The following is a 56685-nucleotide window of genomic DNA, read 5'->3' on the forward strand; positions in this document are numbered from 1 at the left end:
GCGGTGAAAGGCCGTGTCGAAACAGGCGACCTGCGCGGCCATCGGGAACGCCTCGCGCGCGGCTTCGATCCCGGCGAGATTGTACGGCTGGTGCAGCGGCGCCAGCGGCTCGAACGATTTCAGCCGGGCGAAGGTCGCGTCATCCATCAGCACGGGCTCGGCGTAGATCGGGCCGCCATGCACCACGCGATGGCCGACGCCGACGACATTGGCGCCGTTTTCCTCCTTCTCCAGCCAGTCGAGCACGGCTGTCAGGCCCATGCGCTGGTCCACGGCCTGATGGCTGTGGTCGAGTTCGAACGTGGTCTTCTCGCCGGTGTGCTTGCGGGCGGTGAAGGTCGCGCGGCCGCCGATGCCTTCGATCAGGCCAAGCGCAAGCTGCTTCAGCTCGCCGTTCGCGATGTCATAGGCGGAAAACTTGATTGATGAGGAGCCGGCGTTGATGGTCAGAATGATGTCGGCGATGGGTCTCTCTCCTTGTTGGGCCGGGGCGCCGCAGCGCGACCCGCCTTTTCACTCGGCGGCGAGCTTGGCCGCGCCTTTCACGCCGACGAAGGCCTTGCCGTTGTCGCGCCAGTATTTGTAGAGCTGCGCCAGGGCGCAGGACACCAGCCGCGCCTTGTCGTTGTCGGCGCGGCTGGTCAGCATGACCGGGGCCGACGCGCCCACCACCAGCCCGGCCGCCTCGGCATGGGCGACGAAGGTGAGTTCCTTGGCGAGCATGTTGCCGGATTCCAGATTGGGCGCGATCAGCACATTGGCGTGGCCGGCGACCAGCGAGGCGATGCCCTTGGTGCGCGCCGCGTCGATGTCGATGGCGTTGTCCATGGCCAGCGGGCCATCGACCACGCCGCCCCGGATCTGACCGCGTTCGGCCATTTTCGACAGGATGGCGGCGTCGAGCGTCGAAACGATGGCGGGATTGATGACCTCGACCGCCGAGAGCACGCCCACCCGGGGCTCCGTGCCGCAGGCGAGCGCAAGATCGATCGCGTTCTGGACGATGTCCACCTTGGTCATCAGGTCGGGCGTGATATTGATCGCCGCGTCGGAAACGAACAGCAGGTCGTCCAGCGTCGGCGTGTCGATGACGAAGACATGGCTGATGCGGCGGCCGGCGCGCAGGCCGCCGTCCTTCTTGACCACGGCGGCGAGCAGGTCGTCGGAATGCAGATCGCCCTTCATCACCGCGCCGGCCTCGCCCGCGCGCACCAGCGCCACCGCCTTGTCGGCGGCGGCGCGATGGTTGCGCTCCTCGACGATGCGGAAGGCGGAGAGGTCGGCGCCCAGCTCCCGGGCGGCGGCGGCGATGCGATCGGGATCGCCGATGAAGATCGGCTCGATCAGCCCTTTGGCGAAAGCCAGCAGCGGCCCGTTGAGCGAGGCGCGGTTCTCCGGGCAGACCACCGCGGTCTTCAACCGGGGCAACTGGGCGGCGAGCGCGACCAAATGCGGGAATTGCTCTTTTTCTTCAAGGATCAGGGTCGGCAGGTGGCGCGCCTCGACCTCGACCGGGATCAGCGGGGCCTCGACGAGGGCCTGGCCCTTGCAGATCGTTGCGCCCTTGTCGTCGACCACCACGGTCTCGAACAGCGCCACCGGCTCCTCCCGCTTTTCGCGGCAGGTCACGGTCACGCGCAGCCGGTCGCCGACATGGACGCGCTTGACGAATTCGAAGTTTTGCGAGCGATAGAGCGTGCCCGGCCCTGGCAGGATATTGCCCAGAACCGCCGAGATCAGCGATCCGATCCACATCGAAGGCGCGACGGGTTCGCTGCTGGAGGGATTCTCCTCTTCGCTGGGCAGCACCAGCGGGTTCAGATTGCCGGACATATGGGCGAACAGCAGCAGGTCGCGCTGGGCGCAGGTGCGCTCGATCGAGGCGGAAGCGCCGACCTTGAGCTGCGCCCAGATGGTGTTGGCGGTCTTCGTGTCCCGGGTCTTGCGGTCGTGATCGCTCATAACGAAAACCTATCCTGGAAAGCTCTGGCGGACGTTAACACCGGTGAAGTGACAGCGGCGTGACCGCAGTCGAATCCAGCCAGACGCAAGCTGCGACGCCTAACTCTTATGCATGTGTTATCGGGTCGTATCATGAAGACTGCCATCTTACCGACAAATCATGAAGTCTTTTTTGAACGTGACCATTTCATTGTGTCCAAAACCGATCTGAAGGGCCGGATCACCTATGTGAATCGCGCCTTTTGCAGAATCGCCGGCTATGACGAAAAAGACCTGATCGGCGCCCCCCATTCCATCGTCCGCCACCCGGACATGCCGAGATCGGTGTTCAAGTTCATGTGGGACCGCATCCTGGAGGGCCACGAGGTCTTCGCCTACGTCAAGAATATGACCAGGACTGGCGACCATTACTGGGTTTTCGCGCATGTCACCCCTTCGTTCGACACGGCCGGGAATTTTCTCGCCTTCCATTCCAACCGCCGGGCGCCGGATCGCCGCGTGTTGAGCGAAACCATTTTCCCGCTCTACGCCGCCCTGTTGAAGACCGAAAAGGCGGCCGCCAACGCCAAGGATGGCCTGGCGGCCTCGTACCGGCAGTTCATCGAGATCGTTCAGAGCAGGGCGCGCAGTTATGACGAATTGGTCTTCTCTCTTTAAGACTCAGGCGGCGGTCGGCCTGAGCGGAGCGACCTGTCTCTGCGGCGCGGCGGCGAGCCTCGCCGGGCGCCCGGTCATGGGCGCCGTCCTGTGTGCGTTTGGCGTTGGCGCCGCATTGGCGGGCTGGCTCGCGCTGACGCGGCTGTCGCGCGCGCTGGCCGACGCGCGCCGGCTGTGCGCCGCGCTTGCGGACGGCGATTTCGAAAGCCGGCTGCTCCACATAGCGGAGCGGGGAGAAATCGGAGAATTTCTCTATGAAATAAACGATATGGCCGACAGGATCGACGCCTATGTGCGCGAAGCGACCGCCTCGCTCGAAGCCATGAGCAAGAATCATTATTTCCGCCGCATCCTGCCGGACGGCCTCAAGGGCGCCCTGCTGCATTCGGCCACCACCATCAACGAAGCCGCCGACGCCATCGAATCCCGCGTCTCCGCCTTCGACATGTCCACGGAGGAGTTTTCGACGCAGATCGGGCGGATCGTCGAGCAGCTCGCCGCCTCCGCCGGCGGCATCGGCGGCCTCGCCCAATCTTTGGCCCAGGGCAGCGACGCCACCGGCGCGCGCGCCAGCGGCCTCGGCGCCGCCGCCGAAACCGCCTCGGGCAGCGTCGAGGCGGTCAAAGACTCCGCCGACCGGCTGGCCGTTTCGGCCCAGGATGTCGGCGCCTCGATGCGCCGCACCGCCGACATCGCCCGCGACGCCGTCGCCGCCGCCGACAAGACCGGCCAGGCGGTGGAGAGCCTGAGCGGCGCGGTGGCGCGCATCGGCGCCATTGTCGGGATCATCAACAAGATCGCGGTGCAGACCAATCTGCTGGCGCTCAACGCCACCATCGAGGCTTCACGCGCCGGCGAAGCCGGCCGCGGCTTCGCCGTGGTGGCCGGCGAGGTCAAGTCGCTGGCGGAGCAGACCACGCGGGCCACCGAGGAGATCGGCTCGCTGATCGCCGAGGTCGAGCAAGCGACCCACGCCGCCGTGGCCTCCACCTGCGAGATCGGGGCGCGCATCGCCGACATCGACGAGGTGACCGGCGCGGCCCTGCCGCAGATCGAAAGCCAGGTGGTCGGCGCCGGCGAGATCGCCCAGCATCTGCAAACCACGCTGCAGCTCACCCGGCAGGTTTTGGACGCCCTGAGCGGCATCCAGGCCACGGCGAGGCAGAGCCTGGGCATGGCGCGCGACGTCACCGGCGCGGCCGGCGCCATCGGCGAGGAAAGCGGCCGCCTCAACGCGACCGTCGGCGATTTCCTCGTCAGCCTGCGCAAGGGCCCGCTCGACCGCCGCGACACCGACCGGCAGGAACTGGGCGCGCCGGCGGAACTGGCGACCGAATCCGGCGTCTATCCGACCCTTCTGTTCGACGTCAGCCGGTCCGGCGCCAAAGTGTCGCCTGTCGACGGCCTCAAGACCGGCGGCGCCGCCGCCTTGCGCCTGGCCGACGGCCACGAGATCCCCGCCGTGGTGAAATGGATCAAGAACAACCAGGCCGGCCTCGCCCTGCCGCCGGGCTCGATCAACGCCGCTGTGCTGGACAAGTTGCGGAAAATGCGCGCGGCCTGAGCGCGACTGTTGCCCGGATGCAACGCGGCCTTAAAATTCCGTTACGTCGCCTGCTTGTCGCAAAGGGTGTATAACCGGCCCATAAGAGTCAGCCCCGGTCCAAATCCATCGAACTGGGGCGCTCCATGCTTCGCGCAAATCAGGTTTCTTCGCTTGCTCTCATCGTCGCCGCCGGCCTCGCGTCGTCGCCGGCCCTCGCGGCCTCCACGACGGTCACCGCCGCCGACGCCAATGTCCTCAATCTGCTCTCGCCGTTCCTGAGCCTGAACGCGACAGCGATCGGCCAGGCGACGCTGACCGCGAACCTGAACGGCGTGATCACGACCAACAAGGCCGCCGCCGCGTCGCCCGCCATCGAGGCCGAAGCGATCAGCGAGAAGAATCTGTTCGGCGGCGCGACCAGCTCGATCACGCTGCTGGGCAACACGACCTCCTATTACGGCCCCGCCGGCAACCTGGCCGGCGGACTGCCCGCGCAGGCGATCCAGAACGGGGTCGCCTTCAGCGGCAGCGGCAATCTCACGCAGACCGCCGTCAACGGAACCATTTCCGGCGCCCAGAGCTACGGCGGCCTCGGAAATCTGGGGGGCGCCTTCCAGGCGGCCGTGAGCCCCTACGCCGTCACCACGAGCACCGCGTCCTACGTCACGTCCACGAGCGCGGCCACAGCCAATCCGCTGCTGACCGGCCAATACGCGACGCAGAACGTCGTCAGCCTGCTGGTCAACGCCTACAGCTTCAACTCCACGGACCTCGGTGTCGCCAAGAACTATTTCGCCAATGGCGCGGCCAGCAATCCTTCCACCTATCCCGCCGGCTATGTGGCGAGCCTCGCGGTCGCGCCTTCCGGCTACACGCTCCCCACCAGCGCCAACGGAACCTTTCCCAACCTCCTGAGCAGCGTCTATGACGTCGCCTATGGCGTGAGCAACACCCAGGCCAACCAGAACGTCTACGGCAGCTCGCGCCCCGTGCAGGTCGCGCCCAACCAGCTGACCCAGTTCGACCCTAACGCCATCACCGGCCTGACGACGAACGCCGCCTTCCCCAGCGGGCACACGACCTACGCCTTCACCGACTCGATCCTGGTCGGCATGATGACGCCTCAGTTCTTCCAGTCGATGCTGCTGAGCGCCTCCGAATACGGCAACAGCCGCATCGCGCTGGGCGTGCATTATCCGCTCGACATTGTCGGGAGCCGCGCCTTCGTTCAGTACAACCTGATGCAACTCCTGAGCGCGACCGCCGCGACGGGCGCCACGCAGGCGACCAACCCCTATTACTACACCAACGCCAACGGCAGCACGACCGTGCTGAACCTCAACGGCCAGTTCGTCAGCGCCGCGCAATCGCTCAACGCCTATCTCAACACACAGACCTCGGGCTGCGGCGGTTCGCTCGCCGCCTGCGCCGCGAGCAACCCGTACAACGCCTATTCCGCCGCCACCTATGCGGCGCAGGGCGCGACCAATGCGGCGGTGTACCAGTATCGCATGACCTATGGCATGCCGACCTATTCCTACGCTCAGGCGCCACGCGAACTCGCCGACACCAAGGGCTATACGGCGGCGATCCTGCTCTCCACGCTCTACGGCGGCCAGGGCAATGCCCAGGCGCAGGCGCTCGCCAACGCCGTCACCGGCGGAACGTCCGGCGCCGGCCTCTACGCCGACCTGACCACCGGCACGATCAACCAGATCATCGCCAACACCGAAGGGCAGGCGCTGCAGGCGTTTTACGGCTCGCAGCTCAGCTACTGGGGCCGCATCAACCTCTATGACGCCGCCGGCTATTTCTCCGGCGTGACCGGCGCGCTGACGCTGGCCGCGACGGACAAGGTCAACACCAATGTCACCGTGGCGAATGGCGGTGCGTTCGGCGGCGCGGGCGCGGTGACCGGCGCCCTCACCTATCAGAGCGGCGCTTCGCTGATCGCCAATCCCGGTTCGACGCTGACGGTCAAGAGCGGCGCGGTCACCCTGCAGAACGGCGCCTCCGTCGCGCTCGGCGCCTATACGCCGGGAACGTACAAAGTGGTTCAGGCCGATTCCGGCCAGACGGTTTCGGTGGCGGACTCGGTCGCGGCGACCGGCTCGGTGCTCGCCTATGAAAAGGCCAGCCTCTCCGTCGCCAATTCGGCGCTCAGCGTGACGCTGACCTCCAACACGGCGGCCGCCGCCCAGACGTCGAACCAGCGCGCGGTCGGCGCGGCGATCGACGCCGGCGCCAACGCCAGCGGTTTCGCCGGCAACGCGCTGGGACAATCGTTCTACGCCGGCCTGACGACCGGCGCCGACGCCGCCGCCACGCTCGACCGCGTCGGCGGCGCCGAGCGCGCCGGCGCCAATTTCGCCGCGCTGCAAACCGGCGCGACAATCGCCGACGCCATTTCCAACCAGGCGGCGTTCGGCCTTCAGGGCTCCGGCCCGGACACCAGCGGAATCTCGCACGTCCTGTCCTACGCCGGCGCGCCGAAGAAAGGCCCGATCGTCGTGAAGGGTCCGGCGCCGGCGCCGGCTCGCGACTGGCGCGTCTGGGGCGAGTTCCTCGGCGGCGGCGTCAATGTCGGCGGCGACGGCGGCCGTCCCGGCTTCAACGGCGCGACCTACGGCGGCCTCGCCGGCCTCGACTACCTCGTCCAGCCGAACTGGCTGTTCGGCGTGGCGCTCGGCGGCTCCACCACGCATTACAAGACGTCCCTCGGCGGCAGCGGCGACGTCGACGCCTTCCACGGCGGCCTCTACACCGCCTATGCCTTCGGCCCCGGCTATTATTTCGAGGGGTCCGAGACGTTCTCGGCCAATGACAACAAGGGACAGCGCTGGTCCGGCGGCGCGGCTCTGCAGCAACTCAAGTCGTCCTACGGCTCCTGGGAAGCCCGCACCCGTCTGGAGTTGGGCCGCACCTTCGCCTGGGACGCCGCCACCCAGGTCACGCCCTTCATCGCGGGCGAGATCGCGGCGCTGCAGAGCGAAGCCTATGCCGAAACGCTGGCCGGCGGCGGCGTCAGCCCGTTCGCGCTTGCGACCGACGCCAAGACGACCATGTCCACCCCGCTGTTCCTCGGCGCGAAACTGTCCGGCGTCTGGACGGACTGGTTCGGCGTGACGGCGCACCCGTTCCTGAGCCTCGCCTGGGTGCATGAGTTCTCGCCGGACCGCAACGTCACCGGACAATTGGTCGCCCTGCCGGGCGCCGGCTTCACCGTCTCCGGCCCGCGCGCGGCCTCCGATCTCGCCCAGGTCAAGGCGGGCCTCGAACTGACCAACGGCACGCCGCTGTCGGTGTTCGCCAAATTCGGCGGCGAGTTCGCGCCCTCCGTCACCTATTACGGCGGCCAGGTCGGCGTGAAATACGCGTTCTGAGCGCCGCGCACACGTTATACAACCGTCGCAAAGCCGGGCTATGCTTTGCGGCGGTTGGTGAGCAGGCGTTTCAGGAAAGAATATTTCGAACAGCGAACCGCCGGCCCCAGGCCGGCGGTTTTTTGCGTCAGATCACCACCGTCAGGCTTTTCGCCGCGCGGGTGACGCCGGTGTAAAGCCAACGCTCGCGGTTTTCGCGGAAGGCGTAGCTCTCGTCGAACAGCACGACATCATCCCATTGCGAGCCCTGCGCCTTGTGCACCGTCAGGGCGTAGCCATAGTCGAATTCGTCGGACTCGCGGCGCTGGGCATAGGACAGAGTTTCCTCCGTTCCCTCGAAAAAAGCCGGGAGAACGCCGACCCTGATCGGCTTTTCGCCTGGCGTCTCCTCGGGAATGAGCATCATGCGAAGCCGCGCCCGCCGCAGGCCGCTGGATTTTTGCACGCGGAACACCGCGCCGTTGAGCAGGCCCTTGGTCTTGTCGTTGCGCAGGCAGACCAGTTTTTCCCCGACCTCGGGCGCGGCGCCCTTGTAGCCCAACACTTCGCGCAACCGCTTGTTGTAGGCCCGCCGCGTCTTGTTGAGGCCCACCAGAACCTGATCGGCCTTTTTCACCAGTTCGGCGTCGATATTTTTCCGCGACACCACTTTGAGCAGGCCATAATCGCCAAAATCCAGCCGTTCGCCGGCGCGCACCTGCATGGACGCCCTGACGATGGGGTTGTCCTCGGCCTGCCGGTGCACCTCTGTCAGCATCATGTCAGGGGTCTGTTCCGTGAAGAAACCGCCCCCCTTGACCGGCGGCAACTGGGCGGGATCGCCGAGCACCAGCACTTTCTTGCCAAAGGACAGGAGATCGCGGCCCAACTCCTCATCCACCATCGAGCATTCGTCGATCACGATCAGGCTGGCGCGCGAGGCCGGGGATTCCTCGTTGAGAACGAAGCTCGGCTCCTCCGTTTCCATATCCTTGGGCCGGTAGATCATGGAATGGATGGTGCGGGCGTCGTCGCAGCCCTTCGAGCGCAGCACCAGCGCCGCCTTGCCGGTGAAGGCGCCGAACTGCACCTCGCCATCGACCTGTCCGGCGAGATGACGGGCGAGCGTGGTCTTGCCGGTTCCGGCATAGCCGAACAGGCGGAAAACCTGCGGCGATTTCGGGTCTTCCACCCAATCCGCCACCGCTTTGAGCGCTTTTTCCTGTTGCGCCGACCAGGCCATTTCACCCTCGAAAAATGGAACCTTTATAGAACATCGATACGAAAGGAAAGACTGCGGCGTGACATTGACGAAACAAGCAGCGTGTTACAGCGTTGTCCGCGCAGTTTGCGCCGGAGGACCGTCCATGACCGTTTCCAACATCAAAACGCTTGAATCCGCCACCGCCGTCTCGACCGGAGGCCGCAACGGCCATTCCGAAACCGACGATGGCTCGGTGACCGTCGATCTCAGCGTGCGAAAAGGCATGGGCGGGCCGGGCAAGGAAGGCACGACCACGCCGGAGCACCTGTTCGCCGCCGGCTACGCCGCCTGTTTCGGCGGCGCCGTGGATTTCGCGGCCTCGCAGCACAAAGTGAAGATTGCGGACGCCAAGGTCACCTGCAAGGTGGACGTCGGCCCCCGCGACGCCGGCGGATTCGGCATTGCGGTGAAGATGAAGGTGGAGTCGCAGAGCGTGCCGACCGAGCAGTTGCGCGAGATCGTCAACGAAGCGCATGAAAAGATCTGCCCCTACAGCCATGCGACGCGGGACAATATTCCGTTCGAGCTGGAAGTCGTCGGCGCCTAATCCAGCTCCGCCGCCAGCCTCGCGCGCGCCCGCAGTTTTTCGGTCTCGCTTTTCAACTGCCCGCAGGCGGCCAAAATGTCGCGGCCCCGAGGGGTGCGCACGGGGCTGGCGTAACCGGCGTTGAACACGATGTCGGAAAATTTCTCGATCGTCTCCCAGTCCGAACACTCGTAAGGCGCGCCGGGCCAGGGATTGAACGGGATCAGGTTGATCTTGGCCGGAATGCCCTTAAGCAGGCGCACCAGCTCGCGCGCCTCGGCCGGCGAATCGTTGACGCCCTTGAGCATCACGTACTCGAACGTGATGCGCCGGGCGTTCGAGGCGCCGGGATAATCGCGGCAGGCCTGCAACAATTCCTTGATCGGATATTTCTTGTTGAGCGGCACCAGTTTGTCGCGCAGATCGTCGCGCACCGCATGGAGCGAGATCGCCAGCGCCGCGCCGGACTCCTCGCCCAGCCGCGAAATTTCCGGCACGACGCCGGAGGTCGAAACGGTGATGCGGCGCTTCGACAGCGACAGGCCGTCTCCGTCCGACAAAATATCCACGGCGTCGCGGACATTATCGAAATTGTACAGCGGCTCGCCCATCCCCATGAACACGATGTTGGAGACGGCGCGCACGCCCTCGCCGGAGGGGATCAGGCCGCCATCGTCGGGCCGCGACAGCCCCGGAAAATCGCCCAAACGCTCGCGCGCGACAATCAACTGGGACACAATCTCCGCCGTGGTGAGATTGCGCACCAGCCTTTGCGTGCCGGTATGGCAAAATGTGCAGTTCAGCGTGCAGCCGACCTGGCTGGAAACGCAGAGCGTGCCACGGTCGCTTTCGGGAATATAGACGCATTCCACTTCCGCGCCTTGGTCGAGCGCATCGACCGGCGCCATGCGGATCAGCCATTTGCGGGTGCCGTCGCTCGACACCTGCTCCTCCGCCACCTCTGGCCGCGCCAGCGAAAAATGCTCGGCGAGCTTGGCCCGCATCACCTTGGACACATTGAGCATGGCGTCGAAGTCGCGCACGCCATGGAAATAGATCCAGTGCCACAACTGCGCCACGCGCATGCGGATTTCGCGGTCGGGCGTGCCGATCCCATGAAGGGCCTCGGCGAGACCGGCGCGGGTCAGGCCGACCAGCGAGGGTTTGACAGTATCGAGGACGGCCACGCCTTGCGGCATGGCCTCGGCGGCCCGCGTCATGCGGAATCCCTTATTTCGAGGAAAGTTTTGCCGCTTGTATCACGAAACGCAGGGCGGGAAAACCAGCCGCCCGGTCAGGGCTGCGCCACCGCCTTCAACCCGGCGGACGTCAGCGCGCCGCCGACCACGCAGGGGATGCCGATCGCGGCCCCGGCCCCCGTGAGCGCCGCGCCGAGGCAGCCCAGCGACAGCGCGCCTTCGCCGACCTGGCCCCACATCGCCATGTTGCGCGAGGAATTGGGCCCGCGCAGCTTCAACTCCTCTATGGAGGCCACCGCCTGTTTGCGCAAATAGCCGGTGTCCACCGTATCGGCGGCGCGCACCACCTCTTTCAAAACCGGCGCCACCTCCTCCGGCTGCTTCTTCTCCATGGCTTTGAGCATGGCCAGCAGCGCGGCGGAGCGCGAGGCGTTTTCCGCCAGCGTATAGGCGGCCATATTGCCGATGGTGAGTTTCGCCACGCTCTCGCGGTCCTTCGACCACGGCAGCAGCGCCACCAGCCGGGCGATGGGAATAACGTCGCCGGTGGCGAAATAGAAGCCCCACAACGTATCCAGCAAATCGGAATTGCTTTCGAAGGTCGGCTTGTGCGGCGGTTGTTCCGGCGTGGAGAAGGTCACGAGATCTTTCATCTTGTCCCAATTGCTCGGCTTGGCGTCCTCCAGCTCGATCTCGTTGAGCACGGGCGAGGAGCCGTCGAGATAGGCGGCGATCATGCCGGAGCGGCCGGGAATGTGCCTTTCCAGCCGCCGCATCAAATCCTTCCAGTCGGACAGGCCGGAATAGGCCAGCGCGCGCACCAGGATCCATTGGTCCTCATGCGGCAGAATCGTCAGTTGCACCAGCAGCTTGTCGGCATGGGCGCCCTCGCGGTTCAGCACGCCGGCGAGAAAGCCCAGATAAACGCCGGCCTGCTCGGGATCGCGCAGCGATCCCGCCTTGCTCAACGTGAGAAAGGCGTAAGGCGTCTTCGCCGGCTCGGGAGCCTCGGCGTAATGAAACATCCAGGCCAAGGTCTGCGTCGTCGGGGAATATTTTTGCAATGCGGCCGCCGTCGCAGCCGGCGGCGCGGCGCCGCTCCGCGCCTCGGGCGCCGGCAAGACCAGCAGCGCCGCCAGGGTCATCGTGATGCAGTGACGCATGGGGTCTCCCTTCAAGGCGCGGCCTCGACTTGCGCGGCGGACCGGCGCTTTTTGTGGAGCAACGGGGGAGAAGTCGTGTCCGACCCTGAAAAGATCATGGCGTGAGCCTTGCGCGACTCGCCGCCATCGCTCAGGAGAGGGCGATGAGACTTTCGCTTCCGCTCCAACGCATGTTCGCGCTGGCCCTCGTGGTCGCCGCCGGCGTGTTTCTCCGCGGCTATGGCCACAGGTTCGGCGTCCCGTCTTTTTGGGTCAAATATGGCGGCTCGGCGCTGTGGGCGGCGATGTATTTCCTGGTCTTCGCCGTGCTGCTGCGCGCCCGCCCACGCGAACAGGCGCTTTATGTCGCTGCGCTGGCCTGCGCGCTGATCGAATGCCTCAAGCTCGTACATACGCCCGCTCTGGAAGCGTTTCGCATGACCTCAACCGGCGCCTGGACGCTGGGACGGGTGTTCTCGGGCTGGAATTTCCTGGCTTATGGCGCGGGCCTTGCAAGCGCCTATGGACTGGACCGGCTGATGGGACCGGGCGCCGCCAAGCGGCGCAGTAAATAACTAGACTTTATCGACTTAAAGCGGCAAATAGTATCATGCGCGATTGGAACTGCGACCTTTATCTCAAATTCGAGCGCGAACGCGCGCAAGCCGCCCGCGACCTTCTGTCGCGCGTTCCGCCGCTGGCCCCGCGCAAGATCGTCGATCTCGGCTGCGGCCCCGGCAACAGCTCGGCCATCCTGTCGCTCTACTATCGCTGTGACGAGATTCTCGGCATCGACCGCTCGCCCAGCATGATCAAGGCGGCGCGCGCCCGACTGCCCGCGGCGAATTTCGTCGAGGCCGACCTCGCGCAATGGACGCCCGAGGCCAAGGTCGATCTGATTTTCGCCAATTCGGCCATACATTTCGCCCCCAGCCACGAAAAGCTGCTGCCGAAACTGCTGTCGTTCCTCAAGCCGGGCGGCGTTCTCGCGGTGCAGATGCCCAATGTGCTGCAGGACCCCGCCCACGCCCTGATGCGCATGGTGGCTGTGGACGGACCCTGGATGGAAAAACTGGCGCCGGTTGCGAAAAGCCGCGCCGCCATCGGATCGATCGACGATTATTACGCCTGGCTGTCGCCCCATGTGCAACACGTCGATCTCTGGCAGACCGTCTATGTTCACCCGCTGAACGGCCACGACGAGGTGATCGACTGGTTCGCCGGTTCGGCGCTGCTGCCGTTCCTCGACCGGCTCGGCGACGACGAAAGCGCGGCGTTTCTGGCGCATTACCGGCGCGAACTGGAAATGGCCTATCTGGCGCAGGACGACGGCAAGGTGCTGCTGCACTATCCCCGCCTGTTTTTCGTCGCCCAAGTCTGAAGCGGCGGCGCGGTCCCGGCGGCCGCGTCCGGCCCGCGACGAACGAACATGACCTTCGCTTCTTGCGCTCGCCACATTTTGACGGCACACAGGGCGCATGGCTCAAGCTCTGACACGCGCTCTCATTCTGATCGCCGCCGCCAGCCCGGCCTTCGCCGGAGGCCTGCCCGCGCATCCGCTGATCCCGCGGCCACGTCCGGTTTTTCCGGGCGACCCGCCGCCGGGAAGCCTGCCGCCCGATGCGGCGGACGTGTACGGCGCGGATTCATCCGTCGTCGAACTGTCGCCGGCCCAGACCGCGCCGGACAGCCAAACGGCCCCGGCAAGCCAAGCCGCGTTTGGCGACCCGCCGTCCGGGCCGGTCAATGTTCCGGTGCCGCCGGAGGCCCGTGTCGATACGCCGCAGCCGCCTTACGACCCGCGCCCGACCGGCCTCGACCCCGACGGGTTCAGCGTGGCGGAAAAAACGGGACTCGCCGATCTCACCCGCAAATACGCCGCCCGCCACGGCTTGCCGCTGGAATTGTTGCACCGCATCATCATGCGCGAAAGCAAATACAAGCCGCATCTGGTGCATCGCCACTATTACGGGCTGATGCAGATCACCTCGGCCACGGCGCGCGGCATGGGCTACAAGGGCTCGGCCAAGGGGCTGCTCGACGCCGAGACCAATCTCGCCTATGCGACGCCCTATCTCGCCAACGCCTGGGCGTTGGCCGATGGCGACATTGACCGGGCGGTCCGGCTTTACGCCTCGGGCTATTACTACACCGCCAAAAGCAAGGGGATGCTCGGCGCGATGCGCGACGCCCACTCCCCGCCGATCGCGCCCGAGGCGGGCCAACAGCCGACGCTGGCCGCTCCGCCGCCGCCGCAGACGAGTTTTTTCGGCGGGCTGTTCGGGCGCTGATCCCTTGCATCCTTGGCCTGCCCATCTTATCTGCTGACGTGAGCTTGGGGGAAGCAATGGCGAGCGAAAGCGGCGCGCAGGCTCTGCGCCTCATGGCCATGGACGAGGACGATCTCGCGATTCTCTCGGCCCATGTGCAAGACGCGGTGCTGCATGTTCGGGACATGCTGTTCCAGCCGAGAGAGCGGCGCTTCATTCTCGCGCTGCACCGCTACGACTGGGTCCGCACCAACGCCCATTTGCGCGTCCAGGCCGGCCTGCATTTCGAACATGTGCGCAAGGCCGCGCTGCATGGCTTCAGCCAGGACCGCCCCGACGACATCCTGAACCTGCTGTCCATCGTCTTTGCGCCCGGCGACGCGCCGTCGGGCGAGATCGTCCTCACCTTCTCCGGCGGCTGCGCCATCAAGCTGGAGGTGGAGTGCATCGAAGGGCGTCTGGCCGATCTCGGGCCGCGCTGGCCCTGCAAACACGCGCCCGAGCATGCCCGCGCCGCTGGCGAAGCTTGACAAAAAGCTCCCGCGCGCCCAATTCGCACCTTTCTACCGGGAGCCCCAAAATGCCCTTCAGGCTTGACGCCGCCGCCGAGAATTTCTCACGCGAGTTCGAGGCGCTGCTGCATATGAAGCGCGAGACCTCGGAGGATGTCGATCAGACCGTGCGCGACATCATCGCCGACGTAATCGCACGCGGCGACGACGCTCTCATCGACTATTCCAGGAAATTCGACCGCATCGAGCTGACGCCGGACACGTTGCGCTTTTCCAAAGCGGAAATCGAAGCCGCCGTCGCCGCTTGCCCGAAGGAGCAGGTCGACGCGCTGAAACTCGCGCGCGACCGCATCGCTTTCTTCCACGACAAGCAGAAGCCGGCCGATCTGCGTTTCACGGATTCCGCCGGCGTCGAACTGGGCTGGCGCTGGAGCGCGGTCGAATCCGTCGGCCTTTATGTGCCCGGCGGCACCGCCTCCTATCCGTCCTCGGTGCTGATGAACGCCCTGCCCGCCAAGGTCGCCGGCGTCGAGCGCCTCGTCATGGTCGCCCCGGCGCCTGACGGAAAAATCTCGCCGCTGGTGCTGGCCGCCGCCCATCTCGCCGGCGTGGACGAGATCTATCGCATCGGCGGCGCCCAGGCCATCGCCGCCCTCGCCTATGGCACCAAAACCATCGCGCCGGTGGCGAAGATCGTCGGCCCCGGCAACGCCTATGTCGCCGCCGCCAAGCGCCGCGTGTTCGGCCAATGCGGCATCGACATGATCGCCGGCCCGTCCGAAGTGCTGATTCTGGCGGACAAGACCGCCAATCCGCAATGGATCGCCATCGACCTGCTGGCGCAGGCCGAGCACGACACGGCGGCGCAGAGCATTCTCATCACCGACGAGCCCGCCTTGGCCGACGCCGTGGAAGCCGCGGTCGAGGCGCGGCTGCAAACCCTTCCGCGCCGGGCGATCGCCGAAAAGAGCTGGCGCGAGCTGGGCGCGATCGTCGTGGTGAAGACGCTGGCCGATTCGATCCCGCTGGCCGACCGCATCGCGGCCGAACATCTGGAAATCATGGCGGCGGACGCCGAGGCCCTGGCGTCCCGCGTGCGCAACGCCGGCGCGCTGTTCATCGGCGCGCATACGCCGGAAGCCATCGGCGATTATGTCGGCGGCAGCAACCACGTCCTGCCCACCGCCCGCTCCGCGCGCTTCTCCTCCGGCCTCAACGTGCTGGATTTCATGAAGCGCACGTCGATCCTGAAATGTTCGGCGGCCTCGCTGCAAAAGATCGGTCCGGCCGCCGTGACGCTCGGCAAGGCGGAAAATCTCGACGCCCACGCGCTGTCAGTGGCGCTGCGGCTGGAGGAAAAATGACCGACGATCCCGTTCGCCGCGACCGTCTCATCGCGGTGACGCTCGACGAGGAAGCCTTCGGGCGCGGAACTCCCGACCAGGAGCACGAGCGCGCCATCGCGATCTACGACCTGATCGAGGACAACAACTTCGGCTTGCCGGGCCGCGACGTCGGCCCCTACCGGCTGACCATCGGCCTGATCGACGCCAAACTCGCGCTCAACATCGCCGACGAGGCCGGCGCGCCGGTCATGACCCATATTCTGTCGCTCAGTCCGTTTCGCGGCATGCTCAAGGACTATTTCCTGATCTGCGAGAGCTATTTCGCCGCGATCCGCACCGCGAGCCCGGCGCAGATCGAGGCGATCGACATGGGACGGCGCGGCCTGCACAATGAGGGCGCGCAATTGCTGGCCGACCGGCTGCGCGGCAAGGTCGATTGCGATTTCGACACGGCGCGGCGCCTGTTCACCCTCATCACCGCACTGCACTGGAAGGGCGAGGCTTGAGGCCAGACCGCCCGCTGTCCGTTCTGTTCGCCTGCACGCTCAACGCCGTGCGCTCCCCGATGGCGGAAGCCATGACGCGGAAACATTACGGCAGGGGCATGCGGGTGGAATCGGCCGGCGTGCGCGCCGGGGAAACCGACGGTTTCGCCATGGCGGTGATGAACGAGATCAGCCTCGACATCACCCGCCACTGGCCGCGCACCTTCGAGGAGCTGGAATTCACCGATTTCGAACTGGTGATCGCGCTGTCGTCTTCGGCGCGGCGCAAGGCGGAGGAGTTTTTTTGCAGCGGCCGGACGCGCGTCGAGTTCTGGCCGACCGAGGACGCCACAATGATCGAGGGAACGCGCGAACAAAGGCTGGAAGCCTTTCGCGAGGTGCGCGACGGTCTGCTGCGGCGCATCCGGCAGCGTTTCGGCTGATGTTCACCCGGCTCGGCCTGTTCGACGGCAGACCGGAGAGCCGCCGCGCCGCGCTGCTCGACTTTTGCGCCGACGCGCTGGCCCTCTCGCGCGACCGGTTGCGACTGGCGCATGACCCGCTCGGCGCGCCGCTGCTGCTGATCGACGGCGCGCCAACCGAATGGCGCATTTCCTCGTCTTCGCGCGAGAATGTCTGGCTGTTCGGGCTGACGCGACGGGGCCCCATCGGCGTCGATCTCGAAATTTTTTACCCCATCGAACCGCCAGCGGCCGTGCTGCATCCGGACGAAAAGAAACGTCTCGCCGCGCTGCCCGCCCTGGACGCCGCCGCGGCGTTTTACGACATCTGGACGGTCAAGGAGGCGTATATCAAGGCGCTCGGCCTGGGCCTGCGCCGGGAGGTGACGCAGATTCGCGTCACCCCGGGCGCGGCCCTCGTCCTCGATGACCAGCGCCGCAAGGTCACATTGACCGCAGCGCGCCGCTGGCGCGACGAATCGTTTGGAAAACAGGCGATCTGCGCCGCCGTGATCCTCAGCCCAGCGCCTTGAGCGCGTCCGTGTTCGCGGCGAACACGCCTTTTTCCGTGATGATCCCGCTCACCAGCCGCGCCGGGGTCACATCGAAGCCGGGATTGCGCGCCGACGTGGTTTTCGGCGCCACGCGCACCGTTACGATGTCGCCACTGGCCGCTTCGCCGGACATATGCGTGACTTCGTCCTGCACGCGCTCCTCGATCGGGATCAAACTGCCCTTTTCCAGCGCGAAATCGAAAGTGGAAACCGGCGCCGCGACATAGAACGGCACGCCGCAATCCTTCGCCGCCAGCGCCTTCAGATAGGTGCCGATCTTGTTGCAGGCGTCGCCATTGGCGGCGATGCGGTCGGCGCCGACGATGCAGACATCGACCTCGCCATGCTGCATCAGATGGCCGCCGGCATTGTCGACGATCAGGTCATGCGACACGCCCTGCTGCCCCAGTTCGAAGGCGGTGAGGAAGGCGCCCTGGTTGCGCGGACGGGTCTCGTCCACGAACACATGCAGGGGAATGCCCGCCTGCTGCGCCTTGTAGATCGGCGCGGTGGCCGTGCCCCAATCCACCGTCGCCAGCCAGCCGGCGTTGCAATGGGTGAGGATGCGCAGCGGTTTTCCCTCCCGCTTCCGCGCCAGGTCGCGGAAAATCGCCAGACCATTGTCGCCAATGGCGGAATTGCAGGCGATGTCCTTTTCCGCAAGATGTTTGGCGAAAGTAAAGGCGGCCTCGCGGCGCAATTCCTCGGGCATCTGGCTCAGGAACTGGCCGATCTGCTCCAGCGCCCAGGCGAGATTGACCGCCGTGGGCCGCGTTTGGCGCAGGGTTTCGCGGGCCTTCGCCAGACCGGCGTCGGAAGCGTCGGCGCGCATGGCCAGCGCCACGCCATAGGCGGCGGTGACGCCGATCAACGGGGCGCCGCGCACCAGCATGTCCTTGATCGCCCGCGCGGCGTCGTCGAGATCGCGCAGCAGCACGGTTTCGATGCGATGCGGCAACCGCGTCTGGTCGAGAATCAAAACGCCCTTCCCCTCGGCGTCCGGCCAGATGGTGGTGCGTTTTTCTCCGGCGATCAGCATGACAAAACTCCTTTCGCCGCGTCCTGCGGCTCCGAATGCAGGGTGTTGGCGATCTGGCCGTCGCGCAGCGCCAGCAGGGTTCCGGGCTTGATGACGGTCCAGTCCTCGTCCGAGGTCAGCGGTCCCGTGGCGACCACGGTGACGCAATCGTCGGGGCCGGTTTCCTCGGCGAAATTGACCGAACGGTCCTCGTCGATCAGCGTCGCCTTGCCGAACGGGGCGCGGCGGGTGAGCCAGGACAGTCTCTTGCCGCAAAAGGCGTAGAGCGTGCGCCCGTCCGACAGCAGCATGTTGAACACGCCCATCCGCGCCAGTTCGACGCTGAGCCGGTGCACCTCGCGGTCGAGCCGCGCCGGCGGCGGCAGGGTCTTGTAGCGCGCGCGCAACTGGCACAGCATCCAGCAGAAAGCGTGCTCGCTGTCGGTGGTGCCGACGGGCTTGTAGAATTCGAGCGGCAGCTTCTTCACCCCGCGCAACTGGCCGTTATGCGCGTAGGTCCACACCCGCCCCCAGAGTTCCCGCGTGAACGGGTGGGTGTTGGCCAGCGACACCGAACCGCTGTTGGCCTGGCGGATGTGAGCGATGACGTTCAGGCTCTTGATCGGATGCGCGCCGAGGAAGCGGGCGACCTCCGACCGAGCGGCGGGTTCGGGATCGTGGAAGAACCGGGCGGCCTTGCCATCATAGAAGGCGATGCCGAATCCGTCGCGGTGCGGACCGGCGCCGCCGCCGCGCCGGGCAAGGCCGGTGAAGGAAAAGCGAATGTCGGTGGGGACGTTCGCGCTCATGCCCAACAATTCACACATGCCGAGCCCGTGGGAAAAGACGAGCGCCCGCAATAGCGGAGGTTGGCGCGGCCGCCAAGAAAAAATCCGGCAAGACAAAATCCGCCAAGGCGTAAAAGCCGATCAAGTCGCGACATGGGAGGGGAGATGGTACCGCCACCCCGGTTCGAACGGGGGACCTCTAGATCCACAATCTAGCGCTCTAACCAACTGAGCTATGGCGGCGATGCGGGCGGAACCTATAAAGCAGTGGCGCACGAATGCAAGTGCCTTCGCGCGCCAAATTGTCGCTGGGGAAAAAATCAGCTCGAAGACTTGAATCCCTTGCCGAACTGATCCTTGAGCGGGCCGGCGGCATCGGCGGCCACCTGCTGCGCGAGCGCGGTCAACTCCTTCGTCTGGGAGGTGAGCGCCTCATATTGCTTGCGCATATGTTCGCTCTGCAGCGCAATGGCTTCCGAAACCGTCCGAACTCCGGCGAGCGCCTTCATATAATCCATCGAAGCGGCGGCGTTGGCCTGGTAAGCCTCCATCGCCTTGGCGGAAAAGGTTTGAAGGCTTTTGCTTGCGGCGGCGAACACATGTTCCGGCGCGTGGGCGTGCGTTCCGGCGCCGCCCTTGGCGGCGGGCGCCTCGGGCTCGGCGGATTTGGCGTGAGCCGACGGCTCCGCCGCTGGAGCAGGCTCCTCCGCATGATGATGATGCGCGGGCGCCGGTTCGGACGCCGCCGTCTCAGGCGCGGCCGGCTCGGGCTGAGGCTCGGGCTCGGCCGCCGCGACGACGGGCGCGAACTCGTGCTCGGCCTCCGGGCCGTGAGCGAAGATCGGGCTGTCGACGGCCGTTTTGGCCTTCGCGCCCTTGCGTGGAGGCGCCCCCATTACTTCGTATCCGGCGTCATGACGGACTTGACGGCGTCGCCCAGGACCTTGGCCTGTTCCTGCACCGCGGCGATCTGCGCCTTGAGATATTCGGACTGGATCGCCAGGATTTCCTTGGGATCCTTGGCCTTGACCAGGTTTTCCGCAAGGTCGAAGGCCGCCTTAACATTGGCCTCGGCATAGGAGATCGCCTTGCTGCTGACCTCCTTCACGCCCGCCGCCGCGTTCTCGGCGGCGGCTTCGGTCTGGGCGGCGGCCTTTTGGGCGGCGGCGACATAGCCGTCGAACGCCTTGCGCGCCTGCTCGACGGTCTTTTCGGCGAATTCGCGAACTTCCGGGGGAACTTCCATGTTGAGATTGGTCATGGGACATCCTGTACGATTGCGCCCGGGCTTCCAGCGCTCCCACACTCCCGGGCCAATGAACTCCACACGAGGATGGATAACACGAGCGATGCTGCGCCGCAAATATTTTTGTGCAGTGCAACATGGACCGCAAAATCCGGCCATCGACCGCTGGAATTAACCGATTATTCACCATAACACGCTTTGGCGTGGAATGTCTTGGATCAAAACTAGATTCTGCGGCCCCGACGTGTTTAACCTTTCATTAAAGATCAATGGGCGGGACGATGAGCGGCAATCAGGCTACAGAGGACGTTCGAGCGGACATCGCCGCCGCTCTGGCCGAAAGCGGCGTCGCCTCGCTGGCGCGCGGAGGCGCCCCGGTGCTGGTCGTCGAAGGCGCGCCTCTGCGCCTCGTCCACGCCAATGCGGCGGCGCTCGCCCTGTTCAGCGCGGACTCGCTGTTCGACCTCCGCGAGGGCGCGCTGGCGCCGGACGCGCCGGCGATCCGGGCCGTGGCCGAGCGCCTGCGGTGCTTGCCCACGGGCGCGAGCCGGATCGAGCGTTTCGACTTTGGCCCCATCGCCAAGATCACCTTCCTGTGCCGACGCGCCAACGCCGATACGGCGCTTTACGTTCTGGCCGGTCTCGGCGTCCGGCTGCGCGAGGCCCCGCCGCGGCAGGCCGCAGCTGCGGCCGACGTCCCGGACACACGCGCGCGCCACGACCTCAGGCGCGCCTTCGAGCGGCGCTATCCCGGCCTGAAGCCGGCGCGGTTTCTCTGGCGCACCGATGCGCGCAATGTTGTGACGGAGGTCACGGCTCCGCTGGCCGACATCTTCGGCGGCGCCGCCGCCTCTCTGATCGGCCGCGACCTGATCGAGGTGACGCGCGATCTTGGCGTTGATCCCGACGGCCGGTTGGCGGCCGCGCTCGACAGCCGCGCCACATTCAGCGGCGTCGAGGTGATCTGGCCCATTGAGGGCGCCCATGCCGCCGCGCCGGTTTCGCTCGGCGCTTTGCCCGCTTTCGACCGCGAGAAGGGATTTGACGGCTGGCGCGGCTTTGGCGTCATCCAGCTCGACCGCTTGCAGGACAAGGCGCCGCCGGCGGAATCGCGCCCCACAAGCCGGGACGAGGCGGCGCGGGAGCCGGCGCCGGACTTTTCCGGCGTGGTCCTGCCGTTCCCGCCCGCGCGCGCGCTCGCCGCCTTCGACAGCCGCGAGGAGCCCGCCGCCCTGGTGACGCTGGCGCCGCATGAGCGGCAGGCGTTCCGGGAAATCGCGCGCACGCTCGGCGCCAAAGGCGAAACCGAAAAGGGCGAAACGGAAAAGGACGAGGCGCGCCCCCCCCGCGATCTCGCCAACGCCCTCGAAGAACCGGCGCCGATTCCTGCCGAGGCGGCCCCGCCCGGCGGCGCCCTGGACGACGCCTTCGATTCATTTCCGGTGGGGCTGGCGATCCGACGCGACGGCGCGTGGGTTTGCGTCAACCGCACCCTTCTCGACTGGCTGGGCTGCGCCGATTTGCGTGAGTTCGTCCAGGCCGTCGGCGCGGCGGTGAGCGGCGAGGCCATCCTGGCGACGCGCGGCGGACAGGATCTCGCCGTCGAAATCGAGACCGCGCCGACGCGCTGGGGCGCGCTGCCCGCAGAGGCCGTGACGGTGCGGCGCACGCCCCAAAAGCGGGTAGAGGAGCGCATGGAGGAGCGGATCGAAGCGCGGATCGCCGCGCTGGAGACGACCCTTCGACAACGCGACGCCGAAGCCGCCGACGTGATGGCGATCCTGAAGGCCTCGGCCGATGGCGTGGCGTTGTTCAACGCCGACGGCGATCTGCTCGGACTGAGCGAGGCGGCGGAAAAACTGTTCGGACGCTCGCGCGACGACAGAGGCGACCTGCGAGACCTGATCGCGCCGGAAAGCCGCGCCGACATCGCAGCCGCGCTCGCCCGGCTGACCTCGGGCGCCGCTGCGGCGCCGCTGCGCGTCTCGGGCCTGTCGGGATCGGGCGCGGCGCTGGCGCTCCAGGTCAGCTTCGTGCGCATGGCCGACGCCGGGAAATATTGCGCGGTTTTCCGCGCCGCCGGCGCCGCGTCCGCCGCGATCCAAGACGCAGCGATCGAAGACGCACCGCCGCAAGACGCAGCGCCCCAAGAGGGCGATGCGCTGCGGGAGGCCACGCGCCGCGCGGAAGTCGCGGAGGCCGAAAACCGCGCCAAGACCGATTATCTCAGCGCCGTCACCCACGAACTGCGCACGCCGCTGAACGCCATTCTCGGCTTCGCCGAAGTGATCATGGACGAACGGTTCGGCCCGATCGGCAACGCGCGCTACAAAGAGTATCTCAAGGACATCCATGCCTCCGGCGCGCATGTGATGAGCCTGGTCAACGATCTGCTCGACCTGTCGAAAATCGAGGCGGGCAAGCTCGACCTGAATTTCGCGGCGGTGGACGCCAACCAGGTCGTTGCGGAATGCGTGTCGCTGATCCAGCCGCAGGCCAATCGCGAACGGGTCATCACCCGGCTGGCGCTGGCCCCCGCCCTGCCCCTGGCGCTCGCCGACGAACGCGCGCTGCGCCAGATCGTGCTCAACCTGCTCGCCAACGCCGTGCGCTACAACGAGCCGGGCGGACAGGTCATCGTCTCGACGTCGGTCGCCACCTCGGCCTCCGGCCAAAGCAAGGCGCTGCTGCGGGTCAAGGACACCGGCGTCGGCATGAACGAGGCGGAACTGCGCGCGGCGCTGGAGCCGTTTCGGCAAGTCTCGTCCAAAGCCGGCGGCACCGGCCTCGGCCTGCCGCTGACCAAGGCGCTGGCGGAAGCCAATCATGCCGACTTCGTCATCCGCAGCCGCAAGAACGAAGGCACGCTGGTCGAAGTGGGTTTTCCGCTCGCGCCGGAAGCCTTGGTCGCACGCTCCCTGGCGACGGCCGCGCCCGCGCCGGGGCCCGCGTCGCGGCGGCGCTGAGAGAAGCCGGCCGCGTCGCGGGCGACGACGGTCAGAGGTCGGGCGTCCAGCGCAGGCCGGCGCGCACTTCCTGCGCGTCAAGGGTCTTGCGCACCGTGGCGCCCGAGGTGTTGATCACGGACAGCGACCCCATGTTGAGGTAGCGGTAGCCGATGTCGAGCTTCAGGTGCGGCGCGATGTCATAGGCGAGGCCCGCCATCAGCGCGTAAGAGAAATTCGTGCGCACCTGGGTCGGCCCGATATTGCCGGGATAGCCGTAGTGGATGATCGCGTTGACTACGCTGGATTTGTAAGAATTGACGCCGGCGCCGCCGTAATTGGACCCGTCGTTGTTCTGGTAATACATTTCGGTCGCGGACGCGCGGACGTTGGTCAGGCCGAGGCCGCCGCCGATATAGGGGGTGACGCCGAACCAGGTGCCGAGATCGCCATAGGCGTTGACCAGTCCGGTCCAGGTCTTGATCGTGACCGAGTCCGTCACGTAGCAGGCGGGATTGACGTAGGCGACGTAGGCCGGAATCGTACCGTTGGCGGGAATGTCGATGGCGCAGTTCGCGCCATACGTCGTGCGATTGTTGACGAGGTTCTGGCGCCAGTCGAAGGTGGCGTCCATCCGGAACCAGCGATTGAACTGATAGCCGGCGCCGACTGTGCCATTGAGCACGCCGAAGTCCGCCGTGCGGTTGTTCATGATGCTGGACGCGGAGGGCGGCGCCAGCGTCGAATCAACCATGACCGGGGGCGAGCCCATCGGCGCGGAGATGGAGGAATAGCCGAGGTCGCCGCGCAGATACCAGCCGGAGCCGAATTCGACCATCGGTTCGGGTTCGAGCTGGTACATGGGCGGAAGGCTCATGTCCGCGGCCTGGACCGTTACAGCGCCGCCAGCCAAAACGACCATCGCGGCCGCCGCCGTCTTCGTGACTTTACGCATATCAAACCTCTTCGGCCTTCCGCGACTTATTTCATGCTAAATGCAGAATGAACGAAGACAGTTAATGTCCACTTACCTTAATGCTTTGCTTCATCAAGTTTTGCGCGAGATGACATTACGGAAGCCTGGCTGGAACGAAAAAGGCGGAAGCTTGCGCTTCCGCCTCTGTCTGTCACCCGAACAGAGTTGATCAGTATTTGGCGCGGACGGGAAGGCCGGGGTCGTAAGCAGCCGGCGCATCCATCCAGCGCAAACCGATGCGCACATCGTTGGACGCGACGTCAAAATGTTGAACTTCCCAATGGCAGCTGCCGTTCAACTGGTTGTTGCAGGCGATCGCGCCAGTCTTGAACGCGCCCATGTTGACGTAACGATAACCGACGTCCAGCATGAGATTGGCCGTGATATGATATCCAACGCCAGCCATAAGAGCCCAGGCGAAGTTCGTCCCCGTATAATTGGGGGCGAAGCCCACGCTTCCATCAAGAGGATAGATGCTCTGATCCCTGACGCCGGAGGTTTGATACACAGTCAAACCTACGCCGCCGCCAACATAGGGCGTGAAACCAAACCAGGAGCCCATGTCCAGATAGCCGTTGGCGAGAAACAGGCCAGCCTTCGCCACGCCCGTGTATTCGTCAGTGCAATATAGACCAGAACCGGGCAAACAGCTCGCCGTATAGACGCTCTGGTACTTCATGCTGGAGTGGTAATTTGCGGCGTTGCGATATTCGCCCGTCACATCAGCCCGGAACCAGTTATTGAACTGATAACCGGCGCCGAGCCCCAGTATGGTTGGATCGCCAAGGCTGACGGGGCCCGTCGTCGCGCCCAAGGACGCGGTGGTGGAGCCATCGCCGAATGTCGAGCGCAGGCCGCTGGCGTTGGTATTGGCCAAGCCCGCGTCGACACGCAGATAGAACCCGCTGTCTTCCACGGCGCCACGCAGCGGCGGGGCCTCCAGCGGCGGCGGCGGCGGCAGCAGGTCGGCCGCCTGGGCCGCCTGACCCGCGCCAAGCGCAAGCACACTTGCGAAAGTTAGGGCTTTGAAGCGGCCCATGACGAAAATCCTTCTACGGAGCATGGCCGCTCGCGACCCTGCGGTTAACACAACTGGAACGGTCGGCCGGCGCGCCGAGGTCGCCACCAATCCTCATCGGCGCCCAGACGCCGACATGGCGCTGACGACTTCGAGTGTTGCCAGCAATTACTTAAACAGCCCTTAACCCTAACCTTTAACCGCATTTTTTCATCATGATCCGGTTAAGTTGTTTCGTTTCGGCACAGCGCTGAGAGCCTCGTGCAGGGAAATGCTTTACTAAAGCGATCCGATCCGCTACGGCTGAACCGTGAATATGCCCCGGCCGCATGTGCATTTCCGCCTCGCCGAGGCTGGCCTTCCGGCGCTTTCTCTCCGAGGCTCCCGTGCCGGGAAGAAGCCCGCCGGTCTTGACAGCGGCGCGACGTCTCAAGCGCCCGCGCCGCGCAGTATGGAAGTTGGGTTCGATGGCGAATGTGGTGGTGGTCGGCGCCCAGTGGGGCGACGAGGGCAAAGGCAAGATCGTTGACTGGCTGTCGGTGGAAGCCGATGTGGTCGTGCGCTACCAGGGCGGGCACAACGCCGGCCACACGCTGGTGATCAACGGCGTCACCTACAAATTGTCTCTGCTGCCGTCCGGCATCGTCCGCCCCGGGAAACTGTCCGTCATCGGCAACGGCGTCGTGGTCGATCCGCGCCATCTCGTAAAGGAAATCGCCGGCCTGCGCGAAAAGGGCATCGCCATTTCGCGCGAGAATTTGCGCATCGCCGAGAATGCGCCGCTGATTCTCTCGCTGCATGGCGAGCTCGACGCCCTGCGTGAAAACGCCGCAGCCCCCGACGCCAAGATCGGCACCACCAAGCGCGGCATCGGCCCGGCCTATGAGGACAAGGTCGGCCGCCGCGCCATCCGCGTGATGGATCTCGCCGACCTGTCCACGCTCGACGGCAAGATCGCGCGGTTGCTGAACCACCATAACGCGCTGCGCCGCGGCCTGGGGCTGGAGGAGATCAAGCCCGAGGCGATTCGCGCCGAGCTTGAGGAAGTGGCGCCGCACATTCTGCCCTACATGGATCGCACCTGGTCGCTGCTCGACGACCTGCGCCGCGCCGGCAAGCGCATTCTGTTCGAAGGCGCCCAGGGCGCCCTGCTCGACATCGACCACGGCACCTATCCTTTTGTCACCTCGTCCAACACCGTCGCCCCCAACGCCGCCACCGGCGCCGGCCTTGGCCCCAAGGCGATCGGCTATGTGCTGGGCATCGCCAAGGCCTACACCACCCGCGTCGGCGAAGGCCCCTTCCCCACCGAACTGACCGACGAAACCGGCCGCGCCATCGGCGAGCGCGGCCGCGAATTCGGCACGGTGACCGGACGCGCGCGGCGCTGCGGCTGGTTTGACGCCGTGCTGGTCCGCCAGACCGTGAAGACCTCGGGGATCGATGGCATCGCCCTGACCAAACTCGATATTTTCGACGGCTTCGAGACGATCAAAGTGTGCGTCGGCTACAAGCTCGACGGCGACGTCATCGATTATCTGCCGGCCTCGCAGGCGGCGCAGGCCCGGGTGGAGCCGATCTACGAGACCATCGAGGGTTGGCGCGAACCGACCGGCGGCGCCCGCTCCTGGGCGCAATTGCCGGCGCAGGCGATCAAATACGTGCGCAGGGTGGAGGAACTGATCCAGGCGCCGGTGGCGCTGCTTTCGACCAGCCCCGAACGCGACGACACCATTCTGATGCATAATCCTTTCCAGGATTAATTCATGGCTGACTACTACCCCCTGCTGGCCCGGGCGGTCGCCGCGCTGCCGAACTCCACGCCGGAAACGCGCAAGGCCATCTACGAACGGGCGAAAAAGGCTTTGCTCGGCCAGCTTCACGCCATGCAGCCGCCGCCCCCGGCGGGCGCGATCGACCGCGAGGCCAGCGCGCTCGACGAAGCCGTCTCGCGGCTTGAGCGCGAATTCGCCGCCGCCGGCGCGAAAGCCGCCGCGGAGTCGGCGACGCCGCCCGCGCGCACGGAACAATCTCCCGCGCCCGACCCCTATCCGGGCGACGATGAAGACATGGCCGACGACTCACGCCGGGACGAGACGCCCGCGCGCGATAATCTGCGGCCGGCGGCGCCGCGGCCGGCCAAGGAGGAAACCGGCGGCCTGAAGCGCCTGCTGATCATTTGTGGCGCGCTTGTGGTTGTCGTGGGCCTGGTTGGCTTCGCCGCATGGAAGTTGCGCGACCGGCCGGAAGACCTCGCCAAACTGTCGCCGCCGGCCGATACGGCCAATGAGGAGGCCGGCTCCAAGATCGGGCAGCGGATCGGCGGCGAACCGGCTGCGCAATCCGCGCCGCCGCCGGCCGCCGCGCCGGCTTTGCCGATCTCCTATCGGGCGGCGGTGTTGACCCGCGACCCCTCCGAGCCCGGCGGCGTCAAGACCTATGTCGGAAGCGTCGTGTGGCGCCGCGATTCGACCAATCGCGGACCCAATCAGCAATTGGTCAGCGCCATCAGCGCCGACATCGAGATCGCCGACGCCAAGCTCAAGGCGTCGCTGCTGATCGAGAAGAATTTCGATCCGTCGCTATCGTTCTCGCATACGATCAACGTGCGGTTCTTCCCCGCCGAGGGGTCTCCCATCGGCGCCGTCAACGCCATCGGCATGCCGGAAATGCGCGCCGACGACGCGCCAAAAGGCGTGGCCCTGCAAGGCCTGCCCGTGCAGATCGCCGCCAACGCCTTCCTGGCCGGCTTGACGCAGGTCAACGCCGAACAGAACCGCACCCTGCTCGAAGCGCCGAACTGGATGGACATTCAGCTGAGCCTCGCCAATGGCGCGGTCGCCAAGATCACCATGGAAAAAGGCCCCGGCGGGCGTAAGGTGTTCGCCGATGTCTTCGCGGAATGGGCCAACAAGTAAATCCGCCGCGCCGGGAAAGACGCGGCGGCTTCAGGTCGGCTTTCCCTTGCGCTCAGGCGCGGGCGCCGGCCGTCAGCAGCGGGCGCGGCGGCACGGCTTCGACGCGCGCGACGCTTTCGCGCACGGCCTGCTGCACCTTCTCGAACGCGCGCACCTCGATCTGCCGCACGCGCTCGCGCGAAATGCCGAATTCCGACGAGAGATCTTCCAGCGTCATCGGCTCGTCGCTCAAGCGGCGCGCCTCGAAAATCCGCCGCTCACGCTCGTTGAGAACGTTCAACGCCTGCGCCAGAGCGGTGCGGCGATTGTCGCTCTCCTCCGCCTCGACCAGCAGGCTTTCCTGGCTTGCGGATTCGTCCACCAGCCAGTCCTGCCACTCGCCGTCGCCATCCTCGCGCAGCGGCGAGTTGAGCGAGGCGTCGCCGCCGAGCCGGCGGTTCATCTCCACCACTTCCTGCTGGCTGACGCCGAGCTTGGTGGCGATGGTGTCGACCTGGTGCGGCTTGAGGTCGCCCTCGTCCAGTGCGGAGATCTGGCTTTTGGCCTTGCGCAGGTTGAAGAACAGCTTCTTCTGGTTGGCGGTGGTGCCCATTTTCACAAGGCTCCACGAACGCAAAATATATTCTTGAATCGACGCGCGGATCCACCACATAGCATAAGTGGCCAAACGGAAGCCCTTCTCAGGCTCGAACCGTTTCACCGCCTGCATCAGACCGATATTGCCCTCGGAGATGACTTCGCCGATCGGAAGGCCGTAGCCGCGATAGCCCATGGCGATCTTGGCGACCAAGCGCAGATGTGACGTGACGAGCCGGTGCGCGGCGTCGCCGTCGGAATGCTCGCGCCACCTTTTGGCGAGGATATATTCTTCCTGCGGCTCCAGCATGGGGAACCGACGGATCTCGTCCAGGTAACGCGACAGGCCGGATTCTCCGGCGAGAACAGGAAGCGCAGCAGCCATCCAACCCTCCAATCGCGGGCGCCCGTTCGCGGCGCGCCCGCCTCAGCCGCATAAGCCGGCCGTTGCAAACCCGCGAGAAACCGTCCAGAAGTCCGGCCCAATCGGGCTTTTGAACAGAACATATAGGGACCGGGAACAATGGCCGAAAGAGGGCGAGGCCCTTTCCGGCCTATTACAATTTGGTAACATCAGACGGGGCCGTTGGGTTCCTTGCGCCCGGGTTCAGCAATTTGCGGCTGGCCTTCCCGGGCCGCTTTGCGCTAACAAGCGGCGAATGCCCCGCAATGCGAGAGACCCATGGCGAACTCCCTTTTTTCCAAAGTCGAGGAACTTCCTCGCGACCCGATCCTTGGCCTGACCGAAGCCTTTGTCGCCGACAAGACCCCTCACCGGGTCAATCTGGGCGTCGGCGTCTATCAGGACGAAAACGGCAAGGTGCCCTTGCTGGCTTGCGTGAAGCTGGCGGAAGAGGCCATGCTCGCCAAGGCCGCCCCCCACACCTACGTGCCGATCGACGGCTACGCCCATTATAACGCGGCGGTGGCGAAAATGGTCTTCGCCGAATCCTGCGATTTGGCCAATGTCGTGACCGTCCAGGCCCTCGGCGGCACCGGCGCGCTCAAGCTCGGCGCCGAAATGGTCAAGGTGGCGACGCCCAACGCCAAGGTCTGGATCAGCGACCCCAGCTGGGAAAACCATCGCGCCCTGTTCGCCGCCGCTGGTTTCGCCGTCGAAACCTATCCCTATTACGGCGCCGACGGCGAACTGGATTTTTCCGGGCTGATCGCGACGCTGGAAAAGATTCCGGCCGGCGACGTGGTGCTGCTGCACGCCTGCTGCCACAATCCCACCGGCCTCGACCTGTCGCAGGACCAGTGGCGCCAGATCGCGAAAGTGGTTCGCGCGCGCGGCCTGACCCCCTTCCTCGACACGGCCTATATGGGTTTCGCCGAGGGTCTGGAGACCGACGCTTTCTCGGTGCGGCTGTTCGCCTCCGACGGCGGCCCGCTGTTCGTCTCGTTCTCGTTCTCGAAGTCGCTGTCGCTCTATGGCGAGCGCGTCGGCGCGCTCAGCGTGCTCACCGCGAATCCGCAGGAGCGGTCCCGCGTGCTGAGCCAGATCAAGCGCATCGCCCGCATCACCTATTCGTCGCCGGCGGGCCATGGCGCCGCCGCCGCCGCCGCCGTTCTGGCCGACCCGGCCCTGCGCCGGCAATGGGACGAGGAACTCGGCGCCATGCGCGCCCGCATCAAGAAAATGCGCCAATTGCTCGCCGACAAGCTCGCGGAGCGCGTGCCCGGCCGCGACTTCACCTACATCGTCCGGCAGAACGGCATGTTCTCCTATTCGCGCCTGACCAAGCCGCAGGCGGTGCTGCTGCGCGAGAAATATGCGGTTTATGCGCTCGATTCCGGCCGCATCTGCGTGGCGGCGCTGAACGAGAAGAACATCGATTATGTCGCCGAATCCATCGCCAAGGTGATGGTCGAAGCGTGACCTTTCAGCGGCGCGACGGGCGTCCGCATGGACGCCCGCCGTTGACCGCAGAGACGCCCGGACGATGCGGCGCATCGCCCGGGCGTTTTTCTCCGGCGCTGTTAACCCCTTTGCAAGCAAGGTGAACAATTCGTAAAGCCTGCGCGTGACCGGGGCGTCGCGGCATGGCATAAGGAGCGCATGGCTTCGATCGCACCCAAACCGCAGGACCCTGGCTTCGGCGTCTACGTTCATTGGCCGTTTTGCCTGGCCAAATGTCCGTATTGCGATTTCAATAGCCATGTCCGGCGCGGCTCCTATGAAGAGGACCGCTATCTCAGCGCCATTCTCACCGAGCTGAAGCATCGCGCCGCGCTGACGCCGGGCCGAACCGTGCGATCCATTTTCTTCGGCGGCGGCACGCCCTCGCTGATGGCGCCCGAAACCGTCCGGCGGATCATCGAGGCGGTCGGCAAGAACTGGAAGCTCGACCCACAGGCCGAAATCACGCTCGAAGCCAATCCGACCAGCGTCGAGGCCGGCCGCTTCGCGGGCTATCGCGCGGCGGGCGTCAACCGCGTCTCGCTGGGCGTGCAGGCGCTCAACGACGCCGATCTGAAAATGCTGGGGCGCATGCACAGCGTCGACGAGGCGATGCGCGCGCTGGACATCGCGACCTCCACCTTTTCGCGCGCCTCGTTCGACCTGATCTACGCCCGTCCCGGCCAAACGCCGCAGGCCTGGGCCGCCGAACTGACGCAGGCCCTCGCCCGCGCGCCGGAACATCTGTCGCTGTACCAGCTCACCATCGAGCCGGACACGATGTTCGAACGGCTGTTCGACGCTGGCAAGCTGAAAATGCCCAAGGCCGACGTCGGGCGCGCGCTTTGGGACGTGACGCAGGAATTGATGGAGAAGGCGGGAATGCCCGCCTATGAAATCTCCAACCACGCCCGTCCCGGCTGCGAGAGCCGGCACAATCTGATCTACTGGCGCTATGGCGAATATGCCGGCGTCGGTCCCGGCGCCCATGGCCGCATCATCGGGCCGCGCGGCGGGCGGCGCGCGCAGGCGACCGAACCACACCCGGAAATGTGGCTCACGGTGGTCGAGACCGAGGGCAACGGCCTGATCGAGGACGAAAGCCTGTCCACCGAGGCGCAGGGCGACGAGTTCCTGCTGATGGGGCTGCGCCTCACCGAGGGCATCGACCCCGCGCGCTTCCAAACCCTGACCGGCAAACGATTCGAGGCCTCGCGCGTCGCCGACCTGATCGCGCATGGCATGGTGGAATACACCCGCCACGGCCGCATTCGCGTGACCTCGGAAGGTTTTCCGGTGCTGGACGCCGTGGTGGCCGATCTCGCCGCCTGATCAGGAGGCGGCGCGCGCCAGCAGGGCGTCGCGCGCTTCGGTCAACCGAATATAGGCGTCATGATCGCCGCCGGCGTCGGGATGCGCGCTCTTGGCCCGCCGTCGAAAGGCGGAATTGATGTCGCGCGCGGTGAGCGCGCCCTCGCGGGCAAGGCCGAGGCTTTCCCGTTCCGCGCCGCCGTCGTCCCCCAGCGCAAACCGCGCCATTCGCCGGGCCTGGTCGCGGCGCCGCTGCTGGCCCTGTCGCCGCAAGGCCTCCTGCGTCTCGCGCCAGATCGCCGCCGACATCACCTCGCAGGCGCCGAAGACGACCCGCCCTTCCCGCTCCAGCGCGTCCAGGCTGAACGGCCCGACCACCTCATAAGGCTCGGCCAGCCAGGCGATGCGCCCGGCTCCCGCCTGCGCGACCCGGCCCAGCGCCGCCGTGTCCACCATGCCGATGGAGCCGTTCCAAACCACCCACGCCCGCCCGTCGTCCATCCGCGACACTCCCGGTTCAAATCGCGGCGATGCACGATCGAAGCCAGTGGACAGAGTCGCGGCGCCCAAAGTTTTGGCGCGCATAGCCTTGATGCAAACCGCCCCCGGGCATTAGCATGACGCGTGACACTGTGTTGGCGAGGCCGCCTTGAAACCGAGTTTTTTCGCACGCAAGACGATTGAGGATGTCCAAGCCGGTCCGGCCGAGTCCCACACCTTTCCCCGCAGTCTCGGGCCGTGGTCGCTGACGGCGCTGGGCGTCGGCGCCATCATCGGCGCCGGCATATTCGTGCTCACCGGGGCGGCGGCGGCGCGCTACGCGGGGCCCGCCGTGATTCTCTCCTTCGCGCTGGCCGGCGTCGCCTGCGCCATTGTCGCGCTGTGCTACGCCGAACTGGCGGCGCTGATCCCGGTTTCCGGCAGCACGTACTCCTATGTCTATATCGCGCTCGGGGAAATTTTCGCCTGGATCATCGGCTGGGATCTGGCGCTGGAATACGCCATGGGCGCGGCGACCGTGGCGGTCGGCTGGTCCGGCTATCTGGTGAGCCTTCTGGCGAATCTCGGCCTGCATCTGCCCGAGCGCTTCACCTCCCCGCTCGGGCCGGGCCTGTTCAACGCGCCCGCCGCTCTGATCGTGCTGGCCATCACCGCGCTCCTGGCGCAAGGCACGCGCGAATCGGCCCGCGTCAACAATGTGATGGTGGGGTTCAAGCTGGCCGTGGTGCTGGTGGTGATCGTCGCGGGCGCCCTGCATGTCGTCCCGGCCAACTGGACGCCCTTCCTGCCCGATAATACCGGAGAGTTCGGCCATTTCGGCTGGAGCGGCGTTCTGCGCGGCGCCGCCGTGGTCTTTTTCGCCTATATCGGCTTCGACGCGGTTTCGACGGCGGCGCAGGAGGCGCATGAGCCGCAGCGCACCGTGCCCCTCGGCCTGCTCGCCTCGCTCGCCGTCTGCACCGCCCTTTACATCGGCGTGTCCGCCGTGCTCACCGGTGTCGTTCCTTTCGCCCTGCTCGACCGTCCCGATCCGATTTCCGCGGTGATCGACGCGATCGGCCTGCCCTGGCTGGCGATCGTGGTCAAATTCGCGGCGCTCGCCGGCCTCACCACCGTCATTCTGGTGCTGCTGTTCGGACAGGCGCGCATCCTGTTCGCCATGGCCAATGACGGGCTGCTGCCCGGCTTTTTCGCCAGAATCAGCCCGCGCTTCCGCACGCCGGCGTCAAGCCAGGCGCTGGTCGGCCTTGTCGTGGCGGCGCTCGCCGGCCTGCTTCCGATCGACATTCTCGGCGAAATGGTCAGCATCGGCACGCTCGCGGCCTTCGCGCTGGTGTGCATGGCGGTGATGTATCTGCGCCGCCGCCACCCGGAAACGCCGCGCCCGTTCCGCGTTCCCGGCTCGCCCGTCATTCCCGCGCTCGGCGTGCTCGCCTGTCTCGGCCTGATGGCGGGCCTGCCCTGGGAGACCTGGACGCGGCTTTTCGTCTGGCTCGGCGTCGGCATGGTGATTTATTTCGGCTATGGCCAGCGCCACGCCAGAAGGTCGGGGACGTGACCGGCCGGGGCGATCAGCGGCAATAGCAAGAAATCCGGGCCAGGCGGCGGCCGTGGAACGGCTCCGCACGCCCAGGCGAACCATTCGCCGGTCTCGCTTATGACCTAACGTCATTTATTGGCTCGCCACGCGGGCCAATGGGGGGCGACAAACGTCACAGTTGACGGCTTCGCTTGAGAGACTCTACAACCCGCCAAAACGGACGGTATGGTGGCGGCAGTAGCGTTTCTTGATCCATGAATGCGCGAAGTTGGGGAAGCGTCAGGTGGCTGTCGATGTCGCACAACTTATTAGCGCCAGCAATGAGCTCAACTCCGCTATCGTCCTGGGGCGTTGCTGGGATCAGGCGCTAGAACAGCTCGCCTCCGCAGCGGGCGCCAAAGCCGTTTGCTTCAGCCGGTCGACGAAAACCGACCTGAGAATGTTGCCGTCCAAGGGATTGGTGGAGCCGTACCAGGACATACGATCCCGCAGGACGCCGCCCTATAGCTCGAAGGTCCTGATCCTCGACTCCAAGGCGAGCGGATTCGTGTCGGACAGCGAACCGCACATTCGGGAGCGGCTGGAGCGCGAAAGGTTTTTTCGTGAGTTCATGAAGCCGATCGCCGACGTGCCCTACCGCGCCTCGGCGTCGCTGCTCGGCCCTTCGGACATCACCGGCTTGAAGCTGTCCTTCTGGCGTGGAAGCAAGGAGGGGCCCTTCGACGCGCAGGACGTTGAACGGCTGAATTCCATTCTGCCGGCCATCCGCGCGTCGGCTCAACTCGCCATGTTCGGTTTCCGCCAGCAGGCCCGGGAACAATCCGTGCTTTTTCGCCAGCGCGGAGAACTCATGTTCGAACTCGACTTCGCCGGCAGACCCGTCGAGGCAGGCGTCCAGGCCATCGCCGCCCACGGCGATCCCTTGTCCATTGTTCGGGGGAGGCTTGTTTGCACAGCGGCGGCCGAACAGCGGCGGCTTGAAAGCGTCATTGGCCGCGCCGTCGCTCCCGAGCCTGTCGCGGGCTCCGTGCGATTGACCCGCCAAAGCGACGGCGCGCCATTTTTCTTGATGGTCACGCCCATTCACGGAGAGGCCGTAGACATCATGGCGCCCGTGGCGGCGATCGGGGTGCTGATCGACCCGGCGACGAAAAGCCGGACGGATCCTGCCGCGCTGCAACATGTGCGCACGGCCGCCGGCTTGACCGAGAGGGAAACGGCGATCGCCGGGCTGATTTCCGTCGGCCACGCCATCTCCGCCATCGCGCGCCAAATTGGCGTGAGCGACGGAACGGCGCGCAACCATCTGAAGTCGGCGATGCAAAAGTGCGGCGTTCACAGTCAAGTGGAGTTGGCCGCCCTCATCAGCCGCTTCAGCTGACCAAACCAGCCCATTGCCGCGCCCGCGACGCCATAAGCGGCGCCCTCAAAGGTTGGGGAGCGCGGCCTCGAACGGCGCCGTCGGCATGGTCAGGAGCGTCAGGTCGTCGAAGATGGTGTTCTTGGGGACATCGAAATGAATTCCTGTCTGAACTTCGTAGATGGAAAACGCTCCTTCCGGCGAAAACCAGCGCATCTTTTTTGCGAGCGCAACCGCGTCCTGGTACGTCGACGCCGCCCCGTGTTTGTAGCCGCCTTCGCAAACCAGATAGCGTTTATCCGATTTGACTTCATTCTTGCCGCCGCCGACAAATCGCATGGCTCGCCCCCCTAAAAATCTCGCTTCTGAGTTTAGCAGCGTCAAAGGCCGTTCCATTGTCCCAAATGGCACAGATCGGATGAGGCCCGTCGCCCTGCGCGAGAAGGGGGAGCGAATCGAATCCGGCGGAGGTCGAGACCCACTGTATTTTCAGCGATGCGGCCTTTCGGCGGCGACGCCGGAGGCGCGGCGATGAGCCAAGGGCGTGCGTCCAGCCTTCGCGCGGTGATGACGAACCGCGCCGCTCAGCTCAACTCCGCAGCCGATAGCCTGTCTTGAAGATCCAGACCACCACGGCCGAGCACAAGACCAGCAGGCCGAAGGTGAGGCCGAGGCTGATCAGGGGCGTCAGCGCGGATATGCCGTAAAACGTCCACCGGAAACCTTCGATCAGATAGACGATGGGGTTGAACAGCGCCACCTGCCGCCACACGCCCGGCAGCATGTCGATGGAATAAAACGTGCCGCCGAGAAAGGTCAGCGGCGAGATCACCATCAACGGGATGATCTGCAATTTCTCGAATCCGTCCGCCCACAGGCCCAGGATGAAGCCGAACAGCGCGAAGGTCATGGAAATCAGCACGAGATAGCCGAACGCCAGCACGGGATGGGCCACCTCGAACGGCACGAACAGCCGCGCGGTGCCGAAAATGATCAGGCCGAGAATCACCGATTTGGTCGCGGCGGCGCCGACGAAGCCGACCAGCACCTCCAGGGCCGAGATCGGAGCCGACAACAATTCGTAGATCGTGCCGATGAAGCGCGGCAGGTAGATGCCGAACGAGGCGTTGGACACGCTCTCGGTCAGCACCGTCAGCAAAATCAGGCCGGGCACGATGAAGGCGCCATAGGCGACCCCGTCGATCGCCTGCATGCGCGACCCGATCGCCGAGCCGAACACGACGAAGTAGAGCGCCGTCGAGATCACCGGCGAGGCGATGCTTTGGAACAGGGTGCGCCAGGTGCGGCCCAATTCATTGATGTAGATGGCGCGAATGGCGTAAAAGTTCATCGGCGGCGGCCCACCAGGTCGATAAAAATGTCCTCAAGCGAGGAGCGCTGCGAGTTAACGCTGCAGAACTCGATTCCCTGGGACACCAGGATTTTCAGCAAGGCGGCGAGCCGGTCGTCGCAGTCCTCGCCCTTTTGCGTGTAGGTCAGCGCCATGCCGTCGGGCGCCAGGTCGATGTTCAGATCGCACAGCGCCGCGGGAACGGCGTCGAGTTTCTGCGTCAGGCCGATCGTCACGTGAATTTGGCCGAGGCGGCGCATCAATGCGCGTTTTTCCTCGACCAGCATGAGTTCGCCCTTGTCGATCACGCCGATCCGGTCGGCCATATCCTCCGCTTCCTCAATATAATGCGTGGTGAGGATGATCGTGACGCCCTTGTCGCGCAGGCGGCGCACCATCTCCCACATGTCGCGGCGCAACTCGACGTCAACGCCGGCGGTGGGCTCGTCGAGAAACAGGATTTCCGGCTCGTGAGCCAGCGCCTTGGCGATCAGCACGCGCCGCTTCATGCCGCCGGACAGCGCGCCGATGCGCTGGTCCCGCTTGTCCCACAGCGACAGGTCGCGCAACACCCGTTCGAGATGCGCGGGATCGGGCGCCTTGCCGAACAGGCCGCGAGAGAAACGCAGCGCCTCCATCACGGATTCGAACTGGTTGGTCGACAGCTCCTGCGGCACCAGCCCGATCTTTCGCCGGGCGTTGCGGTAGTCGGCGGCGCTATCGAAACCATCCACCGTCACGCTGCCCGCGCTCGCGCGCACGAGGCCGCAAACAATGCCGATCAGCGTGGTCTTGCCGGCGCCGTTCGGGCCGAGCAGCGCGAAAATCTCGCCGCGCGCGATGGCGAGATTGACCTCCTTCAGCGCGGCGAAGCCATTGTCATAGGTCTTGCTGAGCCGCTCGATGGCGAGAATCGTGGTCAAGAGCGCGCACTCTCCTGCGTGAATTGCTTTTTCTGAAAACAAGGGCGACCCGAAAAAAGCAAGGGCGCCGGAGCAAGTTCGAACTTGCGCCGGCGCCCTCCCAGGTTCTGGACTGGTCTTACTTCACCGCAAATTCAATGCGGCGGTTGTCAGCCTTGCCTTCGGCGGTGTCGTTCGGCGCCACCGGCTTTTCCGAGCCATAGCCGACGGCGGAGAGCTGGCCGGCCTTGGCGCCTTTGCCCTTGAGCGCATCGGCGACGGCTTGCGCGCGGCTCTTGGACAACGCCTTGTTCTTGGCGGCGTCGCCCGAGTTGTCGGTGTGGCCGGCGACCTCGACCTTGACCGTGGCCGGGCAACGCGCCAGCGTCGCGCCGAGCTTTTCGATCAGGGGCTTGGACTCCGGCGCGAGCTTGGCGCCGCCGCTGGCGAACTTGATGTTCTCCTTGGCGACCAGCCCGGACAGAGCGGTCTGGCATTGGCCGAGATCAAGCGGTCCGCTGGCCGGCAAGGCGGCGGCTGCGGCGATGACGGCGGCCTTCTTTTCGGCGAGCGTCGCCGGAGCCGCAGGGGCGGCGGGGGCGGGCGCGGGCTCAGGCGCGGCGGCCTTGGCCTCTTCCGCAGCCTTGGCGGCGGCGGCCTTGGCTTCGTCCTCAGCCTTGGCCGCGGCGGCCTTGGCCTCTTCCGCAGCCTTGGCGGCGACGGCTTTGGCTTCGTCCTCAGCCTTGGCGGCGGCCGCCTTGGCTTCTTCCTCGATCTTGGCCGCGGCGGCCTTGGCGTCGGTCTCAGCCTTGGCGGCGGCTTCCTTGGCCGCATCGACGACCGGCGCCGCGGCGGGGGCCGGGGCGGGCGCGGCGGCGGTCAAGACGCCGGCCGGCGGCGTGATATAGAGGCCGCAAACCCAGACCAGCGCGGCGACCAGCAACGGCCCCCAGCGCAAGCCGAACTTCTTGCCGAAACCGCCCGCCAGCGCGCCGAGGGTGAACCCGAAGAAGGCGATCGCGCCGCCCTGGACCAGCCCGCCGATTTCCGCGCCGATCAGATCGAACTGAACGCCGATGAGGCCGAGGAGCGACAAACCCGCCAGAGGCCAGAACCAGATGGGAAAGCCCCGATCTTCATCGTCGGGGTGCACCATCATCCCGCCGACAAACCCAATGGCGGTGACAAGAAGAAGCCAGCCCCAATAGTGGGCGAAAATGTTCATCATTGCGAATGACCCCTCAGAGTAGCCTCATATGATCGATACCGGGGTCTTAAACTAAACTTTTTGTTCGCTGCGTGAAGTGGGAATTTTCCGCGATCCACGGCGCTGAGATCGCTTTGTGCTGGCGCGTGCGCCCATTTGGTGTATAAGCGCGCCATCCGCGCAGAGTCTCGCGGAAGGCGGAGATTTGCGACCGCGCTGGACGACATCCCGGAGCGGCTTCCACATTTCCGACACCCAGATCCACAGAATCAGAAAGGATCCCCGATGTCGATCACGGCAGAGCGCAAGACCGCGCTCATCCAGGAATACGCCACCAAGCAGGGCGATACCGGCTCCCCGGAAGTTCAGGTCGCCATTCTGACCGAGCGCATCGTCAACTTGACCGAGCATTTCAAGACTCACGCGAAGGACAACCATTCGCGTCGCGGTCTGCTCAAGCTGGTTTCGCTGCGTCGTCAGCTCCTCGACTATCTCAAGAAGAACGACGAGGGCCGCTATCGCACGCTGATCGAGCGCCTCGGCATCCGCCGCTAAACGCTTCCGCGGCCGGCATTTCGCCGGCCGCTTCTTCTTAGGGCCGCGCTTTCGCCGCGGGATTTCCGAAAAACGGTCGCCGTTTTCTGGAGAACATCCCGCCAGTCGCGCCGGCCCCCAACTGTGGCGGCAGGGGCCGCCACGAAGGTCCGACCGGACCATGGCAGGATCACCGGACGCCGCGCACCACGGCCTCTCGTCGTCTTGCACATGGTTGGCGCGACCCAACACAGAGAGAGACGAATGTTCGAAATTCACCGCGAAGAAATCGACTGGTTCGGCCGCAAGCTGACGCTGGAGACGGGCCGGATCGCCCGCCAGGCCGACGGCGCCGTGCTCGCCACCTATGGCGAGACCACCGTGCTCGCCACCGTGGTCTCGGCCAAGACCGCCAAGCCCGGCCAGGATTTCTTCCCCCTCACCGTCAACTATCAGGAAAAGGCCTTCGCGGCCGGCCGCATTCCCGGCGGCTATTTCAAGCGCGAGGGCCGTCCCTCCGAGCGCGAGACCCTGATCTCGCGCCTGATCGACCGTCCGATTCGCCCGCTGTTCCCCGATGGCTACTATTTCGACACCCAGGTGATCGTCACCGTGCTCAGCCATGACATGGAGAACGATCCGGACATTCTGTCGATGGTCGCCGTCTCCGCCGCGCTCACTTTGTCCGGCGTGCCCTTCATGGGTCCGGTCGGCGGCGCCCGCGTCGGCTACATCAACGGCGAAATCAAGGTGAATCCCACCGTTGACGAAGCCAAGACCTCCGACCTCGACCTCATCGTCGCCGGCACCTCCGACGCCGTGCTGATGGTCGAATCGGAAGCCAAGGAGCTGTCCGAAGAGACCATGCTCGCGGCGGTCATGGCCGGTCACGCCGGATTCCAGCCGGTGATCGACGCCATCATCCGTCTCGCCGAGCGCGCCGCCAAGGATCCGCGCGACTTCGCCCCGGCGGAGAAGGGCGAGGTCGAGAAGGCCATCGCCGAGATCGCCGAGTCCGAACTGCGCGAAGCCTACAAGATCACCGTCAAGCAGGACCGCTACGCCGCCATCGACGCCATCAAGGCCAAGGTCAACGCCGCGCTGCTGCCGGAAGGCGGAGAGGCCAAGTTCGACAAGCAGCTGATCGCCGACGTGTTCCATGAGCTGCAGGCCAAGGTCGTGCGCTGGAACATTCTCGACCACAAGATCCGCATCGACGGCCGCGACCTGACCACCGTGCGCCCGATCCTGGCGCAGGTCGGCGTGCTCCCGCGCACCCACGGCTCCGCGATCTTCACCCGCGGCGAGACGCAGGCGCTGGTCGTCGCCACGCTCGGCACCGGCGAGGACGAGCAGTTCATCGATTCGCTGGAAGGCACGTACAAGGAGAACTTCCTTCTCCATTATAACTTCCCTCCCTATTCCGTGGGCGAAACGGGCCGCATCGGCTCGCCCGGCCGCCGCGAAATCGGCCACGGCAAGCTGGCGTGGCGCGCCATTCATCCGATGCTGCCGACGGCGGGCGAGTTCCCCTACACGATCCGCGTCGTGTCGGAGATCACCGAATCCAACGGCTCCTCGTCGATGGCCACCGTCTGCGGCTCGTCGCTGGCGCTGATGGACGCGGGCGTGCCGCTGAAGCGCCCGACCGCCGGCATCGCCATGGGCCTGATCCTCGAAGGCGACCGCTTCGCGGTTCTCTCCGACATCCTCGGCGACGAGGATCATCTCGGCGACATGGACTTCAAGGTGGCCGGCACCGAGCTCGGCGTGACGTCCTTGCAGATGGACATCAAGATCGCCGGCATCACCGAGGAGATCATGAAGGTCGCGCTGGGCCAGGCCAAGGACGGCCGCCTGCACATCCTCGGCGAAATGTCCAAGGCCCTCACCAACGCCCGCGCGGAACTCGGCGAATTCGCCCCGCGCATCGAGACCATGAAGATCGCCACCGACAAGATCCGCGAAGTCATCGGCTCCGGCGGCAAGGTGATCCGCGAGATCGTGGAAAAGACCGGCGCCAAGATCAATATCGAGGACGACGGCACGGTGAAGATCGCCTCGAGCGACGGCAATTCGATCAAGGCGGCGATCAACTGGATCAAGTCGATCGCCTCCGATCCGGAAATCGGCCTGATCTATGACGGCACCGTGGTCAAGACCACCGACTTCGGCGCCTTCGTCAACTTCTTCGGCGCCAAGGACGGCCTCGTCCACATTTCCCAGCTCGCCGCTGCGCGCGTCGCCAAGACCACCGACGTGGTCAAGGAAGGCGACAAGGTGAAGGTCAAGCTGCTCGGCTTCGACGATCGCGGCAAGGTGCGTCTGTCCATGCGCGCCGTCGATCAGCAGACCGGCGAGGATCTGGAGGCCAAGGCCAAGGCGGAAGCCAAGGCCGAGGTCGAGACTGCGGGCGACGAGCAGCCGTAAGTTCGGCCCTCCCCATGCGAAAGGCGGCCCCAGCGGCCGCCTTTTTTTTTGCCTGCCTTGTTCCTCAGTTCGCGCTTTTCTCGCCCGCGCCGACGATTTCATAGACGTGAACGGGCGTCTGCGCGACCGGCGCCGGCCGCAGCCAGCCGGGCACCTCGCCTTGCGCGATCCGCGCCGCCAATCCCTGCGGCGCCCAGGTCTTCCAGGACGCCGCCGCGTCCGCCCCCCAACACAGGATCACGTAGCGCGCGCCCGCCGCCCGCGCCAGATGTTCCGCCTGATCCGGCGGCGCGAACAAAATGTCGAGCGCGGCGCGATTGCCGTGATTGTCGCGATGATAGGGCGCGGCCATCACGCCGAGATCGGTGTGGGCCAGCAGATAGGCGCCCGGCGAGATCATCGAGACGGCGAGGCCCGGCGCCAGAGTCCGCAACGGCTCGTAGCTGGCCGAACTCATGCAGCGGTCGCGCCCGGCGCCGACATTGTCCGGCGCGGCGGGTCCGACTTCCGGCAGTTCGACCATCAGGCCCATGCTCGATGAGGCGTAAAGCGCGACCAGGGCGGCGAGCGCGCCGGCGAGGCCGCGCCTCGGGCGGGAGACGCGGCTTTCGATGAAGGCGCGAACCGATGCGGCGGGGGCCAGCAGGCCGAGCGCGACCAGCGGCATCACCGTGGAGAACACCCGGACATGCAAGGCGCCCAGCAAGCCGCCCAGCGCAATCTGCCCCGCCAGAAACGCCCAGCGCGCCCGATCCGAACCCGACGCCCGCCAGACGCCGAACAGCGCCGCCAATAACCCGGCCAGCGTCGAAACGACCAGCAGCAGCGCGAGATTGGCGTCGCGCTGCGCCTGCCGCAGGATCGAGATAACTTCGGGATTGGGGTCGAGCCAATAGGTCCGCACCAGCGGATCCATACCGGAATAGGGATCGACCAGACAGGCGACGGGAATCAGCAGCGCCAGCGGCGCGGCGGCGCCCGCGCCCGCCAGGGCCGCCGCGACGACGCGCCGGCGCAAACCTGCGGCGGCGGCGAATCGCGCGATCAGGACGTAAGCCGCGCAACCCGCGAGAATGGCCAGGACGTGAGGGCCCGACAGCGCGTCGCAAGCGGGGATCGGCCAGCGCGCCGGCGCGACGGTCGCCCCGAACAGCGGCGTCAGCGCGCCGGCGAGGCCGCAGCCAAACCCGGTCAGCGTCGCGCGCGCCTCCGCGCCGCGCCAAAGGTACCGCGCCAGCGGCGCGGCGGCGACAACGACGAGAAACGGCAGGTTCTCCAGCCCGATCGCCAGGCTCAACGCGGTCATCGCCCCGGAAAGAGCAGCCGGCCTGAAGGCGTCGGTCGCGCCGAAACAGGCGGCCATGGCCGCGACCGCGACCACAAGGGCGACGATTTGCGGCGCGTGGTGATCGATGCGGCCAGCGGGAAACTGCCACCACAGCACGCCGCAAAAAACCATGGCGGCGACGCCGAACAGCCGCATCGAGCGGCCGGCGAACACGCGCGCGGCGTAAAAGCCCGCGCCGAACAAGGCGAGCGCGAGCAGGGCCGGAAAGACGATGCGGGCGGCGCGCTCGGCCAGAGCGCCATCGAGGAACAGCCGGAAGGCCAGGATCAGCGCGGCGAGCGGCGCATCGACGACGCGGCTCCAATGCGAAACCATGCCGCGCGGCGGGTCGAACCGCCACACCGTCATGTCGTACCAGGATTGTCCCGCCAGCAGGTCGCGCACCTCAACCATGCGCGCGGCGTCGTCGGTGTCGTGAAACGAGCCGTGACGCCAGACGTCGATCACGCGGTCGGCGCCGAGAAGGAAATAGACCGCCAGCGCCAGCAGCCCGACGATCCAGGGCGCCCAGGCGTCCCATCCGGGTTTCGCGCGCTGGCTTGCGGAGAAGGCGTCACGGGCCGGGCTTGGGGTTTGTCGCGTCACCCGCGTCTCCAGATGTATCTCGCTCCGGTCATGGCGGCCGGGCTTGAAAGAATGATGATGCAAAGATATCCGGCGCCAGCCTTAACCAATCATTTACGTTACGTTAGCCATGTTATCCGTCGCAACATGGCCCGATTCCCGCGGGGCTTTGGCCGCGTCGAGGCAATTTCATGAAAGTGGTGATCCTGACCGGCGGGATGGGCACGCGGCTCGCCGAGGAAACGGCGGTGCGGCCCAAACCCATGGTCGAGATCGGCGGGCGGCCGATTCTCTGGCACATCATGAAGATCTATTCGGCGCATGGATTCAATGAATTCGTGATCTGCCTCGGCCACAGGGGCTATTACATCAAGGAATTCTTCTCGAACTATTTTTTGCACATGTCGGATGTCACGTTCGACATGCGCGCCAACCGGATGGACGTGCATCGGGAAAACGTCGAACCCTGGCGCGTCACCCTGATCGACACCGGCGAGAAGACGATGACCGGCGGCCGCATCAAGCGGATCCGCGACCATCTCGGCGACGACGACGTGTTCGCCCTGACTTACGGCGATGGCGTGGGCGACGTCGATCTCATCAGCCAGCTTGCGTTTCACCGCGCGCATGGAAAACTCGCCACAGTCACCGCCGTACGCCCGGCCAAAAGGTTCGGCGCGCTGCGGCTCGATGGCGACCGCGTCACCAGTTTCACCGAAAAGCCCGACGACGAGGGCGGCTGGATCAGCGGCGGCTTCTTCCTGCTGTCGCCAAAAGTCTGCGACCTGATCGAGGGCGACGACACCGTGTGGGAGCGCGAACCGATGAGCCAACTGACCGCCGCCGACGAGTTGCGGGCCTTCATTCATCCGGGGTTCTGGGCGCCGATGGACACGTTGCGCGACAAGATTTTTCTCGAAGACCAATGGGCGAGCGGCGCCGCGCCATGGAGGATCTGGTGATCGACGCGGCCTTCTGGCGCCGGCGGCGCGTTTTCGTCACGGGACATACCGGCTTCAAGGGCGCCTGGCTGGCGCTGATGCTGGCGCGGCTGAACGCCGAAACCACCGGCTACGCGCTCAATCCGCCGACCGACCCGTCGCTGTTCGACCTGCTGGCCGTCGGCGACACGCTTGAGGACCTGCGCGGCGACGTCAACGATCTCGAAAACCTGCGTCGCGCCATGGTCGCCGCCGATCCCGAGATCGTCATCCACATGGCGGCGCAGCCGTTGGTCAGGGCCGGCTACGCCGAACCCGTCGCCACCTTCCAGACCAATGTGATGGGCGTGGTCAACGTGCTCGAAGCCGCGCGCGCCTGCACGTCTCTCAAGGCCGTGGTGAACGTCACCACCGACAAATGCTACGACAATCGCGAAGCGCCGTGGGGCTATCGCGAGACCGACCGGCTCGGCGGCCGCGATCCCTATTCCGCCAGCAAGGCCTGCGCGGAACTCGTCACCGCCTCCTATCGCGCCTCGTTTTTCGACCATGGAGCCACCCTGGCGACGGCGCGCGCGGGAAACGTGATCGGGGGCGGCGATTTCGCCGCCGACCGCATCCTCCCCGACGCCGTGCGCGCGTTCACGGCCGGCCGGGCGCTGGAGGTGCGCGCGCCAAAAGCGGTGCGGCCGTGGCAGCATGTGCTGGAGCCGCTGTCGGGCTATCTGATGCTGGCCGAACAGGCGGCGCGTCAGGGCGAGACGTTCGGAGACGGCTGGAATTTCGGACCGGGCGCCGAAAGCGAGCAGGACGTCGAAACCCTGCTGACCCGCTTCATGGCGGCCTGGGGGCCGGAGGCGCGCTGGCTGCCGGATCGCTCGGCCCATCCGCACGAGGCCGGCGTGTTGCGGCTCGACGCCAGCAAAGCGCGCGAAAAACTCGGCTGGACGCCTCTGCTTAGTTTTAACGAGACGGTGGAATGGACCGCGCGCTGGTATCGCGCCCATGCGGCCGGGGCGGACCTGCGCGCGCTCACCTTCGACCAGCTCGACGCCTATCTCGGTCAGCGCGTGCGGCTGACCTCTCCGTTTTCCAAGCAGGATCGCGGCGCGGCCGGGGAGGAACGGGATGCAGCCCAAAGACTCGCCTGAAGCCGCCGCCTTGCGCGCCCAAATCCTCGATCTGGTCGGGCGCTATCACGATCTGGCGCATCGCCGACCGGCCTTTTCGCCGGGCGCCGGCGCGCCCGTTTCCGGCCGCGTCTATGGCGCGCGCGAGATGCAGACGCTGGTCGATTCGGCGCTGGATTTCTGGCTGACCACCGGGCGCTTCAACGACGCGTTCGAACAAAAACTCGCCGCGCGCGTCGGGGCCAGATATGCGCTGACGGTCAATTCCGGCTCCTCCGCCAATCTGGTGGCGTTCTCGGCGCTGACATCGCCGCGTTTGAAAGAGCGCGCGATCCAGCCGGGCGACGAGGTCATCACCTGCGCGACCGGCTTTCCCACCACCATCAATCCGGCGATGCTCTGGGGCGCGATTCCCGTCTTCGTCGACGTGGACATTCCCACCTACAACATCGACATTGGCGCGCTCGAATCCGCCGTCGGGCCGAAGACCAAAGCGGTGATGGTCGCGCACACCCTTGGAAATCCGTTCGACGTCAAGGCGATCAAGGCTTTGTGCCACAAGCACAATCTCTGGCTGATCGAAGATTGCTGCGACGCGCTCGGGGCGACGGTGGACGGCCAACACGTCGGGACGTTTGGCGATGTGGGGACGCTGAGTTTCTACCCCGCGCATCACATCACCATGGGCGAGGGCGGCGCGGTCTTCACCAGCAATCCGCTGCTCGCCAAGATCATGGAGAGCTTTCGCGACTGGGGCCGCGACTGCTATTGCGCGCCGGGCAAGGACGCCACCTGCGCCAAGCGTTACGGCTGGAAGCTCGGCGACCTGCCGCCGGGCTATGACCACAAATATGTCTATTCGCATCTCGGCTTCAATCTGAAGATCACCGACATGCAGGCGGCGGTGGGGCTGGCGCAACTGGAGCGCCTCGAAGATTTCATCGCGGCGCGCCGCCGCAACTTCGACCGCCTGCGCCAGGGCCTGCGTTCGCTCGAAGACGTGCTGATTCTCCCCGAGGCGACGCCGGGGACGGAGCCGTCCTGGTTCGGCTTTCCGATCACGCTGCGCGAGACCGCGCCGGTCACGCGCGACGCGCTGGCGCAGCATCTCAATGCGGAGAAGATCGGCACGCGCCTGCTGTTCGGCGGCAATCTCGTGCGCCAGCCCTATATGAAGGGCCGCGACATCCGCATCGCCGGTTCGCTCGCCAACGCCGATATTGTGGTTGACCGGACGTTCTGGATTGGCGTCTATCCCGGTCTCGAAGCCGGCCATATCGACCATATGATCGCATCCATCGGCGCGGCCTTGCGCCAGCCTGCAAGCCAGAGCGCGTGACGTGGCCGCGTCGGACGCTCTGACGCCCGCCCGGCGAGGCGCCACCAACCGCGCCGTCTTCAACGCGGCGGCGCTGGTTTTCGTCGCGGGCGACGCCCTTTGGGCCACGGGTCTGGCCACGCCGGCGATGATCGCCGTTCTGCTCGGCTGCTGCGGCGTCGCCGCGCTGCTGCTGACCAGCCGCCCCACCGGCGCGCGGCTCGACGCGCCCATCGACAAGCGCACGCTGGCCGTGTGCGGATTCGTCGCGCTCCTCCTGTGCCTGCTGGGCGGGGAGACGCATTTGTTTTGGGCCAACGCCGACTGGCTGACGCGCGACGCGGTGCTGGCGGATGTCGCGCGCCATATCGCGCCGGTCTATTACCGGATTGGCGAGGACACATTCTTCCTGCGCGCGCCGCTCGGCATGTACATGATTCCGGGCCTTGTCGGGCATGCGCTCGGCCTGACGGCGGCTCATGTCGCGCTGCTGGCGCAAAACACGCTGCTGCTCGCGATTTTGCTTTATCTCGTCGCGGTTCTCGGCAAGGGACTCGCGATGGCGCTGCTGCTGGCGGCGTTCAGCGGGCTCGACCTGGCGCCATGGTTTTTCAACATCCTGCGCGCCTACGCCCAGACCGGCGTATGGGCCGTCCCCCCCGATCCCGAATGGTGGGCGCGGCTGTTTCAATATTCGGCCCATGTCACCCAGATTTTCTACGTGCCCAACCACGCCTTTCCCGGCTGGTTCTTCGCGCTGGCCACGGTGGCGGCGGCGCGGCGCGAACTCGATCTCGGCGCGCTCGGCGCGATTTTTGCCGCGCTGATCCTGTGGTCGCCGCTGGCCCCGATGGCCGCGCCCGCCCTGCTCGGTTTTTTCCTGTGGCGCGACCGCGCGGAGGCGGCGAAATCGCCGCGGTTCTGGCTCGGCGGCGCGGCGGCGGCCTGTTTCGCGCCGGTCGCGCTCTATCTGACCGCGAACGCCGGCGCCATCGCCCACGCGCCCATCGCGCGCTCGCCCGGCTTCTGGGGCGTCTATCTCCTGTTCCTGCTGGTCGAAATTCCGCACGCGCTGTTCCTGGCCGCGCTGTGGCGGCGCGTCGACGCCGAATTGAAACCGCTGCTGGCGATTTCCGCCGTCCTTCTGGTGGCGCTGCCGCTTTACAGCTTCGGCCCGAGCAACGACCTGGCGATGCGCGGCTCGATCACGCCCCTGTTCCTGCTGGCCTTCATATTTCTTTCAACGCTACTCGGGCTTGGCCCGGCGCAAAGGCGCGCGCGCCTCGCTGGCCTCGCGCTGGTCATCCTTGGCGCCGGCGTCCCGCTGATCCAAATCTGCGAAGTCGTTCTGCTGCCCCGCTTCGCCATCAGCGCCTGCAACCTGATCACCACGACCGATGAATTGACTCCCGGCGGCGTTCCCGCCAATTACGTCGCGCCGACCAGCCGCGCGCCGCAATGGCTCCTGCGTCCGCCCGGCCAACAGACGTCGTTCGAAATTTTGGGCGCGGGACGCTGCTGGCCGGACCATCCGGCGCTGGGCGGCGACCGGCCGCGCGACGGCAAGGAGCCGGGACAGTGATCCAACCCGCCGCCGCGTTGATCCGCCGTCTCGCCCAGGCGCGTTTCCTGCGGTTCCTGGTCGTTGGCGGCCTGAACACGGTCTTTGGATACGGGCTGTTCTATCTGCTGCTGCGCCTGAGCGGCTCGGCGCTGTTCGCGCTGACGCTGGGCACGGTCATCGGCGTGCTGTTCAATTTCGTCACGACGGGCGCGCTGGTTTTCCGCACCATGGAGCGGCGCCGGCTGGCCAAGTTTCTCGGCGTTTACGGGATCGTCTATCTCTACAACGCCGCCGGCCTGACGATTCTGCAAGCGATGGCCCTCGATCCCGCGCTGGCGGGATTGCTGCTGCTGCCCGGCGCCGTGGCGATCTCCTATGGTCTCAACCGATCCTTCGTCTTCAATCGCGCGCCTGCGGTCGAGGGCGGGCCTCATCCCTGACGAAGCGTTGATCCGCCATGCCTGACCCCCTGCGCTGTTGCGCCGCCTGCGGAAGCCCGACGCCCGAGATCGTCGTCCTCGGCGGCCTCAGGCGAAGCCGTTGCCTGTCCTGCCATCATTCCCAGCGCATCGACGTCGAAACCTTCGACTACGCCGGCTTCGCCATGGGCGCGACCGGGGCCGCCCCCGAACGCGTGGCGGCGCAGGCGGACTTCATCGGGGCGGAAGCCTTCGCCGGCGCGCGCGCGCTCGAAATCGGCTGCGCCGCCGGCGACCTCGCTCAGGAATTGCGTCGCCGCTTTGCTTTCGCCGCCTATCACGGGATCGAGTTTTCGCCGGCCCGGGACGTCGCCGCCCGGCGACTCGACCGCGTCTTCTCCGCGTCATTGGAAGATCTGTTGGCTTCCGGCGAAGTCCAGGCCGAAACATACGACCTCGTGCTGTCGTCGCATTGCCTGGAGCATCTGGAAGATCCCTCGGTCCTGATCGCGGCGATGAAGCAGGCGATGAAGCCCGGCGGCTCGATCTTTATCGAAACGCCCAATGGCGGCGGCCACCCCCGGCTTTCCTTCGACGACAACCGCACGCATTTGCATTTCTTTTGCGCGTCGTCGCTGACGCGCCTGCTGGCGCGGCATGGCCTGGAAAGCTTCAAGGTTGAAACCGGCGGCAGACTCGACGCGCGTTATTCCGATTCATTGCGCCTGCTCGCGCGTCCGTTGCGGACGTTCGCGCCCGACCCTTCCGCTCTTTCCGGGCATCCCCTTCTCGCGCGGACGGATCGTCTGGTTGTTTGGGGCGCCGGCCGCATGGTCGATGAAATGCTCGCGCATTTTTTCGACGCCGCGCGGATCGCGTTCTTCGTGGACAAGGACGAGCGCAAGCAGGGCGGCCTGCGGCTGGGCCGGCCCGTCAAAGCCCCGCACGCGATCGACACCGGCGAAGGCTGGACCGTTCTCATCAATTCCATCGAGAACGAACAGGCCATACGCGAGGAGATCGCCACCCGGTTTTACCGGCGCGTCTGCCGCGTCATCGCGCTGTCCGAACTGCTGGACTGAAACAACGCTGGTTCAGTCAAAGTTGATGCGCTCGCGCTCGACCACCAGCGGGAAGCCTCTGGCGTATTTCAACAACAGCCCGACATATTCGCCAATAAGCCCGAGCGCCAGCAATTGGACCGAGCCGAAAAAGAACGTCGCCAGCAGAATGGGCGTGACGCCGAAAGGCACGCGGCTCCAGAACAGCAGCTTGATCCCGGTATAAACAAGGGCGGCCAGCAGACTGAAGAAGGCGACCACGAATCCGGTGACAGTCATCAGCCGCATCGGCGCCTTGGCGTAGGTGGTCAGGCCGATCAGGGCGAAATCGACGAGATCGAACAGGCTGTGACGCGACTTGCCATGCTTGCGCAGCGGCTGGTCATATTCGACCACCGCGCGTTCAAAACCGATTTCACTGACCAGACCGCGAAAATAGGGTTCGGGTTCGCCGAGCTGGCTCACGACATCCATGAATTTCCGGTCGTAAAGCCCGTAGCCGATGAAATTGGGGATTTGCTCGACGCTGGAAAGGCGCTTGATCAGCAGATAGAAACTGCGGCGCGCCAAGCTCATCAGCCGTCCCTCGCCGGCGCCGCGCCGCACCGCGATCACCACTTTTCGGCCGGCTTCCCACAGACGGGCCATCTCCGGCAGAAGGTCGGGCGGCGTCTGCAAATCCGCGAGAACGCAGGTGACCGCATCGCCGCGCGCCTGCAGCATGGCGTGGAAGGGCGAGCGTTGCGGCCCGAAATTGCGAGCGTTGACGATGATCTTCACCCGCTTGTCGCGCGCGGCTATGTCCTTGAGAATGGCGACGGTGCGGTCCGTCGAGCAATTGTCGATGAAAATGTGCTCATAGGCGTAAGGGGCGAGCTCGCCCTCCATCACCGTCCGGCAGGCCTCGTAACATTCGGCGATGCCTGCCTCTTCGTTGAAGCAGGGCGTGACAATGCTGATGGTTTTCATGAAAAGTCCCTAAACCGGCCCGCTCAACGCCCGCAGCTCGGACAGGGAGATCAGCCGGTCGTCGATGTAATAGTCGCCGGCGGGCTTGCCGAAGCGCAGCTCGTGATATTTCAGCCCCCATTGCGCGAACTGGTCGCGCGTGAGCTGCGCCCAGTCGATCCCGGTGGCCGAGCCGCGCGCGGTGAACATGACGATCCGGTGGCCCCGGTCGTAAAGCCGATTGACGATTTCGATCGTCCCGGTGAGCGGCGTGCTGAGTTTGTAGTCGTTGCCGGGCGTGAGGCTGGCGACCACGCCGTCGACATCGACGACAAAAGTCAATGTCTTGCCGTCGGCCTGCGCGTTGCGATCGACCGGCGCGGGCCGCGGCGCCGTCGCCTGCTGGCGCGCGAAAAGCGCGGTGCGGGCGATCGCCTGTTCAAGCGGCGTCCAGGCGTCGAGCCCGAGCGCGCGCGCCCTGTCGATCGACGGAATGTAGCGCGAGCGAAAACCCGGAACGCCTGCCGGCTGCGCGATCTTCACCCCGGGCGCGCCGAGGGTTTTCGCCACGAGCCGCGCGAGTTCGGCGATGGAAACCTCCGCGTCGGAGCCGACGTTATAGGCCGCCCCGCTCTCGCCTTCGACCAGCAGTTTGATCAGCCACGCGGCGAGGTCGGCGGCGTAGAGATAGGAGCGCAGCGGCGTCCCGTCGCCCTTGACCACGATCTCGCGGCCCGCCAGCGCATCGGCGATGAAATTGCCGATGGCGAAATGGCCGTCGAGCGGCAGGCCCGGCCCGACAAAGGCGAAGGCGCGGGCGACGACCGTTTCCAGGCCGTCGCGGGTCGCAAGGGCGCAAAAATGTTCCGCAAGCCGCTTCGCCTGTCCATAGGCGGTGCGCGGATCGAGCGGATCGCAGGCGCCGGGATGATTTTCGGGGATGTTGGCGATGTCGTGGGGCTGCGCGCCATAAACCGCGCCGGAACTCACATAGAGCAGCCGTTCGACCCCGGCCAGCGCGGCGAAATCCAGCACGCGCCGCGTGCCGTCCACAATCGAGCCGATCAGACGGCGCGGATTGCGGTCGGCTTCGGCGCTGGTGTCCGTCGCGGCATGAATCACATGGGTGAAGCGACCCTTGGGAAATTCGAAACAGCTGACGTCGCCCTCGCAGAATTTTAGCCACGGCAGAGCGGCGAAGTCCGGGTGTTCAGCGCAAAAATCGCGGGGCGCGCGGGACAGAGCGGTGACCTCGCAGGCGGCGATGTCCGCCGTCCGGGCGTAGGCCAGCAAGGCCAGCAGCCAGCGCCCGAAAAACCCGGTGCCGCCGGTGATGAACAATGCGGCGCCGTCGAGTTTTTTCAGCGCCGACCCGATGCGGCCGCAAGCCTGCGCGAGGTCGGAGACCGCGAATCCGTCCACTGTTTGCATGTCAACTCTTGGGCAGCAAATGCGCCGGCACGTTTTCCGAAGCGGGATCGAGCGGCGCGATCATGTTGGCGCGGAATTCGTCGCGCGGCAACAGCGGCGACATGTCTTCCAGCGGCATGGACAGGATCGAGCCGTCTTCCTTGAACAGCGCCGCCGATTTCGGGAACAGCGCCTCGTTCTCGACCACGCGCACGTCGATCAGCAGCGGCCCGCCCCGATGCGCCACGGCGCGCGCAATGCCGGCGTCGAGATCGGCGGCGTCTTCGATGACGAAGGCGTCCCAGCCGAACACTTTGGCGAGGGCGGGCAAGTCGGGCAGGCCGAGCCGGGCTTCCGGTCCCGTTCCGACATAGCGCCCGTCGAAATAATTGCGCTGGGTGGCGCGGATCGAGGCGTAGCCGCGATTGTTGATCACGAACATGCGCAAGGGCAGGTTCTGGCTGGCGATGGTCTGCATTTCCTGCAGGTTCATCATCAGCGAACCATCGCTTTCAACGCCAAAAAACGGCCGGCGGTCGGACGCCATATAGGCCCCGATCATCGCGGGCATGCCATAGCCCATCGCGCCAAGCCCCGATGTCAGGAACACGCGCTGGCCCGGCTTGTTGGCGAAGCCGGTGTAGAAGAACTCAACGCCCAGCCCCGACGACCCCGTGACGATCAGCGCGTCTTCCGGCAGCCCGTCCGACAGCGCCTTGGTCAGGTGGAAATGGCCGATCTTGCCGGAATCCGGGAACGGCGTGGCGTCCAGCGGATATTTGCGTTTCCATTCGGCGCAGCGGTCGAGCCAGACGTCGAGCCTGCGCGCCGGCTGCCGCCGGGCGAGACGCAGCAGCGTTTCGACAAAGTCTTTCGCATCCGCCTGGATCTTGCGGGTGATGCCGGAATCCTCCGGAAACTTGTTCAGCTCGGCCGGATCGACATCCACCACGATTTTTTTGGCCGAGCGGGCGAATTTTTGGGGATTGTAGGCCGTGACCACATTGTCGAGCCGCGCGCCGATGGACAGCAGCAGATCGCAATTCTGCACCGCGAAATTGGGCGCGCGCAATGCGACCGTTCCCGGCTTGCCCACGCTCAGGCGATGGCTTGAAGGGATCAAGTCCATGGCGTTCCAGGTGGTGACCACCGGAACGCCGAGCGTTTCATAGAGATCACGGAAAGCGTCCGCCGCGCCGGCGAGCCGCACGCCATGGCCGGCGAGCAGCAACGGGCGTTCCGCCTTGCGCAAGTCTTCAAGGACTTCGCGCGCGAAACCCTCCAGATCGGGCGAAAGCGTCGTCGCCTCCGGCGTGAAGCCGCGCAGCGCCGCCGGCTCGATCTGACTGTTTTGCACGTCGAGGGGAATGTCGAGCCAGACCGGCCCACGCCGCCCCGTCGTGGCGAGGTGAACCGCCTTTTCCAGATGGAAGCGGATGTCCTGGGGATCGAGCACGGTCACGGCGTATTTGGTGATCGGCGCCGCCATTTTGACGATTTCGACCTCCTGCGGCCCCATCTGGCGCACGCCGCTCGCGCCGATAAGATCGGCGCGCTTGACCTGCCCCGAGAGGATCAGCAGCGGAACGGATTCGATCCAGGCCCCGGCGCAGCCGGTGATGGCGTTGGTCGCGCCGGGTCCGGTGGTCACCACGGCGCAGCCCAGGCGGCCGTGGACGCGAGCATAAGCCTCGGCCGCGATGCTCGACGCCTGCTCATGATGATTGGGCACATAGTCGAGTTCGCTCGACTTGCCAAAGGCGTCGACCAGGAACATGGCGCCGCCGCCCGGCACCAGGAACACGGTTTTCACGCCCTGCGCCGCGACGAAGCTTGCGACGTAATCCGCGAGGCGCATGGAGGCCGGGACGGTTTCGGCTCCCTCCGCCTTGATGGTCTGGAGGGTCATGGTCAGTCGATCCAGTGCCGCAACAGCGTCTTGCGCTCGGCGTTCCCGCCGATGGCGGGGTCGGTGTAGAAGGAATCGCCGACGAAATGGGTCGAGGAGATCTCCTCGAACACCGCGCCGGTCTGGCTGCGGAAGGCGTGGCGCATGCCCGGCGTGATGGTGACCACCGCGCCGGGGCCGCAGACGCGTTTCACGCCGTCGAGCAGCAGCTCCAGTTCGCCGTGCAGAACGTGGAACGTCTCTTCCTTTTTCTCGTGATATTGCTCGGGATGCGTCTGGCCGGGCAGAACGACGATCAGCTTCTTGCAATAGTGACGGTTGACGACGGTCACCATGGTGATGCCGAATTCGTCGAAGCGCTCGATGCCATAATGGTGGGAAATTTCCAGCTCGGCTTCGCCGGGCACGACGCCACGGCTCTGGTCGAGCAAAGCTTTGACCCGATCGACGATGGAGCGCACCTTGGCCCGCACTTGCCTCAGCTCGGTGTTCTCAGCGGTGACCGCCGCTTGGGCGGGAATGTCGCAGGTGGCCTGGAACTGGCTGTATTTCGACCAGTCGTTGGCGGTGATCGCAGCGGATTGGCAGGGGATGGCGAAGAACACATCCTCGTCGCGCAGCCGCTCGCCCGCCTTGATCGCGCGCTTGGCGAACACGCCGCGGCGCAGACCGGCAAGCGCCTCCAATTCCCCGGCGCTCGGCTCGATGCGCGCGCCTTCGAGGCCCGCCATCGCATAGGCCTGCCGCGCCGCCTCCAGCCAGGCGCGCGCCTGGGCGGGATTGGCCGAATAATCGTTCAGCGCATAACGCTCGGTGGCGACGCCGACGTGCTTCTCGAAAATGCTGGCGCCCTTGGCGACGGCCATGACGACCGGCAGGGTTTCGGCGGGGTCTTCATGGGTCGAATAGCCGACGCGCAAATCGGCGTAGCGGGCCTTCAGCACGTCGATCTGGTTGAGCTGGAGCTTTTCGCGCGGCGTCGGATATTGCGCCACGCAGGCCATCAGCGAAAAGCTCTTGTCGCGATGGCGCATGAAGGCGACGACATTATCGAGATCGTTGAGCCTGACCCCGGCGGTCGAGCCGATCACCGGCATGTCGGTCTGGGCGATCTTTTCCAGCAGCGGCCAATCGGTGAACGAGCAGGAGGCGATTTTCACAATGTCGAAACCATCCTCGACGATGCGATCCACCGAAGTCTCGTCGAAGGGCGTGCACATGGCCAGGAAGCCATGCGCCTTGATGCGCTCAACCAGCTGGCGGGTTTGGGCGCGGTCGAGCCGGGTTTCGGAGAAACGCTTGATGTATTTAATGTCCATCCGATCGACGAAATCGGGATGAATGAAGCTGTCGAGATCGCGATATTGCAGTTTGAAGGCGAAGCTGAAAGGATAGCCTTGAGCGGCGGCGGCGATCTCGTCGATGATGCGCAGGCCGTGCGCCACATCGCCCATGTGGTTGTTGGCGAGTTCGAAAACGAACAGGCGCTCCGGGAGGTTTTTCTTGCCCGGGACGGCGGGTTGAAAGTTCATCGCACCTTATCCTCATGGCGCAAGAGGCGGCCGCCCCCGGATCGCATCGGCGCGCGGACGACGCGGCCCACGGAATTGCGGACGCGCCCGCGAGGGTTTATCGAGCATTCCGTTAGGTAACTGGGAAAATGGTTAACGAAATGGTGTTAATGACCCGTTAAGGCTTTCGTTCAAACGTGAGGGCTTCTTGGGGGCGAGGCGCGCTTCTATAGGGTGCGTCCCGCCGAGAAAAGACTTACAAGTCGGGCATGTTCCAGCTTTATCATCATCCGCTCTGTCCGCTCTCGCGCTTCATCCGCCTGTCGCTCGGCGAATACGGCGTTGAAGCCGAATTGATCGAGGAACGGGTCCACGAGCGCCGGCGCGAGTTTCTCATGCTCGATCCGGCCGGCCAGACGCCGGTTTTGGTGACGGAGGACAATCACGTCATTCCGGGCGCGGGCGTCATTGCGGAATGGCTGGATGAAATCCTGGGCGAGTCGCTGGGCATTCACCGGTTGCTGCCGGTTTCGCCGCGCGAGCGGGTGGAAACCCGTCGCCTGATGGCCTGGTTCAACGACAAGTTCTTCGGCGAAGTCTCCAATTGGCTGGTGACGGAAAAAGTTTATAAACGCTTCATGGCGACCGAAATCGGCAGCGGCGCGCCCGATATGGACGTGGTGCGCGCGGCGCGCGCCAATGTGCGCCATCATCTGCGCTATATTTCCTGGTTGGCGCAGAACCGGAACTGG

Annotated in this window: 50 protein-coding genes and 1 tRNA gene (2 of these 51 only partly in view); 28 read left to right on the plus strand and 23 right to left on the minus strand. The window is 65.7% G+C overall.

All coding sequences use genetic code 11. The features are described from left to right. Together CFB24_RS15740 and CFB24_RS15745 are read right to left on the minus strand one after the other, a co-directional pair. Positions 1-465, minus strand: the 5' end (the start) of a protein-coding gene (locus CFB24_RS15740) for an acetate/propionate family kinase (protein ID WP_088521590.1). 744 nt of this gene lie to the left of the window's left edge; only the first 465 of its 1209 coding nucleotides appear in the window; the start codon lies at positions 463-465; its stop codon lies beyond the left edge, outside the window. Between the two features lie 48 nt (positions 466-513). Continuing rightward, positions 514-1962, minus strand: a complete 1449-nt coding sequence (locus tag CFB24_RS15745; RefSeq protein WP_088521591.1) for a bifunctional enoyl-CoA hydratase/phosphate acetyltransferase — start codon at positions 1960-1962, stop codon at positions 514-516. Between the two features lie 132 nt (positions 1963-2094). Between CFB24_RS15745 and CFB24_RS15750 the strand changes: the two genes are divergently transcribed. The 3 genes from CFB24_RS15750 (at position 2095) to CFB24_RS15760 (ending at position 7548) form a co-directional block, all read left to right on the plus strand. Next, positions 2095-2619: a PAS domain-containing protein gene (locus CFB24_RS15750; protein WP_088521657.1), complete on the plus strand. Its 525-nt coding sequence runs from the start codon at positions 2095-2097 to the stop codon at positions 2617-2619. Next, a complete protein-coding gene (locus CFB24_RS15755; RefSeq protein WP_176440455.1) occupies positions 2594-4183 on the plus strand; it encodes a methyl-accepting chemotaxis protein in 1590 nt (529 codons plus the stop codon). Before CFB24_RS15750 ends, CFB24_RS15755 begins: the two co-directional genes overlap by 26 nt. 125 nt (positions 4184-4308) lie before the next feature. Then, entirely contained in the window at positions 4309-7548 is a 3240-nt protein-coding gene (locus CFB24_RS15760; protein WP_088521593.1) for an autotransporter family protein, read from the plus strand. Positions 7549-7675: 127 nt separating this feature from the next. Here CFB24_RS15760 and CFB24_RS15765 read toward each other — a convergent pair whose 3' ends face one another. Then, entirely contained in the window at positions 7676-8770 is a 1095-nt protein-coding gene (locus CFB24_RS15765) for an ATP-dependent DNA helicase (RefSeq protein WP_088521594.1), read from the minus strand. Positions 8771-8894: 124 nt separating this feature from the next. Here CFB24_RS15765 and CFB24_RS15770 point away from each other — a divergent pair, with 124 nt between their 5' ends. Then, complete coding sequence (locus CFB24_RS15770; protein WP_088521595.1) at positions 8895-9338, plus strand: organic hydroperoxide resistance protein; 444 nt, start codon at positions 8895-8897, stop codon at positions 9336-9338. Here CFB24_RS15770 and rlmN read toward each other — a convergent pair. Further along, the gene (gene rlmN / locus CFB24_RS15775; protein WP_088521596.1) at positions 9335-10537 is read right to left on the minus strand and encodes a dual-specificity RNA methyltransferase RlmN; all 1203 of its coding nucleotides are present in this window, start codon (positions 10535-10537) and stop codon (positions 9335-9337) included. The genes CFB24_RS15770 and rlmN overlap by 4 nt on opposite strands. Positions 10538-10611: 74 nt before the next feature. Further along, complete coding sequence (locus tag CFB24_RS15780; RefSeq protein ID WP_141098466.1) at positions 10612-11679, minus strand: hypothetical protein; 1068 nt, start codon at positions 11677-11679, stop codon at positions 10612-10614. A 143-nt stretch (positions 11680-11822) separates the two neighbouring features. Here CFB24_RS15780 and CFB24_RS15785 point away from each other — a divergent pair, with 143 nt between their 5' ends. The 8 genes from CFB24_RS15785 to CFB24_RS15820 all read left to right on the plus strand — a co-directional run bounded on the left by CFB24_RS15785 (position 11823) and on the right by CFB24_RS15820 (position 17265). Continuing rightward, positions 11823-12233, plus strand: a complete 411-nt coding sequence (locus CFB24_RS15785) for a ribosomal maturation YjgA family protein (RefSeq protein ID WP_088521598.1) — start codon at positions 11823-11825, stop codon at positions 12231-12233. A 35-nt stretch (positions 12234-12268) separates the two neighbouring features. After that, positions 12269-13039, plus strand: coding sequence for a trans-aconitate 2-methyltransferase (gene tam, locus CFB24_RS15790; protein WP_088521599.1), 771 nt, complete (start codon positions 12269-12271; stop codon positions 13037-13039). Between the two features lie 97 nt (positions 13040-13136). Continuing rightward, on the plus strand, positions 13137-13949 hold the full coding sequence (locus tag CFB24_RS15795; protein WP_088521600.1) for a lytic transglycosylase domain-containing protein: 813 nt from the start codon (positions 13137-13139) through the stop codon (positions 13947-13949). Between the two features lie 56 nt (positions 13950-14005). Next, positions 14006-14458 (plus strand): DUF2948 family protein, encoded by a 453-nt coding sequence (locus tag CFB24_RS15800; RefSeq protein WP_088521601.1) that lies wholly within the window; start codon positions 14006-14008, stop codon positions 14456-14458. A gap of 50 nt (positions 14459-14508) precedes the next feature. Beyond that, entirely contained in the window at positions 14509-15804 is a 1296-nt protein-coding gene (gene hisD / locus CFB24_RS15805; RefSeq protein WP_088521602.1) for a histidinol dehydrogenase, read from the plus strand. Continuing rightward, a complete protein-coding gene (locus tag CFB24_RS15810) occupies positions 15801-16292 on the plus strand; it encodes a UPF0262 family protein (protein WP_088521603.1) in 492 nt (163 codons plus the stop codon). Before hisD ends, CFB24_RS15810 begins: the two co-directional genes overlap by 4 nt. Further along, a complete protein-coding gene (locus tag CFB24_RS15815) occupies positions 16289-16714 on the plus strand; it encodes an arsenate-mycothiol transferase ArsC (protein ID WP_244593277.1) in 426 nt (141 codons plus the stop codon). The genes CFB24_RS15810 and CFB24_RS15815 overlap by 4 nt, the downstream gene beginning before the upstream one ends. Then, the gene (locus tag CFB24_RS15820) at positions 16714-17265 is read left to right on the plus strand and encodes a 4'-phosphopantetheinyl transferase family protein (RefSeq protein WP_088521604.1); all 552 of its coding nucleotides are present in this window, start codon (positions 16714-16716) and stop codon (positions 17263-17265) included. Before CFB24_RS15815 ends, CFB24_RS15820 begins: the two co-directional genes overlap by 1 nt. On the opposite strand, the gene mtnA is transcribed toward CFB24_RS15820, so the two are convergent. The 5 genes from mtnA to CFB24_RS15845 all read right to left on the minus strand — a co-directional run bounded on the left by mtnA (position 17249) and on the right by CFB24_RS15845 (position 20353). Further along, complete coding sequence (gene mtnA / locus CFB24_RS15825; protein ID WP_088521605.1) at positions 17249-18325, minus strand: S-methyl-5-thioribose-1-phosphate isomerase; 1077 nt, start codon at positions 18323-18325, stop codon at positions 17249-17251. The genes CFB24_RS15820 and mtnA overlap by 17 nt on opposite strands. Further along, positions 18319-19131 carry a class II glutamine amidotransferase gene (locus CFB24_RS15830; protein WP_088521659.1) on the minus strand — a complete coding sequence of 271 codons (813 nt, stop codon included), beginning with the start codon at positions 19129-19131 and terminating at the stop codon, positions 18319-18321. Before CFB24_RS15830 ends, mtnA begins: the two co-directional genes overlap by 7 nt. 127 nt (positions 19132-19258) lie before the next feature. After that, a tRNA-His gene (locus CFB24_RS15835) sits at positions 19259-19335 on the minus strand. A 77-nt stretch (positions 19336-19412) separates the two neighbouring features. Continuing rightward, on the minus strand, positions 19413-19988 hold the full coding sequence (locus CFB24_RS15840) for a phasin family protein (protein ID WP_088521606.1): 576 nt from the start codon (positions 19986-19988) through the stop codon (positions 19413-19415). Beyond that, on the minus strand, positions 19988-20353 hold the full coding sequence (locus CFB24_RS15845; RefSeq protein ID WP_088521607.1) for a phasin: 366 nt from the start codon (positions 20351-20353) through the stop codon (positions 19988-19990). The genes CFB24_RS15840 and CFB24_RS15845 overlap by 1 nt, the downstream gene beginning before the upstream one ends. Before the next feature lie 266 nt (positions 20354-20619). On the opposite strand from CFB24_RS15845, the gene CFB24_RS23645 reads away from it, so the two are divergent. Continuing rightward, positions 20620-23304, plus strand: coding sequence for a PAS domain-containing sensor histidine kinase (locus tag CFB24_RS23645; protein WP_141098467.1), 2685 nt, complete (start codon positions 20620-20622; stop codon positions 23302-23304). Between the two features lie 31 nt (positions 23305-23335). Here CFB24_RS23645 and CFB24_RS15855 read toward each other — a convergent pair whose 3' ends face one another. Together CFB24_RS15855 and CFB24_RS15860 are read right to left on the minus strand one after the other, a co-directional pair. Next, positions 23336-24238, minus strand: a complete 903-nt coding sequence (locus CFB24_RS15855; RefSeq protein WP_088521608.1) for an outer membrane protein — start codon at positions 24236-24238, stop codon at positions 23336-23338. A gap of 190 nt (positions 24239-24428) precedes the next feature. After that, positions 24429-25298, minus strand: coding sequence for an outer membrane protein (locus CFB24_RS15860; RefSeq protein WP_158255287.1), 870 nt, complete (start codon positions 25296-25298; stop codon positions 24429-24431). A gap of 446 nt (positions 25299-25744) precedes the next feature. Between CFB24_RS15860 and CFB24_RS15865 the strand changes: the two genes are divergently transcribed. Both CFB24_RS15865 and CFB24_RS15870 read left to right on the plus strand, forming a co-directional pair. Next, complete coding sequence (locus CFB24_RS15865) at positions 25745-27040, plus strand: adenylosuccinate synthase (RefSeq protein WP_088521610.1); 1296 nt, start codon at positions 25745-25747, stop codon at positions 27038-27040. Between the two features lie 3 nt (positions 27041-27043). Further along, on the plus strand, positions 27044-28195 hold the full coding sequence (locus CFB24_RS15870; protein WP_088521611.1) for a hypothetical protein: 1152 nt from the start codon (positions 27044-27046) through the stop codon (positions 28193-28195). Between the two features lie 52 nt (positions 28196-28247). Here the strand turns inward: CFB24_RS15870 and rpoH are convergent, their stop codons facing one another. After that, entirely contained in the window at positions 28248-29156 is a 909-nt protein-coding gene (gene rpoH / locus CFB24_RS15875) for an RNA polymerase sigma factor RpoH (RefSeq protein ID WP_088521612.1), read from the minus strand. 297 nt (positions 29157-29453) lie between these two features. Between rpoH and CFB24_RS15880 the strand changes: the two genes are divergently transcribed. Both CFB24_RS15880 and hemW read left to right on the plus strand, forming a co-directional pair. Then, on the plus strand, positions 29454-30653 hold the full coding sequence (locus CFB24_RS15880; protein WP_088521613.1) for an amino acid aminotransferase: 1200 nt from the start codon (positions 29454-29456) through the stop codon (positions 30651-30653). 180 nt (positions 30654-30833) lie between these two features. After that, positions 30834-32006 carry a radical SAM family heme chaperone HemW gene (hemW, locus tag CFB24_RS15885; protein WP_088521614.1) on the plus strand — a complete coding sequence of 391 codons (1173 nt, stop codon included), beginning with the start codon at positions 30834-30836 and terminating at the stop codon, positions 32004-32006. Here the strand turns inward: hemW and CFB24_RS15890 are convergent, their stop codons facing one another. Next, complete coding sequence (locus CFB24_RS15890; protein WP_088521615.1) at positions 32007-32486, minus strand: molecular chaperone DnaJ; 480 nt, start codon at positions 32484-32486, stop codon at positions 32007-32009. Positions 32487-32634: 148 nt separating this feature from the next. Between CFB24_RS15890 and CFB24_RS15895 the strand changes: the two genes are divergently transcribed. Further along, a complete protein-coding gene (locus tag CFB24_RS15895) occupies positions 32635-34044 on the plus strand; it encodes an amino acid permease (RefSeq protein ID WP_088521616.1) in 1410 nt (469 codons plus the stop codon). Positions 34045-34309: 265 nt separating this feature from the next. Then, on the plus strand, positions 34310-35407 hold the full coding sequence (locus tag CFB24_RS15900) for a helix-turn-helix transcriptional regulator (RefSeq protein ID WP_141098468.1): 1098 nt from the start codon (positions 34310-34312) through the stop codon (positions 35405-35407). 45 nt (positions 35408-35452) lie between these two features. Here the strand turns inward: CFB24_RS15900 and CFB24_RS15905 are convergent, their stop codons facing one another. From CFB24_RS15905 to CFB24_RS15920, 4 genes are all read right to left on the minus strand, one after another. Further along, on the minus strand, positions 35453-35725 hold the full coding sequence (locus CFB24_RS15905; protein ID WP_088521618.1) for a hypothetical protein: 273 nt from the start codon (positions 35723-35725) through the stop codon (positions 35453-35455). Positions 35726-35975: 250 nt separating this feature from the next. After that, a complete protein-coding gene (locus CFB24_RS15910; protein ID WP_088521619.1) occupies positions 35976-36737 on the minus strand; it encodes an ABC transporter permease in 762 nt (253 codons plus the stop codon). After that, entirely contained in the window at positions 36734-37660 is a 927-nt protein-coding gene (locus tag CFB24_RS15915; protein WP_088521620.1) for an ABC transporter ATP-binding protein, read from the minus strand. Before CFB24_RS15915 ends, CFB24_RS15910 begins: the two co-directional genes overlap by 4 nt. A gap of 118 nt (positions 37661-37778) precedes the next feature. Further along, on the minus strand, positions 37779-38864 hold the full coding sequence (locus CFB24_RS15920; RefSeq protein ID WP_146610572.1) for an OmpA family protein: 1086 nt from the start codon (positions 38862-38864) through the stop codon (positions 37779-37781). Positions 38865-39131: 267 nt separating this feature from the next. Here CFB24_RS15920 and rpsO point away from each other — a divergent pair, with 267 nt between their 5' ends. Together rpsO and pnp are read left to right on the plus strand one after the other, a co-directional pair. Next, positions 39132-39401, plus strand: a complete 270-nt coding sequence (gene rpsO, locus CFB24_RS15925) for a 30S ribosomal protein S15 (protein WP_088521622.1) — start codon at positions 39132-39134, stop codon at positions 39399-39401. Positions 39402-39644: 243 nt separating this feature from the next. After that, the gene (pnp, locus tag CFB24_RS15930; RefSeq protein WP_088521623.1) at positions 39645-41810 is read left to right on the plus strand and encodes a polyribonucleotide nucleotidyltransferase; all 2166 of its coding nucleotides are present in this window, start codon (positions 39645-39647) and stop codon (positions 41808-41810) included. 64 nt (positions 41811-41874) lie between these two features. Here the strand turns inward: pnp and CFB24_RS15935 are convergent, their stop codons facing one another. Further along, complete coding sequence (locus tag CFB24_RS15935; RefSeq protein ID WP_141098469.1) at positions 41875-43743, minus strand: hypothetical protein; 1869 nt, start codon at positions 43741-43743, stop codon at positions 41875-41877. 170 nt (positions 43744-43913) lie between these two features. On the opposite strand from CFB24_RS15935, the gene rfbF reads away from it, so the two are divergent. The 6 genes from rfbF to CFB24_RS15960 are packed head-to-tail and all read left to right on the plus strand — an operon-like array spanning position 43914 to position 50176. Beyond that, on the plus strand, positions 43914-44684 hold the full coding sequence (gene rfbF, locus CFB24_RS15940; RefSeq protein ID WP_088521625.1) for a glucose-1-phosphate cytidylyltransferase: 771 nt from the start codon (positions 43914-43916) through the stop codon (positions 44682-44684). Further along, positions 44648-45814: a CDP-glucose 4,6-dehydratase gene (rfbG, locus tag CFB24_RS15945; RefSeq protein WP_088521626.1), complete on the plus strand. Its 1167-nt coding sequence runs from the start codon at positions 44648-44650 to the stop codon at positions 45812-45814. Before rfbF ends, rfbG begins: the two co-directional genes overlap by 37 nt. After that, complete coding sequence (gene rfbH, locus CFB24_RS15950) at positions 45792-47132, plus strand: lipopolysaccharide biosynthesis protein RfbH (RefSeq protein WP_088521627.1); 1341 nt, start codon at positions 45792-45794, stop codon at positions 47130-47132. The genes rfbG and rfbH overlap by 23 nt, the downstream gene beginning before the upstream one ends. 1 nt (position 47133) lies before the next feature. Next, positions 47134-48693: a hypothetical protein gene (locus CFB24_RS23140; protein ID WP_158255288.1), complete on the plus strand. Its 1560-nt coding sequence runs from the start codon at positions 47134-47136 to the stop codon at positions 48691-48693. Next, entirely contained in the window at positions 48690-49115 is a 426-nt protein-coding gene (locus tag CFB24_RS15955; protein ID WP_158255289.1) for a GtrA family protein, read from the plus strand. The genes CFB24_RS23140 and CFB24_RS15955 overlap by 4 nt, the downstream gene beginning before the upstream one ends. Positions 49116-49132: 17 nt before the next feature. Next, the gene (locus tag CFB24_RS15960) at positions 49133-50176 is read left to right on the plus strand and encodes a class I SAM-dependent methyltransferase (RefSeq protein ID WP_088521629.1); all 1044 of its coding nucleotides are present in this window, start codon (positions 49133-49135) and stop codon (positions 50174-50176) included. Between the two features lie 12 nt (positions 50177-50188). Here the strand turns inward: CFB24_RS15960 and CFB24_RS15965 are convergent, their stop codons facing one another. Genes CFB24_RS15965 through CFB24_RS15980 form a run of 4 tightly spaced genes read right to left on the minus strand, consistent with a single transcriptional unit; the run spans position 50189 to position 55954 of the window. Continuing rightward, the gene (locus tag CFB24_RS15965) at positions 50189-51124 is read right to left on the minus strand and encodes a glycosyltransferase family 2 protein (protein WP_088521630.1); all 936 of its coding nucleotides are present in this window, start codon (positions 51122-51124) and stop codon (positions 50189-50191) included. A 9-nt stretch (positions 51125-51133) separates the two neighbouring features. Then, complete coding sequence (locus CFB24_RS15970) at positions 51134-52534, minus strand: NAD-dependent epimerase/dehydratase family protein (RefSeq protein ID WP_088521631.1); 1401 nt, start codon at positions 52532-52534, stop codon at positions 51134-51136. Between the two features lies 1 nt (position 52535). Next, entirely contained in the window at positions 52536-54422 is a 1887-nt protein-coding gene (locus CFB24_RS15975; protein ID WP_088521632.1) for a thiamine pyrophosphate-binding protein, read from the minus strand. 2 nt (positions 54423-54424) lie between these two features. After that, entirely contained in the window at positions 54425-55954 is a 1530-nt protein-coding gene (locus tag CFB24_RS15980) for an N-acetylneuraminate synthase family protein (protein ID WP_088521633.1), read from the minus strand. A gap of 248 nt (positions 55955-56202) precedes the next feature. On the opposite strand from CFB24_RS15980, the gene CFB24_RS15985 reads away from it, so the two are divergent. After that, a protein-coding gene (locus CFB24_RS15985; RefSeq protein ID WP_088521634.1) for a glutathione S-transferase family protein crosses the window boundary here: on the plus strand, positions 56203-56685 show its 5' portion. 210 nt of this gene lie beyond the right edge of the window; only the first 483 of its 693 coding nucleotides appear in the window; its start codon is at positions 56203-56205; its stop codon lies beyond the right edge, outside the window.

Origin of the sequence: Rhodoblastus acidophilus (genome assembly GCF_900187365.1) — a bacterium.
GTDB lineage: Bacteria > Pseudomonadota > Alphaproteobacteria > Rhizobiales > Beijerinckiaceae > Rhodoblastus > Rhodoblastus acidophilus.

What these genes read in the sequence shown, in the direction of transcription:
- CFB24_RS15770 (WP_088521595.1), top strand. Translation starts at nt 8,895, where the DNA reads ATGACCGTTTCCAACATCAAAACGCTTGAATCCGCCACCGCCGTCTCG.
- CFB24_RS15870 (WP_088521611.1), top strand. Translation starts at nt 27,044, where the DNA reads ATGGCTGACTACTACCCCCTGCTGGCCCGGGCGGTCGCCGCGCTGCCG.
- CFB24_RS15755 (WP_176440455.1), top strand. Translation starts at nt 2,594, where the DNA reads ATGACGAATTGGTCTTCTCTCTTTAAGACTCAGGCGGCGGTCGGCCTG.
- CFB24_RS15890 (WP_088521615.1), bottom strand. Translation starts at nt 32,486, where the DNA reads ATGGACGACGGGCGGGCGTGGGTGGTTTGGAACGGCTCCATCGGCATG.
- pnp (WP_088521623.1), top strand. Translation starts at nt 39,645, where the DNA reads ATGTTCGAAATTCACCGCGAAGAAATCGACTGGTTCGGCCGCAAGCTG.
- rpoH (WP_088521612.1), bottom strand. Translation starts at nt 29,156, where the DNA reads ATGGCTGCTGCGCTTCCTGTTCTCGCCGGAGAATCCGGCCTGTCGCGT.
- CFB24_RS15795 (WP_088521600.1), top strand. Translation starts at nt 13,137, where the DNA reads ATGGCTCAAGCTCTGACACGCGCTCTCATTCTGATCGCCGCCGCCAGC.
- CFB24_RS15785 (WP_088521598.1), top strand. Translation starts at nt 11,823, where the DNA reads ATGAGACTTTCGCTTCCGCTCCAACGCATGTTCGCGCTGGCCCTCGTG.
- CFB24_RS15800 (WP_088521601.1), top strand. Translation starts at nt 14,006, where the DNA reads ATGGCGAGCGAAAGCGGCGCGCAGGCTCTGCGCCTCATGGCCATGGAC.
- CFB24_RS15910 (WP_088521619.1), bottom strand. Translation starts at nt 36,737, where the DNA reads ATGAACTTTTACGCCATTCGCGCCATCTACATCAATGAATTGGGCCGC.
- hisD (WP_088521602.1), top strand. Translation starts at nt 14,509, where the DNA reads ATGCCCTTCAGGCTTGACGCCGCCGCCGAGAATTTCTCACGCGAGTTC.
- CFB24_RS23645 (WP_141098467.1), top strand. Translation starts at nt 20,620, where the DNA reads ATGAGCGGCAATCAGGCTACAGAGGACGTTCGAGCGGACATCGCCGCC.
- CFB24_RS15745 (WP_088521591.1), bottom strand. Translation starts at nt 1,962, where the DNA reads ATGAGCGATCACGACCGCAAGACCCGGGACACGAAGACCGCCAACACC.
- tam (WP_088521599.1), top strand. Translation starts at nt 12,269, where the DNA reads ATGCGCGATTGGAACTGCGACCTTTATCTCAAATTCGAGCGCGAACGC.
- rfbF (WP_088521625.1), top strand. Translation starts at nt 43,914, where the DNA reads ATGAAAGTGGTGATCCTGACCGGCGGGATGGGCACGCGGCTCGCCGAG.
- CFB24_RS15975 (WP_088521632.1), bottom strand. Translation starts at nt 54,422, where the DNA reads ATGACCCTCCAGACCATCAAGGCGGAGGGAGCCGAAACCGTCCCGGCC.
- CFB24_RS15750 (WP_088521657.1), top strand. Translation starts at nt 2,095, where the DNA reads ATGAAGACTGCCATCTTACCGACAAATCATGAAGTCTTTTTTGAACGT.
- hemW (WP_088521614.1), top strand. Translation starts at nt 30,834, where the DNA reads ATGGCTTCGATCGCACCCAAACCGCAGGACCCTGGCTTCGGCGTCTAC.
- rpsO (WP_088521622.1), top strand. Translation starts at nt 39,132, where the DNA reads ATGTCGATCACGGCAGAGCGCAAGACCGCGCTCATCCAGGAATACGCC.
- CFB24_RS15860 (WP_158255287.1), bottom strand. Translation starts at nt 25,298, where the DNA reads ATGGGCCGCTTCAAAGCCCTAACTTTCGCAAGTGTGCTTGCGCTTGGC.
- CFB24_RS15920 (WP_146610572.1), bottom strand. Translation starts at nt 38,864, where the DNA reads ATGAACATTTTCGCCCACTATTGGGGCTGGCTTCTTCTTGTCACCGCC.
- CFB24_RS15960 (WP_088521629.1), top strand. Translation starts at nt 49,133, where the DNA reads ATGCCTGACCCCCTGCGCTGTTGCGCCGCCTGCGGAAGCCCGACGCCC.
- CFB24_RS15965 (WP_088521630.1), bottom strand. Translation starts at nt 51,124, where the DNA reads ATGAAAACCATCAGCATTGTCACGCCCTGCTTCAACGAAGAGGCAGGC.
- CFB24_RS15810 (WP_088521603.1), top strand. Translation starts at nt 15,801, where the DNA reads ATGACCGACGATCCCGTTCGCCGCGACCGTCTCATCGCGGTGACGCTC.
- CFB24_RS15855 (WP_088521608.1), bottom strand. Translation starts at nt 24,238, where the DNA reads ATGCGTAAAGTCACGAAGACGGCGGCGGCCGCGATGGTCGTTTTGGCT.
- rfbG (WP_088521626.1), top strand. Translation starts at nt 44,648, where the DNA reads ATGGGCGAGCGGCGCCGCGCCATGGAGGATCTGGTGATCGACGCGGCC.
- CFB24_RS15880 (WP_088521613.1), top strand. Translation starts at nt 29,454, where the DNA reads ATGGCGAACTCCCTTTTTTCCAAAGTCGAGGAACTTCCTCGCGACCCG.
- CFB24_RS15760 (WP_088521593.1), top strand. Translation starts at nt 4,309, where the DNA reads ATGCTTCGCGCAAATCAGGTTTCTTCGCTTGCTCTCATCGTCGCCGCC.
- CFB24_RS15980 (WP_088521633.1), bottom strand. Translation starts at nt 55,954, where the DNA reads ATGAACTTTCAACCCGCCGTCCCGGGCAAGAAAAACCTCCCGGAGCGC.
- rlmN (WP_088521596.1), bottom strand. Translation starts at nt 10,537, where the DNA reads ATGACGCGGGCCGCCGAGGCCATGCCGCAAGGCGTGGCCGTCCTCGAT.
- CFB24_RS15970 (WP_088521631.1), bottom strand. Translation starts at nt 52,534, where the DNA reads ATGCAAACAGTGGACGGATTCGCGGTCTCCGACCTCGCGCAGGCTTGC.
- CFB24_RS15765 (WP_088521594.1), bottom strand. Translation starts at nt 8,770, where the DNA reads ATGGCCTGGTCGGCGCAACAGGAAAAAGCGCTCAAAGCGGTGGCGGAT.
- mtnA (WP_088521605.1), bottom strand. Translation starts at nt 18,325, where the DNA reads ATGCTGATCGCCGGAGAAAAACGCACCACCATCTGGCCGGACGCCGAG.
- CFB24_RS15840 (WP_088521606.1), bottom strand. Translation starts at nt 19,988, where the DNA reads ATGGGGGCGCCTCCACGCAAGGGCGCGAAGGCCAAAACGGCCGTCGAC.
- CFB24_RS15905 (WP_088521618.1), bottom strand. Translation starts at nt 35,725, where the DNA reads ATGCGATTTGTCGGCGGCGGCAAGAATGAAGTCAAATCGGATAAACGC.
- CFB24_RS15830 (WP_088521659.1), bottom strand. Translation starts at nt 19,131, where the DNA reads ATGTGTGAATTGTTGGGCATGAGCGCGAACGTCCCCACCGACATTCGC.
- CFB24_RS15820 (WP_088521604.1), top strand. Translation starts at nt 16,714, where the DNA reads ATGTTCACCCGGCTCGGCCTGTTCGACGGCAGACCGGAGAGCCGCCGC.
- CFB24_RS15845 (WP_088521607.1), bottom strand. Translation starts at nt 20,353, where the DNA reads ATGACCAATCTCAACATGGAAGTTCCCCCGGAAGTTCGCGAATTCGCC.
- CFB24_RS15865 (WP_088521610.1), top strand. Translation starts at nt 25,745, where the DNA reads ATGGCGAATGTGGTGGTGGTCGGCGCCCAGTGGGGCGACGAGGGCAAA.
- rfbH (WP_088521627.1), top strand. Translation starts at nt 45,792, where the DNA reads ATGCAGCCCAAAGACTCGCCTGAAGCCGCCGCCTTGCGCGCCCAAATC.
- CFB24_RS15780 (WP_141098466.1), bottom strand. Translation starts at nt 11,679, where the DNA reads ATGCGTCACTGCATCACGATGACCCTGGCGGCGCTGCTGGTCTTGCCG.